The sequence below is a fragment of the Paenibacillus sp. FSL P4-0113 genome, assembly GCF_038009305.1.
Lineage (GTDB): Bacteria > Bacillota > Bacilli > Paenibacillales > Paenibacillaceae > Paenibacillus > Paenibacillus polymyxa_D.
The window spans coordinates 2,521,029-2,578,075 of record NZ_JBBPAZ010000001.1 but is presented as its reverse complement, the minus strand read 5'-3'; the positions used below and the strand labels follow the sequence as shown (position 1 = coordinate 2,578,075).

Annotated in this window: 58 protein-coding genes, 15 tRNA genes and 2 rRNA genes (2 of these 75 cut by a window edge); 63 read left to right on the top strand and 12 right to left on the bottom strand. The window is 45.7% G+C overall.

Translation table 11 applies throughout. The annotated features are described in order from the left end of the window. Both MKX46_RS11030 and MKX46_RS11025 read left to right on the top strand, forming a co-directional pair. Positions 1-586 carry the 3' portion of a cation diffusion facilitator family transporter gene (locus MKX46_RS11030; protein ID WP_029517164.1) on the top strand. Its footprint begins 284 nt before the window's first position, so only the last 586 of its 870 coding nucleotides appear in the window; its start codon lies off the left edge, out of view; its stop codon occupies positions 584-586. Between the two features lie 191 nt (positions 587-777). Continuing rightward, complete coding sequence (locus MKX46_RS11025) at positions 778-1,944, top strand: C40 family peptidase (protein ID WP_165149405.1); 1,167 nt, start codon at positions 778-780, stop codon at positions 1,942-1,944. 126 nt (positions 1,945-2,070) lie between these two features. On the opposite strand, the gene MKX46_RS11020 is transcribed toward MKX46_RS11025, so the two are convergent. Beyond that, a complete protein-coding gene (locus MKX46_RS11020) occupies positions 2,071-2,238 on the bottom strand; it encodes a DUF1328 domain-containing protein (RefSeq protein ID WP_029517166.1) in 168 nt (55 codons plus the stop codon). Positions 2,239-2,498: 260 nt separating this feature from the next. Here MKX46_RS11020 and MKX46_RS11015 point away from each other — a divergent pair, with 260 nt between their 5' ends. The 11 genes from MKX46_RS11015 (at position 2,499) to MKX46_RS10965 (ending at position 14,545) form a co-directional block, all read left to right on the top strand. Then, complete coding sequence (locus MKX46_RS11015) at positions 2,499-3,020, top strand: DUF948 domain-containing protein (protein ID WP_029517167.1); 522 nt, start codon at positions 2,499-2,501, stop codon at positions 3,018-3,020. 51 nt (positions 3,021-3,071) lie between these two features. Then, positions 3,072-3,590: a hypothetical protein gene (locus MKX46_RS11010; protein ID WP_029517168.1), complete on the top strand. Its 519-nt coding sequence runs from the start codon at positions 3,072-3,074 to the stop codon at positions 3,588-3,590. Positions 3,591-3,686: 96 nt separating this feature from the next. Further along, on the top strand, positions 3,687-4,028 hold the full coding sequence (locus MKX46_RS11005) for a general stress protein (RefSeq protein ID WP_023990277.1): 342 nt from the start codon (positions 3,687-3,689) through the stop codon (positions 4,026-4,028). Between the two features lie 234 nt (positions 4,029-4,262). Continuing rightward, complete coding sequence (locus MKX46_RS11000; protein ID WP_029517169.1) at positions 4,263-5,444, top strand: PP2C family protein-serine/threonine phosphatase; 1,182 nt, start codon at positions 4,263-4,265, stop codon at positions 5,442-5,444. Next, positions 5,428-9,147, top strand: coding sequence for a response regulator (locus MKX46_RS10995; RefSeq protein ID WP_029517170.1), 3,720 nt, complete (start codon positions 5,428-5,430; stop codon positions 9,145-9,147). The genes MKX46_RS11000 and MKX46_RS10995 overlap by 17 nt, the downstream gene beginning before the upstream one ends. A 79-nt stretch (positions 9,148-9,226) precedes the next feature. Further along, complete coding sequence (locus MKX46_RS10990) at positions 9,227-10,096, top strand: CheR family methyltransferase (RefSeq protein WP_029517171.1); 870 nt, start codon at positions 9,227-9,229, stop codon at positions 10,094-10,096. A 19-nt stretch (positions 10,097-10,115) separates the two neighbouring features. Continuing rightward, positions 10,116-11,786, top strand: a complete 1,671-nt coding sequence (locus MKX46_RS10985; RefSeq protein WP_029517172.1) for a response regulator — start codon at positions 10,116-10,118, stop codon at positions 11,784-11,786. Between the two features lie 99 nt (positions 11,787-11,885). Continuing rightward, on the top strand, positions 11,886-12,224 hold the full coding sequence (locus MKX46_RS10980; RefSeq protein ID WP_023990272.1) for an STAS domain-containing protein: 339 nt from the start codon (positions 11,886-11,888) through the stop codon (positions 12,222-12,224). Positions 12,225-12,242: 18 nt separating this feature from the next. Then, positions 12,243-12,695, top strand: a complete 453-nt coding sequence (gene rsbW / locus MKX46_RS10975; RefSeq protein ID WP_013311930.1) for an anti-sigma B factor RsbW — start codon at positions 12,243-12,245, stop codon at positions 12,693-12,695. Next, a complete protein-coding gene (locus tag MKX46_RS10970; RefSeq protein WP_013311929.1) occupies positions 12,692-13,465 on the top strand; it encodes a sigma-70 family RNA polymerase sigma factor in 774 nt (257 codons plus the stop codon). The genes rsbW and MKX46_RS10970 overlap by 4 nt, the downstream gene beginning before the upstream one ends. A 120-nt stretch (positions 13,466-13,585) precedes the next feature. Further along, positions 13,586-14,545, top strand: coding sequence for a magnesium transporter CorA family protein (locus tag MKX46_RS10965; RefSeq protein ID WP_029517173.1), 960 nt, complete (start codon positions 13,586-13,588; stop codon positions 14,543-14,545). A gap of 114 nt (positions 14,546-14,659) precedes the next feature. Here MKX46_RS10965 and MKX46_RS10960 read toward each other — a convergent pair whose 3' ends face one another. The 4 genes from MKX46_RS10960 to MKX46_RS10945 form a co-directional block, all read right to left on the bottom strand. Further along, on the bottom strand, positions 14,660-15,136 hold the full coding sequence (locus MKX46_RS10960) for a DUF5665 domain-containing protein (protein WP_049816975.1): 477 nt from the start codon (positions 15,134-15,136) through the stop codon (positions 14,660-14,662). A 95-nt stretch (positions 15,137-15,231) separates the two neighbouring features. Further along, on the bottom strand, positions 15,232-15,633 hold the full coding sequence (locus MKX46_RS10955; protein ID WP_029517175.1) for a YtxH domain-containing protein: 402 nt from the start codon (positions 15,631-15,633) through the stop codon (positions 15,232-15,234). Between the two features lie 41 nt (positions 15,634-15,674). Then, positions 15,675-15,932, bottom strand: a complete 258-nt coding sequence (locus MKX46_RS10950; RefSeq protein WP_341071238.1) for a GlsB/YeaQ/YmgE family stress response membrane protein — start codon at positions 15,930-15,932, stop codon at positions 15,675-15,677. A 135-nt stretch (positions 15,933-16,067) separates the two neighbouring features. Beyond that, positions 16,068-16,772 (bottom strand): phosphatase PAP2 family protein, encoded by a 705-nt coding sequence (locus tag MKX46_RS10945; RefSeq protein ID WP_069011993.1) that lies wholly within the window; start codon positions 16,770-16,772, stop codon positions 16,068-16,070. Positions 16,773-17,003: 231 nt separating this feature from the next. Between MKX46_RS10945 and MKX46_RS10940 the strand changes: the two genes are divergently transcribed. Next, positions 17,004-17,723 carry a pirin family protein gene (locus tag MKX46_RS10940; RefSeq protein WP_340886368.1) on the top strand — a complete coding sequence of 240 codons (720 nt, stop codon included), beginning with the start codon at positions 17,004-17,006 and terminating at the stop codon, positions 17,721-17,723. Positions 17,724-17,915: 192 nt separating this feature from the next. Here MKX46_RS10940 and MKX46_RS10935 read toward each other — a convergent pair whose 3' ends face one another. Continuing rightward, positions 17,916-18,143, bottom strand: a complete 228-nt coding sequence (locus MKX46_RS10935; RefSeq protein ID WP_029517178.1) for a DUF1128 domain-containing protein — start codon at positions 18,141-18,143, stop codon at positions 17,916-17,918. Between the two features lie 120 nt (positions 18,144-18,263). Here MKX46_RS10935 and yyaC point away from each other — a divergent pair, with 120 nt between their 5' ends. Both yyaC and MKX46_RS10925 read left to right on the top strand, forming a co-directional pair. Beyond that, positions 18,264-18,854, top strand: a complete 591-nt coding sequence (yyaC, locus tag MKX46_RS10930; protein WP_039273804.1) for a spore protease YyaC — start codon at positions 18,264-18,266, stop codon at positions 18,852-18,854. 88 nt (positions 18,855-18,942) lie between these two features. After that, positions 18,943-19,737, top strand: coding sequence for an alpha/beta fold hydrolase (locus MKX46_RS10925; RefSeq protein WP_165149399.1), 795 nt, complete (start codon positions 18,943-18,945; stop codon positions 19,735-19,737). Between the two features lie 154 nt (positions 19,738-19,891). Here the strand turns inward: MKX46_RS10925 and MKX46_RS10920 are convergent, their stop codons facing one another. Further along, on the bottom strand, positions 19,892-20,458 hold the full coding sequence (locus MKX46_RS10920) for a pyridoxamine 5'-phosphate oxidase family protein (protein WP_069011999.1): 567 nt from the start codon (positions 20,456-20,458) through the stop codon (positions 19,892-19,894). 394 nt (positions 20,459-20,852) lie between these two features. On the opposite strand from MKX46_RS10920, the gene MKX46_RS10915 reads away from it, so the two are divergent. Next, complete coding sequence (locus tag MKX46_RS10915; protein ID WP_069012001.1) at positions 20,853-21,509, top strand: DUF6483 family protein; 657 nt, start codon at positions 20,853-20,855, stop codon at positions 21,507-21,509. Further along, complete coding sequence (locus tag MKX46_RS10910) at positions 21,496-22,710, top strand: class I SAM-dependent methyltransferase (protein WP_029517183.1); 1,215 nt, start codon at positions 21,496-21,498, stop codon at positions 22,708-22,710. The genes MKX46_RS10915 and MKX46_RS10910 overlap by 14 nt, the downstream gene beginning before the upstream one ends. An 80-nt stretch (positions 22,711-22,790) precedes the next feature. On the opposite strand, the gene MKX46_RS10905 is transcribed toward MKX46_RS10910, so the two are convergent. After that, entirely contained in the window at positions 22,791-23,114 is a 324-nt protein-coding gene (locus tag MKX46_RS10905; protein ID WP_029517184.1) for a hypothetical protein, read from the bottom strand. Between the two features lie 145 nt (positions 23,115-23,259). On the opposite strand from MKX46_RS10905, the gene MKX46_RS10900 reads away from it, so the two are divergent. The 32 genes from MKX46_RS10900 (at position 23,260) to MKX46_RS10745 (ending at position 43,295) form a co-directional block, all read left to right on the top strand. After that, a complete protein-coding gene (locus MKX46_RS10900; RefSeq protein ID WP_029517185.1) occupies positions 23,260-23,874 on the top strand; it encodes a DedA family protein in 615 nt (204 codons plus the stop codon). A gap of 1 nt (position 23,875) precedes the next feature. Continuing rightward, the gene (locus MKX46_RS10895; protein ID WP_029517186.1) at positions 23,876-24,445 is read left to right on the top strand and encodes a thioredoxin family protein; all 570 of its coding nucleotides are present in this window, start codon (positions 23,876-23,878) and stop codon (positions 24,443-24,445) included. 3 nt (positions 24,446-24,448) lie between these two features. Next, complete coding sequence (locus MKX46_RS10890; RefSeq protein WP_029517187.1) at positions 24,449-25,078, top strand: MBL fold metallo-hydrolase; 630 nt, start codon at positions 24,449-24,451, stop codon at positions 25,076-25,078. A 241-nt stretch (positions 25,079-25,319) separates the two neighbouring features. Continuing rightward, complete coding sequence (locus MKX46_RS10885; protein WP_029517188.1) at positions 25,320-25,529, top strand: hypothetical protein; 210 nt, start codon at positions 25,320-25,322, stop codon at positions 25,527-25,529. Positions 25,530-25,609: 80 nt separating this feature from the next. Further along, positions 25,610-25,996 (top strand): hypothetical protein, encoded by a 387-nt coding sequence (locus tag MKX46_RS10880; RefSeq protein ID WP_025675434.1) that lies wholly within the window; start codon positions 25,610-25,612, stop codon positions 25,994-25,996. Between the two features lie 304 nt (positions 25,997-26,300). Beyond that, positions 26,301-26,588, top strand: a complete 288-nt coding sequence (gene gatC / locus MKX46_RS10875) for an Asp-tRNA(Asn)/Glu-tRNA(Gln) amidotransferase subunit GatC (protein WP_013311910.1) — start codon at positions 26,301-26,303, stop codon at positions 26,586-26,588. A gap of 27 nt (positions 26,589-26,615) precedes the next feature. Continuing rightward, positions 26,616-28,073 carry an Asp-tRNA(Asn)/Glu-tRNA(Gln) amidotransferase subunit GatA gene (gene gatA / locus MKX46_RS10870; RefSeq protein WP_023990257.1) on the top strand — a complete coding sequence of 486 codons (1,458 nt, stop codon included), beginning with the start codon at positions 26,616-26,618 and terminating at the stop codon, positions 28,071-28,073. Between the two features lie 26 nt (positions 28,074-28,099). Then, positions 28,100-29,545, top strand: coding sequence for an Asp-tRNA(Asn)/Glu-tRNA(Gln) amidotransferase subunit GatB (gatB, locus tag MKX46_RS10865; RefSeq protein WP_338532819.1), 1,446 nt, complete (start codon positions 28,100-28,102; stop codon positions 29,543-29,545). Between the two features lie 129 nt (positions 29,546-29,674). After that, complete coding sequence (locus MKX46_RS10860) at positions 29,675-30,136, top strand: GNAT family N-acetyltransferase (protein ID WP_029517189.1); 462 nt, start codon at positions 29,675-29,677, stop codon at positions 30,134-30,136. 95 nt (positions 30,137-30,231) lie between these two features. Continuing rightward, entirely contained in the window at positions 30,232-30,945 is a 714-nt protein-coding gene (locus tag MKX46_RS10855; RefSeq protein ID WP_029517190.1) for an MgtC/SapB family protein, read from the top strand. A gap of 83 nt (positions 30,946-31,028) precedes the next feature. Then, on the top strand, positions 31,029-31,682 hold the full coding sequence (locus MKX46_RS10850; protein WP_029517191.1) for a hypothetical protein: 654 nt from the start codon (positions 31,029-31,031) through the stop codon (positions 31,680-31,682). 7 nt (positions 31,683-31,689) lie between these two features. Then, positions 31,690-33,093 (top strand): DUF4097 family beta strand repeat-containing protein, encoded by a 1,404-nt coding sequence (locus MKX46_RS10845; RefSeq protein WP_341071237.1) that lies wholly within the window; start codon positions 31,690-31,692, stop codon positions 33,091-33,093. Between the two features lie 108 nt (positions 33,094-33,201). Continuing rightward, complete coding sequence (locus MKX46_RS10840) at positions 33,202-33,633, top strand: Fur family transcriptional regulator (protein ID WP_029517193.1); 432 nt, start codon at positions 33,202-33,204, stop codon at positions 33,631-33,633. 184 nt (positions 33,634-33,817) lie between these two features. Next, the gene (locus MKX46_RS10835; RefSeq protein WP_029517194.1) at positions 33,818-35,536 is read left to right on the top strand and encodes a glycosyl hydrolase family 18 protein; all 1,719 of its coding nucleotides are present in this window, start codon (positions 33,818-33,820) and stop codon (positions 35,534-35,536) included. Positions 35,537-35,648: 112 nt separating this feature from the next. Continuing rightward, the gene (locus MKX46_RS10830; protein ID WP_029517195.1) at positions 35,649-36,527 is read left to right on the top strand and encodes a nucleotidyltransferase-like protein; all 879 of its coding nucleotides are present in this window, start codon (positions 35,649-35,651) and stop codon (positions 36,525-36,527) included. Positions 36,528-36,983: 456 nt separating this feature from the next. Next, positions 36,984-38,539: ribosomal RNA gene (locus MKX46_RS10825) — 16S ribosomal RNA — on the top strand. Positions 38,540-38,893: 354 nt separating this feature from the next. Beyond that, positions 38,894-41,820, top strand: a 23S ribosomal RNA gene (locus MKX46_RS10820). Together the 16S and 23S rRNA genes with 15 tRNA genes alongside form the textbook arrangement of a ribosomal RNA operon. Before the next feature lie 65 nt (positions 41,821-41,885). Then, positions 41,886-41,961 (top strand) — tRNA-Asn (locus MKX46_RS10815). A gap of 3 nt (positions 41,962-41,964) precedes the next feature. Continuing rightward, positions 41,965-42,056: transfer RNA gene (locus tag MKX46_RS10810), tRNA-Ser, on the top strand. A 17-nt stretch (positions 42,057-42,073) separates the two neighbouring features. Further along, positions 42,074-42,145 (top strand) — tRNA-Glu (locus MKX46_RS10805). Positions 42,146-42,213: 68 nt separating this feature from the next. Beyond that, positions 42,214-42,289: transfer RNA gene (locus tag MKX46_RS10800), tRNA-Val, on the top strand. A 26-nt stretch (positions 42,290-42,315) separates the two neighbouring features. Beyond that, positions 42,316-42,392, top strand: a tRNA-Met gene (locus tag MKX46_RS10795). A gap of 15 nt (positions 42,393-42,407) precedes the next feature. Next, positions 42,408-42,484, top strand: a tRNA-Asp gene (locus MKX46_RS10790). A gap of 37 nt (positions 42,485-42,521) precedes the next feature. Continuing rightward, positions 42,522-42,594: transfer RNA gene (locus MKX46_RS10785), tRNA-Phe, on the top strand. 22 nt (positions 42,595-42,616) lie between these two features. Then, positions 42,617-42,692, top strand: a tRNA-Thr gene (locus MKX46_RS10780). A gap of 5 nt (positions 42,693-42,697) precedes the next feature. Then, positions 42,698-42,783: transfer RNA gene (locus MKX46_RS10775), tRNA-Tyr, on the top strand. A gap of 7 nt (positions 42,784-42,790) precedes the next feature. Continuing rightward, positions 42,791-42,864, top strand: a tRNA-Trp gene (locus tag MKX46_RS10770). Between the two features lie 17 nt (positions 42,865-42,881). Next, positions 42,882-42,954, top strand: a tRNA-His gene (locus MKX46_RS10765). Between the two features lie 10 nt (positions 42,955-42,964). Beyond that, a tRNA-Gln gene (locus tag MKX46_RS10760) sits at positions 42,965-43,039 on the top strand. 7 nt (positions 43,040-43,046) lie between these two features. Then, positions 43,047-43,118, top strand: a tRNA-Gly gene (locus MKX46_RS10755). A gap of 12 nt (positions 43,119-43,130) precedes the next feature. Further along, positions 43,131-43,205 (top strand) — tRNA-Cys (locus MKX46_RS10750). An 11-nt stretch (positions 43,206-43,216) separates the two neighbouring features. Next, a tRNA-Leu gene (locus MKX46_RS10745) sits at positions 43,217-43,295 on the top strand. Between the two features lie 44 nt (positions 43,296-43,339). Here MKX46_RS10745 and MKX46_RS10740 read toward each other — a convergent pair. Continuing rightward, a complete protein-coding gene (locus MKX46_RS10740; protein ID WP_258012605.1) occupies positions 43,340-43,468 on the bottom strand; it encodes a hypothetical protein in 129 nt (42 codons plus the stop codon). A gap of 679 nt (positions 43,469-44,147) precedes the next feature. Then, positions 44,148-44,291, bottom strand: a complete 144-nt coding sequence (locus MKX46_RS10735) for a hypothetical protein (protein WP_161627025.1) — start codon at positions 44,289-44,291, stop codon at positions 44,148-44,150. Positions 44,292-44,580: 289 nt separating this feature from the next. Between MKX46_RS10735 and MKX46_RS10730 the strand changes: the two genes are divergently transcribed. The 5 genes from MKX46_RS10730 to MKX46_RS10710 all read left to right on the top strand — a co-directional run bounded on the left by MKX46_RS10730 (position 44,581) and on the right by MKX46_RS10710 (position 49,192). Continuing rightward, positions 44,581-45,102: a MarR family transcriptional regulator gene (locus tag MKX46_RS10730; RefSeq protein WP_029518160.1), complete on the top strand. Its 522-nt coding sequence runs from the start codon at positions 44,581-44,583 to the stop codon at positions 45,100-45,102. Further along, the gene (gene sufC, locus MKX46_RS10725) at positions 45,083-45,859 is read left to right on the top strand and encodes a Fe-S cluster assembly ATPase SufC (RefSeq protein ID WP_023990247.1); all 777 of its coding nucleotides are present in this window, start codon (positions 45,083-45,085) and stop codon (positions 45,857-45,859) included. The genes MKX46_RS10730 and sufC overlap by 20 nt, the downstream gene beginning before the upstream one ends. A 23-nt stretch (positions 45,860-45,882) precedes the next feature. Further along, positions 45,883-47,190 (top strand): Fe-S cluster assembly protein SufD, encoded by a 1,308-nt coding sequence (gene sufD, locus MKX46_RS10720; RefSeq protein ID WP_445671740.1) that lies wholly within the window; start codon positions 45,883-45,885, stop codon positions 47,188-47,190. Between the two features lie 43 nt (positions 47,191-47,233). Continuing rightward, the gene (gene sufB / locus MKX46_RS10715) at positions 47,234-48,631 is read left to right on the top strand and encodes a Fe-S cluster assembly protein SufB (protein WP_341071236.1); all 1,398 of its coding nucleotides are present in this window, start codon (positions 47,234-47,236) and stop codon (positions 48,629-48,631) included. A 321-nt stretch (positions 48,632-48,952) separates the two neighbouring features. Continuing rightward, a complete protein-coding gene (locus MKX46_RS10710) occupies positions 48,953-49,192 on the top strand; it encodes a NifU family protein (protein ID WP_013373004.1) in 240 nt (79 codons plus the stop codon). On the opposite strand, the gene MKX46_RS10705 is transcribed toward MKX46_RS10710, so the two are convergent. Together MKX46_RS10705 and MKX46_RS10700 are read right to left on the bottom strand one after the other, a co-directional pair. Next, a complete protein-coding gene (locus MKX46_RS10705; RefSeq protein WP_341071235.1) occupies positions 49,167-49,313 on the bottom strand; it encodes a ParA family protein in 147 nt (48 codons plus the stop codon). The two genes, MKX46_RS10710 and MKX46_RS10705, sit on opposite strands and share 26 nt — an antisense overlap. A 219-nt stretch (positions 49,314-49,532) precedes the next feature. Further along, positions 49,533-50,893, bottom strand: a protein-coding gene (locus MKX46_RS10700) for an IS1182 family transposase (protein WP_241113430.1) whose coding sequence is annotated in 2 segments (ribosomal slippage) — positions 49,533-50,326 and positions 50,326-50,893 — 1,362 coding nt in all. Because the reading frame shifts where the segments join, the coding sequence is not laid out codon by codon here. A 275-nt stretch (positions 50,894-51,168) separates the two neighbouring features. On the opposite strand from MKX46_RS10700, the gene MKX46_RS10695 reads away from it, so the two are divergent. The 8 genes from MKX46_RS10695 to MKX46_RS10660 all read left to right on the top strand — a co-directional run. Beyond that, a complete protein-coding gene (locus MKX46_RS10695) occupies positions 51,169-51,720 on the top strand; it encodes a TetR/AcrR family transcriptional regulator (protein WP_029518165.1) in 552 nt (183 codons plus the stop codon). Positions 51,721-51,849: 129 nt separating this feature from the next. Continuing rightward, positions 51,850-53,100, top strand: a complete 1,251-nt coding sequence (locus MKX46_RS10690; RefSeq protein ID WP_275041147.1) for an MFS transporter — start codon at positions 51,850-51,852, stop codon at positions 53,098-53,100. 127 nt (positions 53,101-53,227) lie between these two features. Then, positions 53,228-53,539: a LiaF transmembrane domain-containing protein gene (locus tag MKX46_RS10685; RefSeq protein ID WP_013311898.1), complete on the top strand. Its 312-nt coding sequence runs from the start codon at positions 53,228-53,230 to the stop codon at positions 53,537-53,539. Positions 53,540-53,623: 84 nt separating this feature from the next. Beyond that, the gene (locus MKX46_RS10680) at positions 53,624-54,295 is read left to right on the top strand and encodes a PspA/IM30 family protein (protein ID WP_013311897.1); all 672 of its coding nucleotides are present in this window, start codon (positions 53,624-53,626) and stop codon (positions 54,293-54,295) included. A gap of 7 nt (positions 54,296-54,302) precedes the next feature. After that, a complete protein-coding gene (locus MKX46_RS10675; RefSeq protein WP_029518167.1) occupies positions 54,303-54,791 on the top strand; it encodes a PspC domain-containing protein in 489 nt (162 codons plus the stop codon). Then, positions 54,791-55,495: a PspA/IM30 family protein gene (locus tag MKX46_RS10670; RefSeq protein ID WP_013311895.1), complete on the top strand. Its 705-nt coding sequence runs from the start codon at positions 54,791-54,793 to the stop codon at positions 55,493-55,495. The genes MKX46_RS10675 and MKX46_RS10670 overlap by 1 nt, the downstream gene beginning before the upstream one ends. A 149-nt stretch (positions 55,496-55,644) precedes the next feature. After that, a complete protein-coding gene (gene liaF, locus MKX46_RS10665) occupies positions 55,645-56,292 on the top strand; it encodes a cell wall-active antibiotics response protein LiaF (RefSeq protein ID WP_165148438.1) in 648 nt (215 codons plus the stop codon). A 16-nt stretch (positions 56,293-56,308) separates the two neighbouring features. Then, positions 56,309-57,047, top strand: partial view of a sensor histidine kinase gene (locus MKX46_RS10660; protein WP_165148441.1) — the 5' portion only. It continues 341 nt past the right edge of the window; only the first 739 of its 1,080 coding nucleotides appear in the window; the start codon lies at positions 56,309-56,311; its stop codon lies off the right edge, out of view.

The window sequence follows — 57,047 nt, the reverse complement described above, 5'->3', positions numbered from 1 at the left end:
CGGTTTGCAGGTGCTTATTGATGGGATCGGCAGCATTTTCAAGGGCGGAAAGCAAATACCGGATATCACCTCCGCGGGTGTAGCTGTGATTTGTGCCGTGATTATGCTGGGAGTGTACTTGTACAATAACAGGCTGGCACGGCAAATTAACAATAAGGCTTTGCTGGCAGCGGCCAAGGATAATCTATCGGATGCACTTGTCAGTGTTGGGGCAGCAGTTGGCATTATCGGCGCACAGTTCGGGCTACCCTGGCTGGATACTGTAGCTGCGATCGCGGTAGGATGTATCATTTGCAAAACAGCGTGGGATATTTTTAAGGATTCCACACACAGCTTGACCGATGGATTTGATGAGCAAGAACTGTCTGACTTACGAAGTACGATTGCCCGTATACCTGGAGTAGAGGGGATTCGGGACGTTAAGGCACGTGTACACGGCAATCATGCACTAGTGGATGTGGTCATTGAGGTGAATCCGCAACTCAGCCTGATTGAAGGGCATCGGATCAGCGACCGGATTGAGGAGCGCCTACAAGAGGTTCATAATACGATGCATGTCCATGTCCATGTAGAACCCAAATTATAGATTAATTATTAAATAGTTAGTATTAAAAGTGACTTTAGACCTATATGTAAAAGGCGTATACGCTTCCTTTTGTGACGTTTGGATTATATCTCTCTTCCTGCTGCTTTTACTATAATGAAGGCATGTCCGGCTATATTCGTCGGAATTGGATATGCTCTTCAAATTCGTAAAAACAGCCAGGAGGTGCAACATTGAGAAGACGCGTGATGGGAATGCTCATGACGTCAGCCGCGCTGTTGACAGCAATTCATGTGGCGCCGGGTCAGGTTGACGCAGCGGCATCAACAGCATCCACGGGACAGAAGGCGGTTATTCAGGCGGCTGTAAAGCTTAGATCCGGTCCTTCGACTACAGGGGATGTAGTCAGCTTTATGAAGCAGGGAGAGGCCGTAACGGTATTGGAGAAAACCAACAGCTATTGGTATAAGATCAAGACTTCTGATGGAGTAACCGGATACACTAGCAGCTCCGACAAGTACATAAAAGTTGGCGCTACCAGCGTCGCTGCTGCTGTCACCCCGTCTACCACTCGTAAATCGGAAGCCACAGAGTCAGTTAAAAATGTTTCAGCTAAAGAGGCTGTGGCCTCAGTGAATAGTTCTGCCGGTCAAACGAAAGCTACGATTCAAACGTCCGTTCGTTTGCGGGCGGAGGCATCCACTTCTTCCGAGGTTTTGGGTTATTTGAATGCAGGGGATGTCGTTACGATTACCGATCCAAGTAATGCCTATTGGTTCAAGGTTACCAATGCTGGTGGTACGGTGGGTTACGTCAGCTCGTCTCCACAGTATATTCGTATTGGTGAGGGCGTTGTTGTGCAGCAGCCTGTGTCTGCTCCGGTGACAACCACTCCTGATACTACTGCAATACCTGTGACAGCATCTCCTGCGTCAACTATGAACATATTTTCCGGTGATGCAACGGCTGCAATAGAGCAGGTTATTAACACGGGGATGACTTATCTCGGAACTCCATATGAATATGGTTCGGATCGTAGCAGTACGGCTACTTTTGATTGCTCGGCATTTACCCGTCAAATTTTCCGTCAGGCTGTAGGTATCCAGCTTCCGGCAGATTCTCGTTCACAGGGTGAGTGGATCAAGCAAAACAGTCAGCCGAATACGGACATGACTACGCTGAAGCGTGGCGATTTGCTCTTCTTTACAAATTATAATGCATCTTCCGGGGCGTACACGTCCTTGGATAACTCCTCCCAAACGATTACACACGTAGCTGTATATTTGGGAGACAACAAGCTTCTCCATACGTTTTCTGTAGCGGGTGGCGGTGTAAAAGTTACGGATTTCAGCAAGCCTTGGCAGGACCGTTTCCTGTTTGGGGGCAGCGTGATTCAATAAAAGCGCCGCTAACTGTTAAAAAGCTGCATCAAAAAAGGATGTTCCACAGCCCTGTTGACCAGGGTGGGAACATCCTTTTTTTATAGACATTTAGAATATTGCTTTTGTGCAGCTAGCATCCGATAACTATGAAACCCGTTTTCTTCTGGTGAAGAGTGAAATGACGAACAACACCAGAAATATCACAAATAATATTTTAGCGATTGTAGCAGCTACGGACACGACGATACCAAAAAAACCTAAGATACCGGCGATCACAGCAAAAATTAAGAATAAAGCGGACCATTTTAGCATGTTCTGTATCCTCCTTTAATTGTATATAATGTGGCATACTCACGCCCCGATAGAGCATGGTTGCAGATGATGGAGACTTCTATAGAATATTCGTGTCTGTGCCATCGTTATACGTTGTTTTAAACGGTGTGAGAGTCCGTGAATCATAACGTTTGGAGCGGAGAAGAAGCCAGCCTGGACGTTGTTTCGTGTCTGAATCTAAAGGGTAACTATGCAGTAATCATAAACATCATCGTGAAAGACGAAAGAGAGGTTACGCTATGTTAACACAGGTCAGCATTTTTATTATTGCTATCGCATTTGCAGTTCTCGTTATTTTCCTCATTAAAACGTTGAAAGCAGCACAAGGCTCTTTGGATAAGGTGACTCAAACCTTGCAGGATGTACAAAAAACGATTGATGAACTGAGTTATGAAGTAAAACAAACGGTTCGACATGCGAATGACATCACCGCAGATGTTGATCATAAATTGAAGCAAGTGGAGCCAGTGATGGAATCGGTTAGAAATTTGGGGGAGGTACTCAGCGAAGTGACGTTGGCTGCCAAGCAGGCTTCAACAGCGTTAATGACACGGTTTCAGAAATCGCATAGCGCTGCGAGTAATACTTCCAGAACGGATAACGCGATCAAGGCAACGACATCGAATAGACCTTTGACCGCAACGGAGCGGACGGTTCAGAGCTACAATGCGACTTATGAGGAGCCTGCGGCCAAGCCAGGTAAAAACTGGTTGGGTTATGTAGACATCGCTGCTGGGGTGTGGCAGAAAATGCGTCAGTAGCATAGTGGCTGAACCGTAAACTACAGGAAATTCATTGAAAGGGTGAGATTTATGATGAAGACGTTATTACTAGCTGCTGGTTTGCTCACTCCCTTTTCCGGACAGGATACGGTTCAGCAAACCGTTTCCCCGCAAATAGCGGGACATGTGGTTAGGACTGTGCAGACGATACCCGCTCCACATGCTGTACCAGCAGATTTTCATACCTTAAATGGCATATCTTTGGATGATACACGTGCTGATGTATTGAAAAAGCTGGGCAAGCCACAGCGAGTCAAAAAGGATAAGTTGCTGCTTTCTACAGAATACCAATATCCAGATGTTGTGGTAGGTATGCGTGAGGACGTCGTTTCTTATGTGCATGTAGATCCTGCTGCCGGTCGAATCAAGGTGAATGATAAGTGGCTGCCGCTGCAACGGAAAACGCTCGATCAGGCGCTGGGTGGCTCGCAATTCACGGCGGAAGACGGAGAGGTATATGTACGCGGACAACGTGCAATCAAAGTGTTTATGGATGAGACGTCTGATAAACCTAAGTATGTTGAGTTTTTTGATGAAACGGAATGGTAATTGATTTTTTTAAGGCATGACATAACATGGAAGTTTCAAATGGATATGTGAAGTGTAATAGTCAGAGAAGTCAATCCTTAAAGGAGCGTGAGAAACATGAATCAGACCAATCATAAATCTTATGCCAAAGTGGTAGATAACGGTGTACAAGCCGTTGAAGCAGTAAATGAGTTGCGTAACACAGGCTATCGTTATGAGGATGTGTTCGTGCTCGCTCATGATCAGGATCGGACAGATCGTATTGCCGATACGGTGGATGCCAAGGAAATCGGGATTAAGGAAGAGGGCGTTTTCGATTCATTAGCCAACTTGTTCCGTTCCCGCGGCGATGAGCTTCGCGCTAAAATTACTTCCTTGGGATTTACAGATACGGAAGCTGACTTTTATGAAAAAGAACTGGATCAGGGGAAAGTGCTGGTCATTGCTAAAAAAGCGTGATATCGCTGTTCACTATAAGAGCAGCGTGACATTAGATTCGAAAAAGAGGAAGTTGACCGCAGCACAAGTGTTTCGCGGGTCCTCCAAAAACATAGATAAGGAATGGGGTTCAGCCTCATTCCTTATCTATGTTTTTGGAATGCCTTCTTACGGAAACACTACTACTAATCAACAAGGGTGTTGCCGTTTAAGTAGGTATAGTATAATACATGAGTTACAGATAAGGAGAAGCCAATGAGAATTCTAATTGTTGACGATAACCCGACGAATATCATTATTATTCGTGAGATACTAAAAAAAGAAAATTATCGGGATGTGATCTCTGCTAACTCGGCCGCAGAAATGTTAGAGCATCTGGGAATAGGCGATCGTACCATTAGTCTCAGGCCCCGTCCTTCAGATATTGATCTGGTGCTGCTGGATATGATGATGCCTGAAATGGACGGCATTGAAGCTTGCAGTATTGTGCAGGAATATGAGCATTTAAAAGATATCCCGATTATTATGGTAACGGCTGTAGGTGATTCTAAAAAATTGGCTGAAGCTCTGGATGTGGGAGCCGTCGATTACGTCACGAAGCCGATCAACAAGGTAGAGCTAATGGCGCGAATCCGATCTGCCTTGCGTCTCAAATTGGAGAAGGACTGGCATAAGGATCGGGATCAGCGAATTCAGGATGAGTTGAAGCTGGCCGCGATGGTGCAGCAAGCGGTACTTAGTCCTGCCATTCAGGACCCGGTGCTGCAAGTAAATGCGCTCTATCAGCCTTCCTTTGAACTGGCAGGGGATTTATATTCTTGGTATCCGTTAGGGGAGGGGCGATATGCCATCATTTTGCTGGATATGATGGGACATGGCATTTCTTCTTCGCTGTTCTGCATGTTCATTGCATCTGTACTTAAGGACACGGTGACCACGTATGTGGAGCCTGAGAAGGTCATACAAGAGCTGAATCGTCGTTTTAATCAACTGGATCTGGGCAAACAGCTGGTACAGTATTATTTTACGGCGATTTATATGGTGATTGATACCCGTGCACGGCGAATTGACTATGTAAATGCGGGACATCCTCCCGGTTTGCTGTTCAACCAGGATGGTAGCATTACCAAATTTGACCGTGCATGCAGCCCGGTTGGTTTATTTGATAAGATTGATGCAGAAATGCACACGATTCATTATGAAGGAACAGGGCATATCGCTTTGTATACGGATGGCTTGCTGGAGGCGGTGGAAGGTGAATATGAGGAGCAGTTGGAGTATCTGACTGAGTGTCTGCGTAAATATGAGCAATGGAATGAAGAAGCGATGCTGGATGCTTTTTTTCGTAAAGAGGCGCCACAAGATCGTGATGATGATAAATGCCTGATCTGGATTTCGTTGAAAGAGGGAGAGAGCTTGCATGAAAATCAGAAATAAACTGCTGATTGGCTTTGGATCGCTTATGGCGATCCTCCTTGTGCTGACACTAATCAGCTATGACCGGATGGGGAGCCTGAATGAGCAGTTGAATCAGGTTTATCAGGATCGATATATGAAAGTCCGGAAAACAACAGCTATTCGCGGGCAGGTGAACGATATGGCCAAAGTGATGGCCAATCTGATCTTGAATCCAGGTTCCTCCGTTAGTGAGGCCAAACGCGAGCTGGACGATATTTCGGCTACTGGAACGAAAGTGCTGGCTAGTCTGCAAACGAATTCCGGCACCAGTGAAGAGCAACAGCAGGTTGATCGGGTAGCCGTCGCGTGGAATGAATTTTTAAGTTACGAACAAAGACTGGTCTCTTTGTTGGGGCAAGATCGTATTGATGAGGCTAACGCTTTCCGCAATAGTACTGGTTTGCCTGCCCAAGAGGAGGCGATGGATAGTATTAATGCCCTTGCCGTTTTTCAGGATCGGGAAATTGATAGCGACATGAAGCAAGCTAATTTGGCGTATGAAGAATCTGTGCAGATTACCACAATTCTGATGGCCGCCGGCCTGATCATGGGCTTACTGGTTATTTTGTGGGTGCTCCCAAGTATTGCCAAAGGTCTAAATGTCGTGAATCTCATGATTAATGGTTTTGGCAAGGGAAAGTACAGGGCCATCAGCCGAATGAGTGTTGCCTCCAAAGATGAAATCGGTGAGGTCGCTCGTGTATTTCAACAAATGGCCGGAGACTTGGAAGAAAAGCGGAAATTTGAACATTCCGTTCTTCAAACGCAGAAGGACCAAACTTGGCTTAATGCCAATACTGCTCGGGTGACTGAGTTGTTCCGTGGCGTAAATTCACTGGAGCAAGTTGCTCAGATGTTCATTAGTGAGTTTACGCCCATCTTGGGAGGCAGTTATGGAGCCATCTATTTGCAAGGAAAAGATGTAGAAGACAACCGATTTAAGTTATACGGCTCCTATGCAAAGGTGACTGGCGAAAATTCGATTAGAGACGTTATCCAGGTAGGCGAAGGGTTGCTCGGACAATGTGTTTTGGATCGTAAGCCGATCTTGATTACAGAGGCTCCTGACGGATATTTGTCCATAGGCTCTGCCTTAGGAGAAAGTAAGCCAGTGGGAATTATGATTTTCCCTATTTTGTTCGAAGATGAGTGCATCGGTGCTATAGAAATAGCGTCACTGGATCGCTTCAGTGATCTGGAAACGAAGCTGTTTGCTCAATTAGTAGAGAGCATGGGGATTATTCTGAACAATATCAAGGGACGGATGCGTGTAGAGCAATTGCTGCGCGAGTCCCAGGCACTTACTGAGGAATTGCAATGCCAGTCCGAGGAGCTACAAACTCAGCAAGAGGAACTCAAGCGCTCCAACGAAAATTTGGAGGAGCAAACAGAGGAACTCAAGCGTTCAGAGGAATTGTTACAGCGTCAACAAGAAGAATTGGAGCATTTTAATACTGAACTGATTGCCAAAACCAGAGCGCTAGAAGAACAGGTACGAGAAGTGGAAGAAAAGAACGACGAGATTGAACATGCACGAGCTCAGTTGGAACAACAGGCCATGCAGCTAGGAATCACAAGCAAATACAAATCCGAGTTTTTGGCCAATATGTCTCATGAGCTGCGTACTCCGCTAAATAGCTTGCTCATTCTTTCTCAGCTCTTGTCTGAGAACAAGGAGGGCAATCTCAAGCCGAAGCAGGTGGAATATGCACAAACCATTTATATGTCAGGCGCGGATTTGCTGAAAATGATTGATGAAATTCTGGATTTATCCAAAGTGGACGCTGGAAAAATGGATATTAACCATGAAGCGGTCCACTTGAAGGAACTGGAACTGTTTGTGGAGCAGAATTTTGCTCCGGTCGCAGCCCAACGTGGGCTTCAACTGCATACCGAGATCGAAGAGAACTTGCCAGATGCCATTATCAGTGACGGTTATCGTCTCAAACAAATTTTACGTAATTTGTTGTCCAATGCATTCAAGTTCACCACGGAAGGATCTATTCGTTTCAGTGTATCTCGGGCAAATGGAGAACAGCTTCCGGGTCTGCTAAATCCACGAAGATCCTATCTGGCTCTATCTGTGCATGATACGGGCATTGGGATTGCTTCCGATAAAACGGATCTGATCTTCGAAGCCTTCCAGCAGGTAGACGGTACAACCAGCCGGAAATATGGGGGGACAGGACTAGGTCTGTCAATCAGCCGCGAGCTTTCCAGATTGTTGGGCGGTGTGATTACGGTGGAATCCGAGCAGGGACAGGGCAGTTGCTTCACACTGTATTTGCCGGAACAAACGCCTACGGCTGAGGATATGGATTCTCATTCGAGAGAGGAATTTAACGGTACGGATGTGAATTCGAATTTTGAGAATGTTGCAGCCTCGGCAGAAACGGACCTTCCCATGATTATGCCTGCTAAACAGTTGCCATTATATCAGATACCTTCGAAAAACAAAGCGGAGGACATTATACATCCAGGGGACGACCGAAACGAGATTACCTCGCAGGATAAAGTGCTGCTGATTATTGAGGATGATATTAATTTTGCTAATATTTTGTACGATATGGCTCGTAGCCGGGGCTTTAAGGCACTGATCGCTCTCCAAGGAGACGATGGGCTCAACATGGCTCAGTCTTATTTGCCGGACGCTATTATATTAGATATTCAATTACCTGTGATGGATGGCTGGTCCATTTTAGGCGAGCTAAAAGGAAATTCATCGACACGTCATATTCCAGTGCATGTTATTTCAGTCATAGATGATGTGAAGCAGGGCTTAATGATGGGCGCGATTGCCTATCTCAAAAAGCCTTCCTCGAAGGAAAGTCTGGATAAGGCATTTTCACATATAAAATCGTATACAGACCAAATGGTCAAACGTCTTCTTGTGGTTGAAGATGACGATAATCAGCGTAAATCCATTATTGAGCTGATCGATCATGATGATGTTGCCATTACGGCGGTATCGACAGGTCAGGAAGCACTGAATGAGCTGGCCACTCAGCGGTATGACTGCATGGTACTGGATCTGATGCTGAGCGACATGACTGGTTTTGAGCTGCTGGATCGTATTCGAGAGAACGAGCAGCTAGCTGATCTGCCGATCATTATTTATACAGGCAAAGATCTGGATAACAAAGAAGAAACGCAACTTCGCAAATATGCAGAGTCTATTATTATTAAAGATGTTAAATCGCCGGAACGGCTTTTGGACGAAACAACGCTGTTCTTGCATCGTGTAGAGGCGAATCTTCCTGAGGACAAACGAAAAATTTTGCAAAAGCTATACAACAAGGAAGAGCTGTTTGAAGGTAAAAAAATATTGTTGGTAGACGATGATATTCGCAATGTATTTGCTCTGTCCAGTGTGCTGGAAAGCTATCGTATGGATGTTACCTTTGCCGAAAATGGAAGAGAAGCACTGGAACTGCTGGAACAGACACCTGATTTTGATCTGGTGCTGATGGATATGATGATGCCGGAAATGGATGGATATGAAGCGATGCGACGTATCCGGCTAATGCCACAATTCGAGAAGATGCCTATTATTGCCCTGACAGCCAAGGCCATGAAGGATGATCGTTCCAAGTGTATTGAGGCAGGCGCTTCCGATTATGTAAAAAAACCGATTCAAACCGAACAACTTTTATCATTAATGCGGGTGTGGTTGTATTCGTAACCCAAAAAAATGGGTAATATAAATCGACACATGATGGGAGCGGCACAGGCAAAACCTATTTAGGAATTGGAGAGAGATTATGACATCTAAGGATATGGCGGATAATGCTGCTAATGAAGTGAAATCGAATGATGCCGAGCGGGAATTGATTGAGATTGAGCTGTTGCTGGAAGGTATACATCGGCTGTACGGCTACGATTTCCGTAACTACGCTCTGCCTTCGATTAAGCGGCGTGTTTATTATCATGCGCAGTCCGAGAATGTAAGCACGATATCAGGACTTCAGGAGAAGGTGCTGCATGATCGCAGCGCCTTCGATAGGCTGGTACAGAGCCTTTCCATTCCGGTGACCGAGATGTTCCGTGACCCGGAACTGTTTCTGAATTTCAGACAGAAAATCATTCCTATTTTGCGAACGTATCCGTATATTCGAATATGGCATGCAGGTTGCTCCACGGGTGAGGAAGTATATTCTATGGCGATCTTGCTGCATGAGGAAGGCTTATATGATAAGGCCCGCATTTATGCGACGGATATGAATAACCTGTCTTTACAGCAGGCGAAGGAAGGCGTATACGGGATCGACCGAATGAAGCTGTATACCAAAAATTATTTGGAGTCCGGGGGCACACAATCGTTCTCTGAATATTATACAGCCAAGTATGATTCAGTGATGTTTCATCCTTTTTTACGGAAAAATATTATTTTTGCGGAGCACAACTTAGCGACAGACCGGTCCTTTAACGAGTTCAATGTTATTTTTTGCCGGAATGTCATGATCTATTTTAACGACGAACTTCGCAACCATGTACATGGGTTGTTTTATGATAGCTTGAGTCATTTTGGCGTGTTGGTGCTTGGGGCCAAGGAATCCATACATTTTACCGATTATAGTGATTCCTACGAGCCGCTGGACCGGATAGAAAAAATATACCGGAAGATTAAATAGAGATGCTTAGGAGGATTCCATGGGGCTTCATGAACCGATTCATATATTGCTGGTAGATGACAGACCTGAGAACCTGCTCGCTCTTGAGGCGGTGCTGGAGAGTGAACAATATAATCTGGTAAAGGCCACATCCGGGGAAGAAGCGCTGCGATGTCTATTAAAAGATGAATTTGCACTCGTAGTCCTGGATGTGCAGATGCCGGGTATGGATGGTATTGAGACCGCAAAGCTAATCAAGGCCAGAGAGAAAACGAAGGATATTCCGATTATCTTCATTTCAGCTAACAGCAAGGAAGCGGAGCATTTATTTGCGGGATATTCAGCGGGCGGTATTGATTATATGGTTAAGCCGTTCATCCCTCAAATTCTCAAGTCCAAAATTGAAGGTTTCGTGCAAATGTATCTGACAAACAAGCGTTTGAAGACACAGTCCCATCTGCTCCATCAGAAGACCCAGCAGCTGGAGAAGATGAACAGCGAACTGATTGCCGCCAAGGAGGCAGCGGAGATTGCTGCCAATGCCAAAACGGAATTTCTGGCGATGATGAGCCATGAGATCCGCACACCTATGAACGGCGTCATTGGAATGATTGATTTGCTGATGGAGACGGAGCTGCAAAGCGACCAACAGGAATATGCCGATATCATCCGTCGTAGTGCAGACGCACTGGTAGCAGTCATTAATGATATTCTGGACTTCACTAAGCTGGAGTCAGGCAAAATGGAGGTAGAGGAATATCCTTTTGATCTGGTTTCCTGTATCAAGGAAGTTTTCAGCCTATTTACGGTAGAAGTGAACCGAAAGAACTTGGAACTGGTTTATTTTCTCGATGAACAGATGCCTCCTGTGTTATATGGAGATATGGGAAGATTGCGTCAAGTACTGATTAACCTGATATCCAATGCTGTCAAATTTACAGACCGGGGCGGGGTGTATGTTTTCGCATCTGTCAAAGAGCAAAGCGATAATGGACTTACCGTTGAGTTTTCTGTGAAGGATACAGGCATTGGTATTGATCCGGCTAAGGTTGGAAGGTTGTTTCAGCCCTTTTCCCAACTGGATTCTTCAATGACACGTAAATATGGTGGAACCGGGTTAGGACTCGCCATTTGTAAAACCTTAGTGAATATGATGGGCGGAGATATCCGTGTAGATACGAGCGGAGAACAGGGCGTGACGTTTCATTTCACAATGAAGCTTGGCTTTGCTCAGGAAAATGAACTGGAGGGAGAGTCCAGCCACGATTGGGAAATTCCACATCAGGAATCTCCAAGTCGTAGACCTGTACTGGTCGTTGATGATCATCCGATTAACCAGAAGCTGATGGTTAATATACTGGATAAGCTCGGACTGGCTTCAGATGTGGCAGCAGATGGACAGCAGGCGCTTGATATGGTCACGGCTAATCAGGACTATGACTATATCTTTATGGACTTGCAGATGCCTGTGATGGACGGTCTGGAGTGCACAGGGAGAGTGCGTGAACAATTGGCGGGAAGATCGCAACCTGCCATTATCGCCATGACGGCTAATGTGATGGAGGGTATTCAGCCTCGATGTATTGAAGCGGGGATGAACGATTATATTAGTAAGCCCGTTAAAATCAGCAGTGTAAAACAGGCATTGCTACGGCATTCTCCGGACCATTTTCCAATGCAACCGGGTAAAGATCAGATCAATGAAGCTTAGATGGTGGCATTTGGTAGTGTTTAAAAAGTTATACCGTGATTCAAACGCTCGTATAATGGGTTAGTATGTAGGGAAATCTTTTTTTGGGAGAGTAGGCCTATGAATACAAATAAAAATGAGAAGTTTAATGCAATTACGGAAACAACCGATGGCGTAAATACCGTTTATCTGAGTGGAGAGTTGGATCTTTCGGTAGCACCTGATTTTCGTCTGGTGATGGAGCCTTTGGTGGGGGAATCCAGCCAAGATTTGATTATTAACTTGAGAGACCTTAAATACATTGACAGCACAGGTATTGGAATCTTGTTATCCATTTTAAAAGCAAGGCATGGGATGGAGTCTCGCTTTGCTGTTCAAGAGGTACCGCCTCAAATTCAAAAGCTATTTGATATGACTGGTATTGCCAAATTCTTTGTCCCCCAGGAGAATTCCCAATAGGAAAGGAAAGAAAAAGAAATGAACGCTCAAATTCAAAAAGTAGTTCTTAATTTGCCGGCAACTGCTGACTTTGTTGATATTGTAAGATTAAATTTATACGGTATTGCCGCGAAAATGGGATTCTCTTATGAGGATATTGAAGACATGAAAGTGGCTGTATCGGAAGCCTGTAATAACTCTGTCCTTTATGCATATGGTCATGAGGGGGGAGTCGTGGAAGTGACATTCGAATTTGATGAAGTTTCGCTGTCCATTCGTGTCAAAGATGAAGGGGAGAGCTTTGAACGCGTGGAGGACCCGTCCCGTATCGCATCCTTGCATGACAAGGAGTTGAATGATGCACAGATAGGCGGATTAGGCTTTTATCTCATGCAGGCGCTTATGGACGATGTCCATATCTTGAATGAGACAGGAAAAGGCACCGAAGTGGTGCTGGTAAAGCGCTTGACCAGAAGTGAGGAAAGAGTATGAATGAAAAGGTAACTCCCCCGGAGTCGATGGATGAAGCCGTTGGTCTAATCTGGGAGTACCAGCAAACCAAGGATAACGAGATTGCTACCGTGCTGATCCGCAAGTATGAGCCGATGGTCAAGATGGCTGCCGGGAAAATCTCCCGTAACCGTCCGGACTTATACGAGGATTTATATCAGACCGGTCAGATGGCTTTGATACGTCTGCTTCAGCAATACGATATCAGCTTGGGTATCCCATTTGAACCGTACGCTATGAAAAGTATGCTGGGACATATGAAAAATTATTTGCGCGACAAATCCTGGTACATCCAGGTTCCTCGCCGCATTAAGGAAAAGGGTGCGCTTGTTCAACATGCTATTGATGAACTGACCGTTAAGTTGGAACGCTCACCCAATGTGGACGAGATTGCGACCTATTTGGATCTAACCGTGGAAGAAACGATCGAGGTGCTTGCTGGTCGTGAGTGCTATCACTATGTTTCACTGGACTCGCCTTTATCCCAGGAAGAGAGTGCAGCTACGTTAGGCGAGCTCATTAGCTCGGATGCTAACGATTATGACACTGTGGAAAAACGAATGGATTTGCAGCAGGCTTTAAGCCAACTGAAGGAGCAGGAACAGAAGGTGCTTCTTCTGGCATTTCAGGACGGTCAATCTCAACGTGCGATTGCCCAGACGTTGGGCGTATCACAGATGAGCGTTTCCCGTATTCAGAAGCGGGCTACGGAAAAGCTGAAGCAGATTATGTCTAATTCCTCTATTTCATGAGAAAAACGCGGAATTCTTGGTTTAACATATTTGATGTCACATCGTAAGGACACGTTATTCCGATATGGGAAACGTGTCCTTTTTATAAAGCGAAAAAGGTTGGGAGGAAGGTTGGAATCCATGACAGCATTTGAACAGATTTCTTCCTTTCGTGGAGGATGGGAATGGTGGGACATCAGTGCTGGGAATTGGCAAGATTCGGTCATACAGCACTTGAAGGAGAAGCTCCCAGAAGCCGCAGAATGGCTGGACAAGGTAGAGGACATTCCATCCAGCTTTATATCTGTACGCTTTCCAGATGGCAATCAGCCCTTAATGTACGGGTCGCTGATCTACTCCGTTCAAGAGGAAATCGATAGTCAACGCAATTGCAACAAGTTTTATTTTCTGGTTCTAAACCAGAAGCTGGTGACGTTAAATTTGGATCAAAACACCCGTGAAATTATGCACACCGCGGAACGCCAAAAAATGCTGGAACAGTGTGAGGATGCAGCTGACGGCATGTTTGTATTGGCGAGAGCCGTGCTTCATTATTTTCATACAGGTATGGATAAGTTCGAGATCAACCTGAGAAGACTGGAAGAGGACATGGAGAAAAGAAATGCCCGTACACTGATGGATTCTATATTGAATGCACGTTTCGAGCTGTTGTATTGGAGCAATATGTTCATTCCTTTTTCAGAGCTGGTAACGGCTTCTCGGGAGGCATATTTGGATAAACTGGAGGAGAATCGCTTTTTTAAGCAGTTACTTTACCGTGTGACTCGGATGGAAGGACTTTTCCTGCATTATGAAAAGGAAATCGACACCCTGATCTCTATTGACGAGGCCATTTCCGCTTTTAGGGGCAATGAGATTACGAAGACGCTCACCATTGTGACCGCCGTTTTTACACCTGCCACTGTAGTGGGGGCCATTTGGGGCATGAACTTTGAAAATCTGCCTTGGATTAAAACAGGCTGGGGTTTTACCGCCGTGATTATTGCCACATTGCTAAGTATGGCGGGAATGTACGGCTGGCTGATGATGAAGGGGTGGACAGGTGACTTATTGAAAACTAACAAGCGCAACAAATTGTAGCGGCTGATTACGGCTGTTATAATTTACAAATAAAAAACGATCCATCGTAACAGGAGGCTCTTTGGGGAGTCTATATCGGTTACGATGGATCGTTTTTAAATGAGATAGGGACAATTACTTAGTACCTTGGCTCATTTTGATATATCCTAATAATTCGGCGATGAAATCTCCGATGACCGGAAGATTTAACTGTACCAGGAAACTGAGCAACCAAGCGAGCAAGGCGAGTATGACCACTGTACCCAGCGTAAGGCCGAGACCACGTGCAATCCCTGCAGTCAGATTGCTCATAATTCTTCTTTTCGTGCTGGAGTAGTTCTCTATAATATCTTTGAATTCTGCTTTTTCCAATGTATCTGCGATTTGATCTAGGCGTTTGTTAAGCCGCTTGACCTCATGGCGAAGTTCAAAAGGATGCTCATTTACATCAAAGTCTCTCTCCGGATCATGTGTTTTAACATGATGATGAGTAGAAGAGGTCTGCTTGGATGAAATCTCATCTGGCTGATCTTGAGCCTGGAGGGGGTGAAAGGTTCTCTTGTTGTTCCGAGCAAGATCATCTCCATAGGAGTTTGGTTTGTTCATTGTCATCCCAGCCTTTCTATCATTTAAAAACAGCCAGCTTCTTGCATGCTGGCTGTTCAGTGTTTGGATATTATTTTGGTTGTAATCGGAATGTGTTCCTATTAGGAATTTGCATTTAATTGTTTTTGAGTGTCCTTGGCTGCTTGAGCGGTTGCATCCATAACTTCTTTATCCGCTTTGGCCGCTTCATTAGCGACATCGGCAGAAGCTTTGGTTACGCTGGATACGATGTTGTCTTTACTCTCGGATACCGTTTTGGCTACATCTGCTGTTTTAGTGGAAACGGTTTTGGCCAAATCTGTCGCTTTGCTGCTAACTACAGATGCGACATCCTTCGTTTTATCGGAGACAACAGTCATTTTTTCGGACAGATCACTACGTAAATCGCGACCCGGCTTTGGAGCGAACAGCAGGGCTGCCGCAGCACCAATCAAACCTCCAATGAATAAACCCTTTGCAAAACCTGAAGTGCTTGCCATATTTTGATTGTCAATGTTACTCATGATATATCACTCCTTTTATAGAATAAAAATATATATAAATGTTAGGTAGCCCTTCTCAATAGCCTGGACGCAAGTCCGAGCAAGAATACGAACAATGCGGTTCCAAGTATGGCTGGAATGACTGCAAAATCTCCGATGACCGGGCCCCAGTCTCCCAACAGCATGACACCTAGCCAAGCTCCTACAAATCCAGCAATCATAGAGCCTGCAATGCCGCCAGGCATTTCATGTCCAGCTAGTGCATCGCCAATCAATCCGATAATAATGGTCATTACAATACTTAGTACAATTCCCCACACAAGGATCGCCTCCCTTATCCTAAGTTCACAAACGATAACGTTTTTGATAAATGCTGAGCTTCGATATTGCTGTGCCTTGCTTACTTCGTATATAAACGTCATGACCCGGAGTGAAACAAAAAGCCGAATCGGACGTTATGGGCGGGGGGGAGAAGAAAGTTGCATTTTCGCTCGCCAATAGATCATAGGAACGGTAAACGCCAGCCAAATGATGCCTGCAATATAACCACCCACAATATCTGTAGGAAAGTGAACTCCTAAATATATACGGCTTAGTCCAATCAATATAATGAGCAGTGCACCAAGAACGCACGGGAGGAAGAGCGAACGCTCACGAATCTTTCGTTCTATAGCCCAGATGGCAAATATCATGCCGTAAAATCCCATGGAAATCATCGCATGACCGCTGGGAAAACTGTAGCCCCCGGCTTCAACCAAATGTTGAAGTGACGGGCGTTCCCGTTGCAGAATTTCTTTAATGAGCGTATTCAGCACCCACATCGCCGTAAAGCTGCTTAGGATCGCAAAGGAATAAGCTTTTGAACGAAGAAAGACCCAGCATAAGGTAGCAGCACCGAGGGCGATAATTAACGACATGCTGAATGAACCGAAAGACGTAATGAATATAGCGATGGTTAGCAATTGGTCATGAGTAGCTGCTGTGTCTGGAAAAATAGCATCCTGTATACGCTCATCCCAATATAGAAAAGGAGCCGTGCCAATCCATTGCACAGAGTAGGCGATGAGAAGCATCACAGCGATCATGATAATAGATGCATACAGACTACGACGCAAATAGCTTGGTAGGAACCGGGATGGTTGGGGTTTATGGGATAGCATATGTAATAAATCTCCTCCTTATGGCTGTAATAGATTTAATTTTTCGTACTATTAACTTAACTAATAATGAACTTAAGAGCAAAACTCGACGGAGACGACAGGCTGATTGAGGCATTTAAGCCCGGGGTAAAGGGATCGTATCACAGTGTTTGCAATGCCAGGGCCGAAAGTGGAATAGTCATCACGAAGCAAGGCTGCTTTACGGAACTGTAATCCATGGAGGTGTTAAGGATGATTAAAATAGTGACATCGGCAGAAAGACATACCTCAAATAAAGGATGGATTCATAGTGAGTTTAGCTTTTCATTTGCCGATTATGAAGATCCGAGCAATGCCCATTTTGGTTGTATGCTAGCCCATAATGATAACAAACTTGAACCGCAGCAAGGCTTCAAAAGACATCCGCATCACGATTTGGAAATCGTCACTTATGTAATTGAAGGCCAATTGCATCATAGCGACAGCTTGGGACATGAGCAGGATTTAAAAAGCGGCTCGATTCAGGTTCTGAGTGCAGGCACCGGGATTGAACATGAAGAGCGAAATACTGGGGATGAAAGACCGGTTCGCTTTTTGCAAATGTGGTTTTTACCCGAGAGCCCTGGCATTCAGCCTTCTTATCAGGTGCAAAGATTCAAGCACAGTGAACGCCTAAATCGGCTTCAGCCTGTTGTGTCTGGTTCAGAAGTGGAGGGAACGTTATCCATCGCGCAGGATATAAATCTGTATCTGAGCAGATTGGAAAAAGGCCAGCAGCTTGAATATCCGCAGCAAGAGGAGCGCCGCACCCACATTTATGTAGTTAGCGGTCATGTGGAAGTTACGTGCCAGGATGGAGATTTTCAGTTAGGGCCTGGTGATGCTGCACGAATTCAAAAAAGTTGTGCATTAAAGATACTAGCTACAGGTAATGAGGATATATCTGAACTGGTGTTAGCAGATTTACCTTGAAGCATCCTTGAGTGAAGAAGTGTATGAAAATGCGTATATGCAATCGAAAAATAAAGCTCGTATCCCCGTTGCGCGTCTGTTGAAGCGAGCGGAGGTACGAGCTTTATTTACGGTGACAGGGCCACTGGCATGAAGGCTGTTGCTCATGATGATAGGTTGTAATACAGCTAAGCTGTATTCCTATAGGCTGATTCAGGAGGACTTACGCAATCTACCCAGTTCAGAAACAATAGCTTCAACCTCGGAAATGCTCAGGTTAGGCTTGTTTATCACCATATCATAGACATCATGGATGTCCTCGTATTGCTCCAGCGAGAAAGCGGAAGCTTGCATAGCAGCACCACTCGCCATACGGAGCTTGGTTTTAATGCCCTCAATCATATACTCAATGTTGGCATGAGACGGTACAGACAAATCCATCGTTAATTTTCCATCCTTTCATAACAGGAGAAGTTGCCTGTATTGTATCATGTTTTTGTTGTAGAATGTACTGAAAGCCAGATTACCAATATACAACCGAATCAAGGAGGATGGGCAAAGTTGTCTTTGTATAATCGAGCTTCCGCACCCGGACGCTCGTCCTTAGAACATAATGTAAAGAAAACAGATCGAGATGGACTCGCGCCGTTTTTCCGAGAAATTCATCATCAGCATGCTATAGATAAGTTGACTTTTGTTTGTATCGGTACAGATCGCTCGTCGGGTGATTCACTGGGGCCACTGGTAGGCACCATGCTCAAGGAGCAAGGTTTTCCGCACGTGATTGGGACAATGTCGGAGCCCTGTGATGCGGATCATCTGGTTCCATACTTGGAGTGCATTCCCCAAGATCATCATGTGATCGCCATAGATGCTTGTCTTGGACAGCACGGCTCAACGGGAATGTTTCTTATTGCGTGTGAACCGCTAACTCCTGCGCGATCGGTAGGGCTGTCTCTGCCGTCTGTGGGTCATTATAGTGTTGCAGCGATTGTGAATGAGCGCAGTCCCAAACCCTATTGGACACTCCAAATGACTTCGCTTCACTTGGTCATGACAATGGCTGCGCATATTGCTAATGCGGCGGCTTGTGAATTTGGCTTAAAAACAGCTTCGCAAGATTTTCCAGAGGGTTACCGTTTCAGATATTGATCGTCTGCTTAATAATATACATCAGCATGTTCTACTCACTAATATATTCAGATCCAATAGATTATATACAGAGAAGGAAGGGTTCCACATGGAAAAGGTATTATGCGAAGGAACGACGATCTGCTATGCCGAACAGGGAAAAGGAGATCCGATCATTCTATTGCACGGATTTTGCGGAAGCTCCTCCTATTGGGATGAGGTTGTTCCCTTGCTGTCCCCAAGCTATCGTTGTATTGTTCCAGACTTGCGTGGACACGGACGCAGCGATGCTCCACTAGGAGCCTATACGATTGATCAAATGGCAGATGATATGCTTAAACTTCAAGAACAATTGGACATCCCTCAGGCTGCCTGGTTTGGTCACTCCCTAGGAGGCTATTTAGCCCTTTCGGCAGTGCAGAGACATGCAGAGCGCCTTACAGCCTTTGGACTGATTCATTCCACAGCTTATGCAGATACGGACGAAGGTAAAGAAAAGCGTAACAAGGCTGTATCTACCATCCAAACGGAGGGGATTACCAACTTTGTAGATGGACTCGTACCGGGACTGTTTGCTCCTGATCATGTGGAGTCGATGTCCAGCCAATTACTTAAAGTCAAAGAAATTGGCTACAAAACACCTCCGCAAGGAGCTGTAGGAGCATCATTGGCTATGCGCGAGCGTCCTGACCGACGGGATGTGTTGTCGGCTTCTGCCTTGCCAGCTCTTTTAGTAGCGGGGGAGCAGGATCAGGCGGTTCCTCCAGCGCGGACGTTTACAACAGATCGGGCCGGAGTAACTCAGGTTACCCTGCCGGAAGCAGGTCACATGAGCCTGTTTGAGGCACCGGAGCTATTAGCTAATGCTATCTTGGCGTTTTTGGAGCAAAACTTGAAAAAGTAGACTAAGGTAAGCCCAAAAACCGGAACCCTTTGATGTGATCGTCAGAAGGTTCCGGTTTCTTGTATGCAAATTGTTTTTAGATGTAGTCACTATACATTCAGTTTATTTGAATTTTGCTGACTTGTTGTATCATATCGGTTAATGTGCAGAATACCTAAGTCATATTATTTTTGTTCAAGGCAAACGCCGTCGGCAAACCATCAATACTCTCTAAACTTTTCTCGTATGCATACTTTTTAAGTACTTCTTCGCCCATCTGAATCGCCACGTCCTTCAGCTTTTCCCGTTCGCTCGTGTAAGTCATGAAGGGAACTGCAAAACCACATGAATCCTGCACCATATGAACATCAACTACTATGATTTGTCTTGCTCCAGGAAGTGGATTAAAGAGAGGATACAGCTCATTCCAACGCTTTGTATTGGGCAACACGACTGTGCCAGTACCATAGAGTCTTAATACACTGGGCTCGCCTTCAAATGCACAGAACATGATGGTTACCCGTCCGTTCTCTATAATGTGCGCACTTGTTTCGTTGCCACTTCCCGACAAGTCGAGATAGGCTACCTCCTGATCTGACAAAATACGAAAGGAATCATATCCCTTGGGGGAAATATTCACATGCCCCGTCTCGGATATCGGTGCTGATCCTACAAAGAAAATATGCTGTCGCTGTATGAACTCTTTATATTCCGGTAGTATCGCACTGAATTTTTTTCCCATACTTAAACGTCCTCCCCTGTAAAATATCAATGCATAATTTTGTTTCGAATGAAAATAAATATTTTATTTTATTATATGAATCAATAAATAATAAAGATTATTTTTGTTTCGCATGAAACAAAAATAACACGAGACTAACGGAGAATCAATATCAAATTTTCAAATACTCTATTTCGTTAGTCCATGATCGGCTACAAAACACTGTACTAACGGAATGTTACGTGCCATACGTGATTTCTGAGTGTCGAATCTTTGATGCTATAAAGTATTTGTAATTGTGTTAAATGAAATTGCGGCATGGCGGTGGCATTTGGCTTTTAGACAAGGATGTCATACAATCAGAAGACAGAAGTTTCTGGTTGTCTAGGCATCGGGATGAAAGGAAGGGAACGGCTTGCTTAGAAAAGACTATTTGCTCAGTATGATGGAAGAATTGACATCCGCAGTAGCATCGGTGCTCGGTCTTAGGCGCGAAAATAAACACATCGAAGCGCTGAAACAGCTAGATGACCTGCTCAACAAGCAGTTTCGTCTTCGTTCAGATCTGCTCAGACGATTGCCGCCGGAACAAATTATTGAGCTTTTCCGATTGGGCCCTGGAATTGAAGCGGATAAGCTTCAGCAGGTGGCTCGCATTTTGGAGGAAGAAGCCGCGATTTACCTGGAAACCAGCAGAACAGACGAAGGTATACGAATCTTGATGAAATCTCTTCATTTATATTTGTACAGCGATACGAATGGCGCGACTCGTGATCTGCAGGTCCTGCCTGAACGAATAGCGTGTATCGTGAAGCTGGTGCGCGAATATGAGCTCCCCCCTGAAACCAGCAAGCTGCTGGCTGTTCATTACGAGCGAGAAAACAGGTTGGACGAAGCCGCCGATGTCTGGTTTGGATTGGCATGGGAGCAGCCAGAGCTGCTAGCGGAAGCGGAGACGTTTTATAGTCAATTACTGGATAAGACCAATGCAGAGCTGGAGCTGGGTGGAATTTCACGCCAGGAAGTCACCGAGGGTTTGACCGAGATCACCCAATTACATGAAAGAAAGTGAGATGTACCTTTTGGATTCACTGCGCGAACTTATATACCAATTGACCACGGGAGGATCCCTCATAACAGCGACGCTGAGTCAGCTTCGCAAACGGGAGGATGCTTCTTTTACTAAAGTACAAATTAAACCTGTAGAATTGAAAAACAAACTGCATTACCAGTTTGCTTTTCATTACAGCAACAAAGTCATTCATGAAAATCTGACCCCTGACGAAGCTAACGAGCGTATGACTGCCTTGTTTGAGGACACGTTCCGCCAAGGACTTTTATGCGCCAAGGATGCAGACTACCAAGTGCTGATCAGTAAAAAATATAAAGTATCCATTCTGACAAAGTCACCGAGCAAAAGTAAAGCCGACCTGTCTCATAATCGCAAAAAGCAATATGTGCTCGAAGAAGGGGAACGAATTCCTTTCCTGATTGAGCTGGGGATTATGAATGAGGATGGTAAGGTACTGGCCCGCAAGTATGATAAGTTTCGTCAAATTAACCGGTTTCTCGAAATGGTGCAGGATGTATTACCTAGCCTTCCGGTAGGCCGCCCATTGACGATTGTGGATTTTGGCTGTGGCAAATCGTATTTGACCTTTGCGTTGTATCACTATTTGGCTGTACAGCAAAAGCGACCATTGCAGATCGTTGGTTTGGACTTGAAGGCAGATGTCATTGAAGCCTGTAATGTTCTGGCTCAAAAGCTGCAATATCGACAGTTGGAGTTTCTGGTCGGTGATATCGCAGACTATAACGAACTGGAACAGGTGGATATGGTTGTTACCTTGCACGCTTGTGATACTGCAACAGATGCGGCGCTGGAAAAGGCTGTTCGCTGGGGTGCTTCCGTCATTTTGTCGGTTCCGTGTTGCCAGCATGAGCTGTTTAACCAACTGGAAAATCCGGTATTGGAGCCGTTGCTTTCCCACGGCATTTTAAAGGAGCGTTTTTCTGCACTGGCAACGGATGGAATCCGGGCCAAACTGCTGGATATGATGGGATATCGGACACAGCTATTGGAATTTATCGACATGGAGCATACACCTAAAAATATTCTGATTCGTGCCGTCAAAGGGCAAGCGGGAGAACAATCCGTTCTGTGGCGTGAATACACAGCATTTCGGGATTTTATTCATGCTGATCCTTATTTGGAACGCGCTTGTGCGGACTTGCTTCCCGAAGGAGCGGGGAAAAAGCAGACACATAGCTAGGAATATAGTAAAAGTGGAGCCACTGCGGGGTGGCTCCACTTTTTTGTAGTTCACAGTTCATGATTGCATTACACAAACATCTATCCGCCATAGGCATTTCTAAAAGCGGTGCACAAGACATCGCGATCCACCTTCCACAATGCCGCGAGCTCCTCGCTGACATCTTCATCCCACCAGTCGCACAGTAGTTTGCGATTACTATGGTTTTCCGCAATCCAGATAAGGTGTCCGACGACCTTGCGGCAGTATAGTTCTTCGCCCTGCTTGACCAGATCAGGAGCAATGTGAACAGGCAGACGTTTGCAGGTTCGATACAACTCTTTGGTACATGCGCGGCGGATACCACGAGCCGTGGGTAATCGGGATTGTGAATTGTCATGTTTGGGGAATTTGCCGGGAGGCATATTGTACCCCCTCCTCTCTCTCACAACTTATGCGGGCAGAGGATCCGGGGTCACTGACTTCCCTTTTTGGACGAAGTGGCGACTTGTTCTGCCGCTGTGATACACTAAATGAAAATAGAGAAACAGGCAGGGAGTGGGAAGAGAGATGGACCAAATATCTAGTATCATTAATTATTTGTTTGAGATCATTCGTAGTCTTGGGTATTTTGGTATTATGCTAGGCTTGATGGTGGAGGTCATTCCAAGTGAAATAGTCCTCGCTTATGGCGGTTTTTTAGTGTCCTCGGGTCATATTAATTTTTTTGGCGCAGTCGTGTTTGGAACGATTGGCGGGGTGCTGGCCCAGTTGTTCATTTACTGGATTGGACGCTATGGCGGCAGACCCGTTTTAGATAAGTATGGGAAATACATACTCATCAAAAAAAGTCATGTTGACCACGCTGAAGCCTGGTTCAATAAATATGGCACAGGGGTCATTTTTACAGCTCGCTTTATCCCTGTTGTTCGTCACGCGATCTCAATCCCTGCCGGGTTGGCTCGAATGAACGTATGGCGCTTTATTATTTTGACAACGCTGGCGATTATACCTTGGTCTGTTTTGTTTATATATTTAGGTATGCTGTTGGGAGACAAGTGGGAACAAATTGACGAAGTGGCAGCACCTTACATCAAACCGATTTTGCTGGTTGCTCTTGCGCTCTTGATCATTTATTTTGTTATCAAATGGATTGTAGCCAAAAACAAAAAAGGAAGTGTATAACATGAGCCGTACTAACGTATCGCAATATTTCGGAAAGGGCTTGAGTCCTGAACAATTTATGGAGGGCATGGAAAAGAACAAAGAAGCCTTCCGCTCTGGATACGATCAGTTTGTGTGGAGCAGCGAAGAGGATCGGGAGTTTTTTGAAAGCCTGAACCATCGTGATGATCTGCGTGTGCTTATATTGGCTGCCGACTGGTGTGGGGATGTAGTACGCAATGTGCCAGTTGTGTTCCGCGCGTTGGAGAATAGCGGGATTCCAACCGAAGTATTGATTCTGGAAAATCATCAGGCGCTGATGGACGACTTCCTGACAATGGGCGGACGTGCTGTGCCGATTGTGATTTTTGCGGATACGGGAGGTCATGTACTTGGCCACTGGGGACCACGCCCTGCACATGTTCAACAAATTATGATCGCATTCAAACGTGAAAATCCAGATCGGGAAGCCGATGATTATCAAGAAAAAATCGCAGTTGCTCGTAAAGAAATGGCTGGAAAATATGGGGAGGGAACCGAGGTCCATCCTGTAATTGTTCAGGAATTACGCGAGCTGATCTCGGGATTTTAACTTATGACATTATCTATTCGCAGTTTTAATCTCGGCCCGCTCCAGACGAATGCTTATTTGCTTCAAGGAGATGATCCGAAGCGCGCTGTTATTATTGATCCAGGGATGAATCCGGGTCCTTTGCTGAGAGCCATTGAGCCACTGACGATTGAAGCTATCCTGCTGACGCATGCCCATTTTGACCATATCGGAGGAGTAGAGGAGATTCGCAATGCCAAAGACTGCCCGGTTTATCTGCACGTCTTGGAGCAAGACTGGCTTACATCTCCTAAGCTGAATGGCTCCTTGATGTGGCCAGAGGCATCCCCTCCGATCTCGACGGAACCAGCCGAATATGACTTGGCAGAAGGTCAACAATTGAACCTGATCGGTCACACGTTCCGGGTTTTCCATACACCGGGCCATTCACCCGGAAGTGTCAGCTTTTTATGCGGCAAAGATCTTTTTTCCGGGGATGTGCTATTTCGTCAGGGCGTTGGACGCACGGATCTGGCGGGCGGCCGCGAACGGGATCTATACGATTCTATTCAGAACAAATTGTTTCCACTCGGAGATGACGTTACAGTCTATTCCGGTCACGGTCCCAAAACGTCCATCGGTTATGAGAAAGCTAACAATCCGTATATCCGGTAAATGTGATGAATGTTCAGTAGGGGCAAAATCAAAGGTGTGACAGGTTTTGCCCCATTTCGACAACAAATTATAAATTATGTATAGACAAAGGTTTTTATTTTTGTTAACATAAATTTATTGAAGTTACATACTAAACTCGCGAAGCACGCAAGCTGTGGATGAATCCCGGTTTGCGTTCTTTTTTTTGCCCATTAAGAGGATAAAGAGGCATGAGGCCGTCAGATCACAAGGGGGAGCAAGAATGAAAAGAAAACATATATATGGGGTACAACGTGAGATTGGAGGTAGTTTCCGGGTTCCCAATATAATAGATATTGAAGATTCTGTGGCAGATTCCAAGCCGAAGATCATAACTTGGAAAAAGGTGAAACGACGGGGCGGAATCCCTACACAAAACTGGCATGTGAGGCTGAATGAACACAGGTTGGGACGTGGAGACGGTCGATTATGAAGATACATAGATGATATAGACAAGCTACTTTTTTTTTAGTAGACTTAGCAGATAAGTTCAGACAAACGGGGGGGCTAACGATGCATCATTTAGGAGCTAGAATTATGATCGTCGCGGATGCTTTTGAGCAGAATCTTCCTGTGGGCGAACATGGTTATATCATTGCTTACGACCGTAATGCGGACAATGCTTTTGACTATGTCATTCGCGTACCGAAGGTGAACCGCAATTTTTTTGTACCATCCGGAGACATCGAGCTGGAAGAGAGTATTCTCAAGCTGGAAGCCGAGCGGATTGAGCGTGAAGCGCTGATAGATTACGCCCTTGCTACCCATAATGAGCAACTGTTCATGCATGTGATGAACGGTGGTATTGATTCGGTAGAGACTGAGGAAGAAGAAACCGCGGCGGAGTTGTTGTCACAGGCTGATTTTATCAGACAAGTCAATTTGCGTGCTTGGATATAGAAGTCGGCTACGGTCGATTCTTTTTAAGAATATATAAAGGGCACAATCTTAGCTCCTATAGTTTTCACGAAAGAGCACCGAAAGGTGCTTTTTTTATATTCTTTTAGCAACATTTACCTCATCGAAGTGCAGTTTGCTTCTGTACCGCGTCAAAGATTGAATTGTAAAGGGTTCTATCCTATAATTAAAAACGTTATTTCAAAGTTCGGTGCAGCATTTTTTAATATCAGGATTTTGCAAAATTCGATTTCAGTCGCTTATTGGATTTTTTGCAAAATCCTCATATACATGAGGAGGGTTTTGTATGAACATTTCCACGGAAGATGTCCGTCACGTAGCCAAGCTGTCCAGGTTGAATCTGACCGCGGCTGAGGAAGAAACGATGACAGGACAATTAAACGCCATTCTCCATTATGCGGAGAAGCTGAATGAGCTGGATACGGAGCAGGTAAAGCCGACCACTCATGTGCTGCACGTCAGCAATGTCATGCGAGACGACGAAGTTCGCGAAAGTTTGACACATGAGCAAGTGATGCGCAATGCACCTGAAGAAGAAGACGGACAGTTTAAGGTTCCTGCTGTTCTGGAATAGATCTCATATTTGAAAGGAGGATGCAAATTGAGCTTGTTCAATAACACATTGCCCGAGATACATAACAAGCTGCATCAAAAGGAAATTTCCGTGAGTGATCTGGTAGGACACGCTCTGGAGACAATTGGTGCGCGGGAAGACAAGATCAGAGCTTATATTACCGTTGACGAGGAACAGGCCCGTGCATCCGCACGTCAGCTGGATGATCAACTGATTTCCGGAGAGGAAAGAGGGTTGTTGTTTGGCCTGCCAGTTGGCATTAAGGATAATATTGTGACAGAAGGGCTGCGTACAACATGTGGCAGTCAGTTTTTGAAAAATTTTGATCCCGTTTACGATGCCACAGTTGTTAGCAAGTTACGCGCAGCGCAAACCGTGACACTCGGTAAAATGAACATGGACGAATTCGCCATGGGCGGCTCTAACGAGAACTCCAGCTTTTTCCCTGCACGTAACCCTTGGGATTTAGAACGTGTTCCCGGTGGTTCCAGTGGCGGCTCGGCTGCGGCTGTTGCAGCAGGTGAGGCTTATTTCACGCTCGGCTCGGATACAGGGGGTTCCATTCGCCAGCCCGCTTCTTACTGCGGAGTAGTTGGCCTGAAACCAACCTATGGTCTAGTATCCCGTTTTGGACTGGTGGCTTTTGCCTCCTCTTTAGACCAAATTGGACCCATTACTAAAAATGTTCAGGATTCGGCCTATGTCCTACAAGCCATTGCAGGTTATGACCAGAAGGACTCCACTTCTGCAAAGGTAGACATTCCTGATTATTTGAACGCTTTAACCGGGGATGTAAAAGGACTACGTATCGCTGTGCCTAAAGAGTATCTTGGTGAGGGCGTCGATCCTCAGGTCAAGGAAAAGGTGCTGGATGCACTGAAAACGCTGGAAGGACTGGGTGCTGTTTGGGAAGAAGTATCTCTCCCTCACACAGAATATGCGGTAGCTACTTATTACCTGCTGGCTTCATCCGAAGCGTCATCCAATCTGGCACGTTTTGACGGCGTGCGCTATGGTGTACGTTCTGACAATCCAGACAACCTGCTTGATCTATACCATCAGTCCCGTACGCAGGGTTTTGGTCCTGAGGTGAAGCGTCGGATTATGCTAGGTACCTATGCGCTCAGCTCTGGGTACTACGATGCTTATTATTTGAAAGCTCAAAAAGTGCGCACACTGATTAAACAGGATTTTGATCGTGTATTTGAACAATATGATGTGATTATCGGACCTACTGCACCGACAACTGCTTTCAAAATCGGCTCGCAAGTGGACGATCCATTAACAATGTATTTGAACGATATTTTGACGATTCCGGTGAGCTTGGCTGGTGTGCCAGCCATTAGCATTCCGTGTGGTCTAGCGGATGGAATGCCAGTCGGACTACAAATCATCGGAAAAGCCTTTGACGAGTCTTCCGTGCTACGCGTAGCTCATGCTTTTGAACAAAATACCGAATTTCACAAGCAGCGTCCGCAGCTGTAATTTGCCAAAAAGGAGGGAACCTATTCATGTCTACAACTACATTCAAGTATGAGACGGTCATCGGACTTGAAGTGCACGTGGAATTGCATACGAAGTCTAAAATATTCTGTGGATGCTCGACATCCTTCGGAGCACCACCCAACTCTCATACATGTCCGGTCTGTCTCGGTCATCCAGGGGTATTGCCGGTATTGAACCGTCAGGCCGTTGATTATGCGATGAAAGCAGCAATGGCGCTGAATTGCACCATTGCTGATGTGAGCAAGTTTGACCGCAAGAACTATTTTTACCCCGATTCACCTAAGGCCTACCAAATCTCACAATACGATCAACCCATTGGCGAAAATGGCTGGATTGATATTGAAGTGAATGGTGAGACAAAGCGTATCGGTATTACTCGACTGCATCTGGAAGAGGACGCAGGGAAATTAACACATGTTGATGGTGGCTACGCATCTTTGGTCGATTTTAATCGGGTCGGCACACCATTGGTCGAGATCGTTTCGGAACCGGAGATATCTTCGCCGGAAGAAGCCAAGGCCTATCTGGAAAAAATACGTGCCATTATGCAGTATTGTGACGTATCCGATGTGAAGATGGAGGAAGGATCACTTCGCTGCGACGCGAATATCAGTCTTCGTCCGCATGGACAAAAAGAGCTAGGAACTAAAGCGGAACTGAAAAACATGAACTCCTTCCGTGGCGTACAGCGCGGACTGGAATATGAGCAGTTCAGGCAGGAGCAGACGCTGGACGAAGGCGGAACAATTGTACAGGAGACACGTCGTTGGGATGAAGCACAAGGTAAAACTTTATCCATGCGTGGTAAAGAACAGGCCCATGACTATCGTTATTTCCCAGACCCGGATCTCGTTACTCTTCATATAGACGAGGAATGGAAAGAGCGCATCCGTGCTTCGATTCCTGAATTGCCTGACCAGCGTAAAGCACGCTACACTTCCGAATATGGATTACCTGAGTATGATGCCCAGGTGATTACGTCCTCCAAGCCATTGGCCGATTTGTTCGAGGATAGCCTTCAATTCACCAAGGATGCCAAAGCAGTATCCAACTGGATTATGGGGGATCTACTCGGTTATTTGAACAGTGCCGGTGTTGAACTGTCGCAGGTTAAATTGACCGGTCGGGGCTTGGGTGAAATGATCGGACTGCTGGAGAAGGGAACGATCAATAGCAAAATCGCTAAAACGGTCTTCAAGGAAATGCTGGAAAGTGATAAACTGCCACAGCAAATTGTCGAAGAAAAAGGGCTTGTACAAATCAGTGATGAGGGTGCGATTCTTACAATTGTCGAACAAGTTGTAGCAGCTAACCCGCAATCGGTCGAGGATTACAAAGCTGGCAAGCAAAAGGCCATCGGCTTCCTAGTCGGTCAAGTGATGAAGGAGAGCAAGGGGAAGGCAAACCCTGGCCTTGCTAATAAGTTGCTGACGGAAGTGCTGAACCGCTAATGGCATAGATTTGACAGGGGCTTGTCTTTTAGGGACAGGCCCCTTTTGCATAGCCGCTAAGAATGGTTGGCGCGAACAAGCTTTAGAACCTGATGGCATTTTATGAGTTTCCTTAGGAGGGAAAACAGCATGGTTACCCTATGTTCATTGGAAGATGATGATATCGTCAGTCAGATATGGCGTCTACAGCATGTTGCCTATAGGCTGGAAGCTGAGCTGATTGGGTTTGATGAAATTCCTCCACTGATGGATACATTGGATACGCTGAGAAGCTGTGGAGAGTCTTTTTATGGGTGGCTGGAGGACGGTGAATTGCTAGGAGCACTGGCTGTGCAGTCCGAATCGCCCGATTCGCTTACCCTTACACGTATGATGGTTCACCCAGATCATTTTCGTAAAGGCATTGCAGATTCTTTAATGAAGCATGTTTTGAATGAATATCAAAATATCCCGTTGTTTATCGTCTCTACAGGAACTCTAAATACTCCTGCGGTGGCGTTATATCGAAAACATGGCTTTCGTCCCGTATCTGCGGCTGAGGTCGCTCCAGGCGTGGAATTAACTACCTACCATCTGCATAAGGTGGAATAGCATTGAGGTATCAAATTGACATTAAAAATGCACATAAGCCCACAAACCGCGCACCCGGAGTGGGAAGCACGACATAACCGGGAGGAGAGACTCGAATGAATAATCCGTGGATTATAGACGATTCACATATCATTTTACGGCTTTTACTGTCCATGCTTCTCGGTGGATTCATTGGGTTTGAACGCGAGCGTTCCAATCACGCAGCTGGTTTGAGGACTCATATTATGGTCAGCCTTGGTTCGACGCTGATTATGCTACTCTCCATTTACGGCTTTGCCGATTTTATTAAAGAAGCTAATGTACGCATAGATCCCGCTCGTTTGGCTACCGCTGTGATCACTGGCGTAGGCTTTTTGGGTGCAGGAACGATTATGTTCACAGGTAAATCCATTACCGGACTAACGACTGCGGCTTCCATTTGGGTCGTGGCTGCTATTGGCCTTGGGGTTGGAGCAGGGTTTTATTTCCCATCTATAGCGGCGACAGTGCTCGTATTTTTAAATTTATGGGTGTTTAACAAAGTTGAACTTCGGTATATGCGTGGACGCAAGCGCCATCTTATTACATTGTACGGATTGGCCTCTCACGGATTGCTGGATCAGATTTCGACTTATTTAGAGCAAGAAAAAGTGGAAATACGTAAAATAATGATTAAAGAACATGAAAATGTCCCATTTCACGAATTACATCCAGATCGGCAGAGTATGGAGGTTTCCCTAGAGGTGCTGGCCCGTCATGATTTTAATCCTGTACGTATTGCAGCAGATTTACGACAATGGGAAGATATAGCTGCAGTCTCTGTTGAGTAATAGGGTACCTTTTTTTAACAGTTACTCTTAAATCTGATTGGGGTACTATGTAAGCATTGAAATGTTTTTCAGCGGAACCACGTATGGGATTCAAAGGGGAGGATGGCATGAACTCGGAACAACCGTTACCGTCTGGAGAGGCTGGACAGCTACAAGCATCGGAACAGCTGGAACAACCCAGACAGGGGAAGCGTCTAAAATACGCTAAATTTCGCAAAGTGATTGCCATTATCATGGCGGCATTGTTACCCGGACTGGGACATCTTTTTTTAGGACTGTTTATCAGGGGGCTTAGTTTTATTGTATTGCTCCTGCTAGATATTTTTGCGATGCTGTATGTTTCCTCTGACGGCTTAAGGATCAACATTCCATTACTTATTTTGCTTGGATTGTTCATACCTGTTTTATATTTTTATAATGTATATGATGTCTTACAGTCTGCAGATTATATGGTTCGCTATCGACGTAAGCCTGATCGTTATGTACGAATGGATGCTAGAGGCCAGCAAAGTAGTCCTTTTTATGCGTGGGAGAGAGGCTTTGCTTTTGCTGTGCTGATGGTGGCAGGCGGTGGGCTTATGATTTTGTTTCGCATGAAACCTCGCTGGTTGAGCAATTTCTTTGAGGATTATGGATTCCTTACGCTGGCTATTTTATTAATGATGATCGGTTTATTCCTTTTTCTAAGGGAAGCCTTTCTGACCTTTAAGCGTAAAAAGTTGAAAGAAAGAGGGTGAAGCTGGCGTGCACCGTAAAATAAGAGTCGGGCGCTACACCTCTTCGCTTCTGTTGATGGCTGTAGGCATTTTGCTTATTGTAGATGTGTTTCAAAATACTGAATATATGCTTCAACTCCTCGTTTGGTGGCCCGTAATCTTCGTGCTTTGGGGACTGGAGTATCTAATTTTTTTTGCTGTGTACTTTCGGAAAGAAGGCAAGTCTGACAATGGAAGGCGATTCAGACCTGACCTAAAGGGGATTCTGTCCGCTTTGGTAGTGGCAGCCTCGGTTTTTATCGTGACCCAGCAAAATCATTATATGTATCTGTGGAATCGGGTCAGTCTCAATCTGACGTCAGCCTCTATGGATTTTAGCCAGGCTAAAGAGAATCGGTATGATATGGGTGGTGTGCTGGTACCTGTAACTATGCAGACGTCCGATTTAATAGTTGATTCGGTTAATGGTGATGTAACACTGATCAGACGACCTGTGTCCAATATAGAGGTACGAGGGACTCTATGGGTGGATCAAGCGCCTGCTGCCGAAGCGGACAAGATTGCTCAAGCTTCTTCACTGACTTCTACCGACGGCAAGACTATCCAGATTCGTCCGGAGGCACAGTCATACGGAGCATCAAGCAAACGTCAGCCTCGTGTGAACATGCTGATCACCGTGCCGGAGGACCGACGGTTCAATATGCAGATTAGAACCTCCAACGGGAATATTACCTTGAATGGAGTTGATGCTATTGACAGCATTAGACTCGAGAGCGGTAATGGAAATCTCACCGTTAATGACGCTATCGGCAATGTCAAGGGAGGCACGCTGAACGGTCAGGTTAAATTGCATCGGATTTCTGGAGATGTGGATGTGCGCACGAACCGAGGCGACATGCAGGCAGGCGATATTGAGGGAGCTGTCACACTACATACCATGGTAGGTGACATTCAGCTTGCTCGTTCGGAAGGAGATATCACTGTTGATACTCAGAATGGGGACATGAATGTGTTGAATTCTACAGCCAAGCTGAATGCTAATTCGCTTAATGGCTCTATCAAAGTGCATAGCGAACAGGTGGGCGGAGATTGGAAAATATACAGTGCTGTCGGTGATATCGTATTGGATCTTCCGTCGAATGGAGATTTTCAGTTAGAGGGTTCAAGCAGTTATGGTAATCTTCAATCCGATTTTCCATTTAAAATAGACAGTAAAAGTATTTCAGGCCAAAACGGGACAGGCAAGTATGCGATCAACGTGGAGGGCAACAGTAATTTAACCATTAAAAAGTTACTGATGCCGTCGTTACCCGACTTGGAAGATTCCGGGGGTACGACTGCGCCCGATACATCTGAAATCTCTCCGGCTGAACCTAGAGCTCCCGAGACAGATACCTCTATAGGAACATCCGGCGACAATACGGCGCGTTGACAAGAAACTTGAGTAGACCGTACAATGTGAGTAGGTTTAGAAGTAAGTTGTAAATAGATGCGTGGTAATTGATAGGATCGTAAGTAAGGGATAAGGCGGTGGACATATATGGCAGCACGCGTCCAGCATGCTTTGGAACTTCTAAAGAAGACAGGTGTACGCATAACACCCCAGCGTCATGCCATATTAAACTATTTGATGGAAACCATGGGGCATCCGACTGCAGATGAAATATATCGAGCGCTTGAGTCCAAGTTTCCAAGTATGAGTGTGGCTACGGTTTATAATAACTTAAAGATGTTTATAGAAGCGGGTATGGTACATGAGTTGACCTATGGAGATAACGCCAGTCGTTATGATGCCAATATTTCGGAGCACTATCACATCATTTGCGAAAAATGCGGAAAAATTGAAGATTTCAGTTATCCCTATTTGGCTGATGTGGAACGTCATGCTGCGTTGGAAACAGGCTTCGAAGTGCATGGACATCGTATGGAGTTACACGGAGTATGCAAAACTTGTAGTAACAAACAAACGTAACGAAACAAGGAATAGAGTTTTTTTGTACGGTATGTATATATTGTAATGGATTGGAAACGTGAGCAATTCTCCGTAAGCGGGGATTTACCGCGTTTTTTTGTTTAAATCACTTTACTTTTGTTTCAAGTAATCTGTTGAGGTTACAAAATACGGAATTCAAAGTTCATACAATGGAGGTTCAATATTGGCCAGAAATCATTCCAGACGCCGCCGTAAACGTTCACGATTCAAAGGAGCGGCAAGCCTACTATTATTTGCAGCGATTATATGCGCAATTACTGTCGTATGGTTTGGTAATCCCCTTCATGAGAAACCCGATTGGCAGGGCAGTGTCCGTCCTATTTTTATGCAGGGCAAGTTGACTGGGTATGAAGCTCAAAGCTCCGGCAAGAACATGCTGATGCCGCTTAAATTGGTGCAAAGTCAAATTGATCCTTCGGTTCGCTATGAGGATGACAGCCAAACCGTCATTATGGCGACGAGACAAAGCTTGCTCTATATGAAGGTTTCGAAGGCACAAGGGGAATTGAATGGTAAAACATATGCGCTGAGCGCAGCCCCTCAGGTGATCAGTGGAGAGGTATATATCCCGATAGAAGCTGTACGTGAAGTATACGGCGTTTCTATACACGAAGACTCTGTAACGGGTGCCGTTATCTTGATGAAGGCCGGCGAGAAGGTCAGGCTGGGTAATGTGGAAAAGAAGGATGGGCAACAGGATGCTAGAATTGCCTTACGTAAAGAAGCCTCTAGCCTATCTTTTATTTTGACAGATGTACCTCAGCGGACGAAAGTACGTATCTGGTCCCAACAGGGTGATTGGTATTTTGTGCAGTTAGACAATGGCTATGCAGGATACATTAAATCAGACCATATCGCTGAAGGAGAAGAGCTTGTGATTCCTTCGGTTAAGGACGATTTGTCCATATCGGAGAAGCATTGGGAGGGTAGGCCAGTGAATCTCGCTTGGGAAGCCGTCTATAATCGCAAGCCTGATCCTTCCAAGTTTGATCCTATGCCTGGAGTAAATGTGGTGAGCCCTACGTGGTTCAGTGTCGTCGATCATGAGGGCACTGTAGAAAGCAAAGCGGATCCTGCTTATGTCAGCTGGGCACATCGCAAGGGTATGGAGGTTTGGGGGTTGTTGAGCAACAGTTTTAATCCCGAACTAACAACAGAAGCTTTGTCTACCTTTGAACGTCGAAAGTCGATTGTAGATCAGATGATTTCACTTGCTCAACAAAATGATCTGGACGGTATTAATATCGACTTTGAAAATGTTCATACAAAGGATGGTCCCAATGTCACCCAATTTTTGCGTGAACTTAAACCGATGGCTCGGGAACATGATTTGATACTGTCCATTGATGTTACGCCTAAATCTCAAAGTGAGATGTGGTCTGTTTTTTTGGATCGAAAAGCATTGGGGACTATAACAGATTATCTCATGGTAATGGCGTATGATGAGCATTGGGCGGCTAGTCCAAAAGCTGGTTCCGTCGCCTCGTTACCATGGACGGAAGCGTCAATTAAGCGAATTATTCGGGAAGATGAAGTGCCGTCTCAAAAAGTGGTTTTAGGTATTCCGTTATATACTCGCGTGTGGTCCGAGACTCCCAAAGAAGGGAAGATTAAGGTCACCTCCAAATCACTTGGTATGGAGTCAGCAGCCAATATCATAGCCCAATTTAAGTTGAATCCCAAGTTTAGAGCTTCCGAAGGCCAGAATTATGTCGAGTATACAGAAGACGGCGTAGTCAAAAAGATTTGGCTGGAGGATCAGGTATCTCTGAAGGCAAGAGTAGAACTTGCCAAATCGCTGAAGCTCGGAGGAATTGGTGTGTGGAATCGAAGCTTTGCAGATAAAGACGCTTGGATAACACTGAAAAAAATAAGTGAATAAGATAAAAAAATTTACAATTGAAGAAGGAAGTTTCTTATTTATGTAGAAATGATCACATGTATCCAAATATCCAATTTGCGGTCATAGCCGCCTTGCAGGTATGGAGGGAGAAGTGCAGCTAACCAAATTAAACCTGATATATGATGAATTGTTGCAGGAGGATTCGATAGGTATTATTTCGTACAGAAAACCGGGAGAGTATTTTCACGGTTCGATGTTGTATGACTTTGATGAACTCATTCTAATTATTGGAGAAGGCACCAAGCCAGTCCGTTCTATTCAACACTTATTTATGAATGGTTTAAGATGCCAAGTGTTGTACGCAACGCTCAGTTGTCTGAAGGAATGGATTATCGCTGGTGAACAAGCCAACATTATAGATTATGTGCTAGAAGGGCGTATTGTCTGGGAAAGGGATGACAGGGTTCGCTTTTTAAGACAGGAAATTGTTGATTTTAACGATCCACTGCGGGAGCAGAAGCGATTTCATGAGTTCTCCCGCTTTCTGGTCAATTACGTTCATGGTAAAAGAGCGGTGCGAGAAGGGCGGATCATTGACGCTTATCAAAGTGTTCTGAAAGCATTGGATCATTGGGCATCTATTGAACTCATTGAACGGGGGATTTATCCAAAGGTTCACTTATGGGTTCAGGTACAGCCTCTGGATCGAACAATTGACAAACTGTATAACGAACTCACATTAAGTACGGAAACCTTGGAACAACGGGTTGAACTAGTACTGCTTGCTTGTGAATTTTCAGTTATGTCAAAAATGGAGGAGTGCTCCTCTCCGCTATTCCGTATATTAGGCAGCAGACGGGAACCTTGGTCTATAAATGAACTTATTAACCATCCTGAGCTAAAGAATCTCCAATTGGATCTTACCGTCGTGCTCCGTAAACTGGTATATCGTTCACTTATTAGAGAAACAGCTGCCGGGGATTTTAGGGATCGCGGGCAAAATCGTGAACTGCGTTACTCCCTTATTTGATGTACAGGGGTTGATTTGTCAGGAAGAAAGGTTGTTAAACCGACTTTTCTTCCTTTTTTTGCACATGATCTAGTATTTATAAATAGTTAAAAAATATAAATTATTAATTTAGGTTGACGAGTATATAAAATATGTGATAAGTTATAACTCGCCCCATTAAGCAGCATGAATAGTTTTGAACTGTTTAAAGCAGGATAAACGTGTTGCATCAAGCGGAAAAAATAAGTTTTCAAAAAAAAGCTTGACGAAAAATGAGGTTATGTGTTACATTATTTAAGTCGCCGCTGAGACGCGGTGGTGAAACAAAGTAAGATGTTATGTAGGTTTGATCTTTGAAAACTGAACAACGAGTGAGTAAAACGATTTTGTTCGCAAAATCAAACAAGAGATATTTTTTATCTCGTCAGTTTCAAAATGAGCTTATCGCTCTTTCTATAAACCAACTTCGGTTGGTCTTTAATGGAGAGTTTGATCCTGGCTCAGGACGAACGCTGGCGGCGTGCCTAATACATGCAAGTCGAGCGGGGTTATTTAGAAGCTTGCTTCTAAATAACCTAGCGGCGGACGGGTGAGTAACACGTAGGCAACCTGCCCACAAGACAGGGATAACTACCGGAAACGGTAGCTAATACCCGATACATCCTTTTCCTGCATGGGCGAGGGAGGAAAGACGGAGCAATCTGTCACTTGTGGATGGGCCTGCGGCGCATTAGCTAGTTGGTGGGGTAAAGGCCTACCAAGGCGACGATGCGTAGCCGACCTGAGAGGGTGATCGGCCACACTGGGACTGAGACACGGCCCAGACTCCTACGGGAGGCAGCAGTAGGGAATCTTCCGCAATGGGCGAAAGCCTGACGGAGCAACGCCGCGTGAGTGATGAAGGTTTTCGGATCGTAAAGCTCTGTTGCCAGGGAAGAACGTCTTGTAGAGTAACTGCTACAAGAGTGACGGTACCTGAGAAGAAAGCCCCGGCTAACTACGTGCCAGCAGCCGCGGTAATACGTAGGGGGCAAGCGTTGTCCGGAATTATTGGGCGTAAAGCGCGCGCAGGCGGCTCTTTAAGTCTGGTGTTTAATCCCGAGGCTCAACTTCGGGTCGCACTGGAAACTGGGGAGCTTGAGTGCAGAAGAGGAGAGTGGAATTCCACGTGTAGCGGTGAAATGCGTAGAGATGTGGAGGAACACCAGTGGCGAAGGCGACTCTCTGGGCTGTAACTGACGCTGAGGCGCGAAAGCGTGGGGAGCAAACAGGATTAGATACCCTGGTAGTCCACGCCGTAAACGATGAATGCTAGGTGTTAGGGGTTTCGATACCCTTGGTGCCGAAGTTAACACATTAAGCATTCCGCCTGGGGAGTACGGTCGCAAGACTGAAACTCAAAGGAATTGACGGGGACCCGCACAAGCAGTGGAGTATGTGGTTTAATTCGAAGCAACGCGAAGAACCTTACCAGGTCTTGACATCCCTCTGACCGCTGTAGAGATATGGCTTTCCTTCGGGACAGAGGAGACAGGTGGTGCATGGTTGTCGTCAGCTCGTGTCGTGAGATGTTGGGTTAAGTCCCGCAACGAGCGCAACCCTTATGCTTAGTTGCCAGCAGGTCAAGCTGGGCACTCTAAGCAGACTGCCGGTGACAAACCGGAGGAAGGTGGGGATGACGTCAAATCATCATGCCCCTTATGACCTGGGCTACACACGTACTACAATGGCCGGTACAACGGGAAGCGAAGCCGCGAGGTGGAGCCAATCCTAGAAAAGCCGGTCTCAGTTCGGATTGTAGGCTGCAACTCGCCTACATGAAGTCGGAATTGCTAGTAATCGCGGATCAGCATGCCGCGGTGAATACGTTCCCGGGTCTTGTACACACCGCCCGTCACACCACGAGAGTTTACAACACCCGAAGTCGGTGGGGTAACCCGCAAGGGAGCCAGCCGCCGAAGGTGGGGTAGATGATTGGGGTGAAGTCGTAACAAGGTAGCCGTATCGGAAGGTGCGGCTGGATCACCTCCTTTCTATGGAGAATCGTTTCCTGCAACGGAAACATTCAAATATGAAGCATTAGCTTCAAAACTCAGGTTTAGGCCTGTTACTCACTCGTTGCTCAGTTTTGAGAGCTCAAACTCTCAACATACTGCATGAATATCATCTACTCGGTTGAGTTAGACCGATATTCACACAGGCTACAGTTTCATTGAAACTGTATTGCACCTTGAAAACTGGATACCGAAACGAAATTGCGTTTTAGAATATTCCTTTAAGCTGATCTTGTGTAAACAAGTGAAATAAAGGTAGCTGCCTTGAATTTCATTCACACGTAAGTGTTGAACCGAAATTCAAAGCAAATCGTATTTACGATGTAAATACTAGGTTAAGCTACAAAGAGCACACGGAGGATGCCTAGGCGCCAGGAGCCGACGAAGGACGTGGCGAACAACGATAAAGCCTCGGGGAGCTGTAAGCAAGCTTTGATCCGGGGATGTCCGAATGGGGAAACCCGGCTGTCTTCATCGACAGTCACTACTCACTGAATTCATAGGTGAGTGAGAGGCAGACCAGGGGAACTGAAACATCTAAGTACCCTGAGGAAGAGAAAACAATAGTGATTCCGTCAGTAGCGGCGAGCGAACGCGGATTAGCCCAAACCAAGGAGCTTGCTCCTTGGGGTTGTGGGACGTCTCACATGGAGTTACAAAGGAACCGGTTAGATGAAGAGGTCTGGAAAGGCCCGCCAGAGAAGGTAAAAGCCCTGTAGTTCAAAACTTGTTCTCTCCGAGACGGATCCCGAGTAGTGCGGGGCACGTGAAACCCCGTATGAATCCGGCAGGACCATCTGCCAAGGCTAAATACTCCCTGGCGACCGATAGTGAAGCAGTACCGTGAGGGAAAGGTGAAAAGCACCCCGGAAGGGGAGTGAAATAGATCCTGAAACCGTGTGCTTACAAGAAGTCAGAGCCCTATTTATGGGTGATGGCGTGCCTTTTGTAGAATGAACCGGCGAGTTACGTTCCCGTGCAAGGTTAAGGTGAAGAGCTGAAGCCGCAGCGAAAGCGAGTCTGAATAGGGCGAATGAGTACGTGGACGTAGACCCGAAACCGGGTGATCTACCCCTGTCCAGGGTGAAGGTGCGGTAACACGCACTGGAGGCCCGAACCCACGCATGTTGAAAAATGCGGGGATGAGGTGGGGGTAGCGGAGAAATTCCAATCGAACCCGGAGATAGCTGGTTCTCCCCGAAATAGCTTTAGGGCTAGCCTCGGAAAGAAGAATCGTGGAGGTAGAGCACTGATTGGGTGCGGGGCCCGCAAGGGTTACCAAGCTCAGTCAAACTCCGAATGCCATAGATTTAGTTCCGGGAGTCAGACAGTGAGTGCTAAGATCCATTGTCGAAAGGGAAACAGCCCAGACCATCAGCTAAGGTCCCCAAGTGTGTGTTAAGTGGGAAAGGATGTGGAGTTGCACAGACAACCAGGATGTTGGCTTAGAAGCAGCCACCATTGAAAGAGTGCGTAATAGCTCACTGGTCGAGTGACTCTGCGCCGAAAATGTAACGGGGCTAAACACACCACCGAAGCTATGGCTTGATGCTTGCATCAGGGGTAGGGGAGCGTTGAATGCGGGTTGAAGGTGTACCGTAAGGAGCGCTGGACTGCATTCAAGTGAGAATGCCGGTATGAGTAACGAAAAGATCTGTGAGAATCAGATCCGCCGAAAGCCTAAGGGTTCCTGAGGAAGGTTCGTCCGCTCAGGGTAAGTCGGGACCTAAGGCGAGGCCGATAGGCGTAGTCGAAGGACAACAGGTCGAAATTCCTGTACCACCGTAATCCGTTATGAGCGATGGGGTGACGCAGTAGGGTAGTGACGCGGACGGATGGATGTCCGTCTAAGCAGTGAGGCTGATGTGTAGGCAAATCCGCACATCGTAAGGCTGGGCTGTGATGGGGAGCGAAAATTGTAGTAGCGAAGGTCATGATCTCAGACTGCCAAGAAAAGCCTCTAGCCAGGAGAAGGTGCCCGTACCGCAAACCGACACAGGTAGGCGAGAAGAGAATTCTAAGGCGCGCGGAAGAACTCTCGTTAAGGAACTCGGCAAAATGACCCCGTAACTTCGGGAGAAGGGGTGCCTCGGTAGGGTGAATAGCCCGAGGGGGCCGCAGTGAAAAGGCCCAAGCGACTGTTTAGCAAAAACACAGGTCTGTGCGAAGCCGCAAGGCGAAGTATACGGGCTGACGCCTGCCCGGTGCTGGAAGGTTAAGGGGAGTGGTAAGCCCTTCGGGGCGAAGCTATGAACCGAAGCCCCAGTAAACGGCGGCCGTAACTATAACGGTCCTAAGGTAGCGAAATTCCTTGTCAGGTAAATTCTGACCCGCACGAATGGCGTAACGACTTGGGCGCTGTCTCAACGAGAGATCCGGTGAAATTTTAATACCTGTGAAGATGCAGGTTACCCGCGACAAGACGGAAAGACCCCATGGAGCTTTACTGCAGCTTGATATTGAATTTGGGTACGATCTGTACAGGATAGGTGGGAGCCGTAGAACTTTGAGCGCCAGCTTGAAGGGAGGCATCCTTGGGATACCACCCTGATCGTATCTAGGTTCTAACTTGGTACCGTGAACCGGTGCGAGGACAGTGTCAGGTGGGCAGTTTGACTGGGGCGGTCGCCTCCTAAAGAGTAACGGAGGCGCCCCAAGGTTCCCTCAGAATGGTTGGAAATCATTCGAAGAGTGCAAAGGCAGAAGGGAGCTTGACTGCGAGACCTACAAGTCGAGCAGGGACGAAAGTCGGGCTTAGTGATCCGGTGGTACCGCATGGAAGGGCCATCGCTCAACGGATAAAAGCTACCCTGGGGATAACAGGCTTATCTCCCCCAAGAGTCCACATCGACGGGGAGGTTTGGCACCTCGATGTCGGCTCATCGCATCCTGGGGCTGAAGTAGGTCCCAAGGGTTGGGCTGTTCGCCCATTAAAGCGGTACGCGAGCTGGGTTCAGAACGTCGTGAGACAGTTCGGTCCCTATCTGTCGTGGGCGTAGGAAATTTGAGAGGAGCTGTCCTTAGTACGAGAGGACCGGGATGGACGTACCGCTGGTGTACCAGTTGTTCCGCCAGGAGCACCGCTGGGTAGCTATGTACGGAAGGGATAAGCGCTGAAAGCATCTAAGCGTGAAGCCCCCCTCAAGATGAGATTTCCCAGTATGTAAGACCCCTTGAAGACGACGAGGTAGATAGGTTGGGGGTGGAAGTGCAGTAATGCATGGAGCTGACCAATACTAATCGGTCGAGGGCTTATCCTAAGATAAAACGCAATGAGTTTCGAATCCAGTTTTCAGGGTGTAACCTTGAAACAAATGCTTAATATTCCCTGATAGCTCAGTTGGTAGAGCACTCGACTGTTAATCGAGTTGTCACAGGTTCGAGTCCTGTTCGGGGAGCCATATGGAGAGGTGTCCGAGTTGGCCGAAGGAGCACGATTGGAAATCGTGTAGGCGCCAAAAGCGTCTCGAGGGTTCGAATCCCTCTCTCTCCGCCATAATTCATTTGTAGCATGGCCCGTTGGTCAAGGGGTTAAGACACCTCCCTTTCACGGAGGTAACAGGGGTTCGAATCCCCTACGGGTCATAAAAATATCATAAAAAAACTTGCAATAAAAATTTTATTATGGTATAATATGAAAAGTGTTTCGGTGTGGAGGCTTAGCTCAGCTGGGAGAGCATCTGCCTTACAAGCAGAGGGTCGGGGGTTCGAGCCCCTCAGCCTCCACCATTTGAAAATTTAATATTTATTATTGTCGCGGGGTGGAGCAGTTCGGTAGCTCGTCGGGCTCATAACCCGAAGGTCGCAGGTTCAAATCCTGCCCCCGCAACCAATTAAAAATTATTATGGAACTGTGGTGTAGAGGCCTAACATGCCTGCCTGTCACGCAGGAGATCGCGGGTTCGAATCCCGTCAGTTCCGCCATTAGTATTATAACGTGTAATGAAGAGCCTTATTCTAAGGCTCGGTAGCTCAGTCGGTAGAGCAGAGGACTGAAAATCCTCGTGTCGGCGGTTCGATTCCGTCCCGAGCCACTTTTAATTGAATATTTTATGTGCCGGTGTAGCTCAACTGGTAGAGCAACTGACTTGTAATCAGTAGGTTGGGGGTTCAAGTCCTCTCGCCGGCACCATTTTTGGAGGATTAGCGAAGTGGCCAAACGCATCAGACTGTAAATCTGCTCCCTTACGGGTTCGGTGGTTCGAATCCATCATCCTCCACCAGTTTTATAGGGGCATAGTTTAAAGGTAGAACAACGGTCTCCAAAACCGTTGGTGTGGGTTCAATTCCTGCTGCCCCTGCCAATTATTCATTACTTGCGGCGGTCGTGGCGAAGTGGTTAACGCACCGGACTGTGACTCCGGCATTCGTGGGTTCAAGCCCCATCGGCCGCCCTTTACTTATTGGGGATTAGCCAAGCGGTAAGGCAACGGACTTTGACTCCGTCATGCATAGGTTCAAATCCTATATCCCCAGCCATCTTTATGCGGACGTGGCTCAGCGGTAGAGCATCGCCTTGCCAAGGCGAGGGTCGCGGGTTCGATTCCCGTCGTCCGCTTTGTTACACTCTGGCGCCATAGCCAAGTGGTAAGGCAAAGCTCTGCAAAAGCTTTATTCCCCAGTTCAAATCTGGGTGGCGCCTCCATAATTGAATACGCCGGCGTGGCGGAATGGCAGACGCGCTCGACTCAAAATCGAGTGGGAAACCGTGGAGGTTCGAGTCCTCTCGCCGGTATTAACTAAAAGAGTTCATTAGAGACATTCTCTAGTGAGCTTTTTTTATTTGAGCTTTAGTACCCCACTCATTGCTTGAGCTGAAGACACCTTTGAGTTGTATTCCAAATGCGAATAAATATTTGCCGTTGTTGCATAATCGCTGTGGCCTAACCATTCCTGAACTTCTTTCATGCTTACCCCTAATACATCTACATAAATATACTCCAGGTATTCAAGACAATAAGAATTGTCAGAAGATAAGCGATAGGATTCCTGTTATTCCTTCATACGAATCAGAAGCTCATAGAACGTGTCCACCAGTGGCAGATTACCGGATAGAGTAGCCGCTTTTACTCTTACAGCATATCTTCGTTTTCAACCGCGAGTGCTTGTCCTTCCATATGATAATTCTTCCTGGCTTCCTGAAGCAAGATTTCGGCTCTTTTCTTGGTTCCTTTTATCTTAAGCTCCGTAGGGATCCATTTTGGTTATCGTTTACCATTCTCATCTTTACAGTTAGGCGGATGTCCCGTTACGCTTTCTCCTCTTCCAACAACTCCAGAGGGTGAACCCGATCCTTTTTCAAATACCGGTTGAGCTTCGGAATGGATTTGCTACAAAAGTGGTAGCTGAATCCGCCGATGGATTGCTTTAGCGCCCAGAAGGTACATTTGTTTTTGAACCGGGCGGTATAAAGTTCAATGATCTAGGTTGTCTCCAGTGTCAGATCGGTGCTGGCTAGAATGGAGGATCGCCTGTTCGGATTCACCAGCAAAAACCACAGTTTTTGGTTACTCTTTGGCCCCATAACATATCCAGACACAGGTAACTGACGGATTATTCATTGCCATACATGCTCGCGATAGCGTACTCAAACGCGGCGATACAGCTTTAAAACAGCTCGGCCAAGCACCACCTTCGTCCTCTTTTTACGGTAGCGACCCCAGTCTGTGGCAGGTGTACCATGACGTTCATAGGCAACGGTATTGGACTTGGCTTCGGTTACCAGATCCATCCGGATGCTGCCGAATTGGTTCCATTGTTCAACCCCCGCAAAGCAGGATTGATCAGAGGTATTTAAAACTATTTCCGGGACGTGCCCTAGTAAAAACACAGCATGAGGCCTATGACAATGACAACAAACCCGTGAAATGCGACTTCAAAATTACGTCACATTTAACACAATTGATATTGATTATCAATATCAATTGTGTTAATATAATTTTGTTTACTAGTGAACAAAAAGATCTAATGGAGACACTGAACTTGGTCTCAACTACTACAAAAGAGGGGAGATTGGGAAATTGGAGTTTCAAAATCATTTTAAAGGTCATCTTTACGAGCAATATATTAAAATGCTACATCTGAATGAGCTGTATACTGAACAAGAATTTAACTCATTTCGGCAACAGGCCAGAAAGTACCAGATTGACATGCTTTCCAACAATATTACTAGTGTGCACGTTATTGATTGCATTGGTGATTATGAACCGATAAATCATACCGGGATTGTGGAGAAGATGGGGTTGTCCAAAGCTAGCATTACTAAAATTAGTGCAAAGCTGCTGGAAATGGGCTTCATTATGAGAAGTCAACTGAACAGCAATCGTAAGGAGATTTACTTTAGTTTAACGGATAAGGGAAGACACGTTTATCATTTGCATAAAGAAATGCACAAAGAAAAAGAAGAAAGGTTTTACCAATTCATTGAATCCTATTCAGAGGTTGAGCTGCAGACTATTGGAAAATTTATGAGTGATTTGGTGGCGCGTGCCGAAGAATACTCCGAAGGGAAGTTTACGATAAATGACGACATTAAAGATTGAGGAATTAAGATCCAAGATTGAAGGGAAAGAAATTTTAAAAGGGCTCACACTGGAGATTCATGGCGGAGAGATTCATGCGATTATGGGGCCTAATGGGACGGGAAAAAGTACATTGGCTTCAGCTTTAATGGGCCATCCCAAATATGAGGTTACTGGCGGTAAGGTGACATTGGACAATGAAGACCTTCTGGAGATGGAGGTGGATGAGCGTGCCCAGGCAGGCTTGTTCCTCGCTATGCAATACCCAAGTGAAATTGCTGGCGTGACCAACTCGGATTTTCTCAGAAGTGCCATCAATGCACGGCGTGAAGAAGGCGATGAGATATCCCTAATCCGTTTTATCCGTGAAATGGAGAGCAAAATGAAGGGGCTGGAGATGAACCCGGAATTTGTGCATCGTTATTTGAATGAGGGATTCTCTGGCGGTGAAAAAAAGCGGAATGAGATTTTGCAAATGATGCTACTTGAACCCAAGTTTGTGATCCTGGATGAAGTGGACTCAGGGCTTGATATTGATGCACTGCGTATTGTGGCCAATGGCGTAAATGAGATGCGCAGCCCGGATAGAGGCTTTTTAATCATCACCCATTATCAACGACTGTTGAATTATATTACCCCGGATTTTGTGCATGTCATGATGCAAGGCCGGATAGTTAAATCTGGCGGTCCGGAGCTTGCCCACCGTTTGGAGGCTGAAGGGTACGATTGGGTGAAGGAGGAACTTGGGATTACGGATGAGACGGTAAGGGAAGCTTAAAAGCCGGAGAGGAGGAACAGCACGTGGATATACAAGCTAGAGTTTCAATGAATGTGGACGATTTACGCGCATGGTCAAGCGCTAAGGATGAACCTCGTTGGCTGATTGAACGCCGCGTTCACGCACTCGAACTGGCAGGGACGCTGGAGTTGCCTAAAGTGGAGAAAATCAATCTTGAAAAATGGGATATCTACGAAAGTGGAGATTACAAAGCTGAGAATGCGTGGTCTAGTTTGGAGGAAGCGCCGGAGGTTGTTCGAGGTTTGGTTGCTTCTCCGGTGAAAGGCGGACTAATCGTTCAGTTCAACTCGGATGTAGTGTATACGAAATTGTCCGAGAGCTTAGCCGCCCAGGGAGTCATTTTAACGGATCTGCATACTGCGGCAAAAGAGCATGAGGAGCTGGTTCAACGTTATCTCTTTCAGGCAGTAAAGCCAGAAGAACATCGTTTATCTGCTGCACACAGTGCCTTATGGAGTGGTGGCGTTTTTCTATATGTCCCAGACGGTGTAGAGGTTGAAGCACCTATTCAAGCGATCTTTCTTAACGATAAAAGCGGTGTGTGTTTTGCTCCTCACGTCTTAATTGTGGCAGGGAGCAACAGCAAGATCACTTATGTGGATAATTGTGTATCGAGTGGTGATGATGTCAAGGTATTGCATAACGGTGTGACGGAGGTCTTCGCGGGGGCGGGCTCAAAGGTGCAAGTAGCTTCGGTTCATCAGCTTGCTGTAACTACAACAGATTTCACCCAGCGACGGGCGGTCGTTCTTGCTGATGGGGGTGTGGAATGGATTATCGGTGAGATGAACAATGGTAATACCGCCAGCGATACCAAGACTTTGCTACAAGGCAACGGGGCGGTCTCCGACAATAAGGTGATTGCTATTGGCACGGGCAATCAAAAATCGAGCTATACAACTCAAGCTCAGCATTTTGGCAGAAGCTCGGTAAGCCAGATGATTACGCGTGCAGTCATGCTTGAAGAAGCTACGGCCATTATCAACGGCATTACAAAGATTGAAAAAGGTGCAACCCATTGTGATGGTCAGCAAACAGAACGCGTGCTTATGCTAAGTCCTAAAGCTCGCGGCGATGCCAATCCGATCCTGCTGATAGATGAGGATGATGTAACCGCGGGTCATGCTGCATCCGTGGGGCAAGTAAATGCAGAGCAAATCTATTATCTGATGTCGCGCGGGATATCACGGAGTGAAGCCGAACATCTTGTTATTTTCGGATTTCTCGCTCCTGTCATTTCGGAGATCCCGCTGGAAGGTGTTCGCAGTCGCCTAAAAGATTTAGTGGAAAGCAAGCTCGGCAGATCATAGCAAATCAAAATGAATCTTGAAAGGTTAAAAAGGAGTGATACTAATGGCTAAAAAAGCACCAGATATGGGCGAATATAAATATGGGTTTCGCGACAAGCACCAGTCTATTTTTCAATCTGGAAAAGGTCTGACGGAAGAGATTGTCCGGGAAATTTCCCGGATCAAGGAAGAGCCGGAGTGGATGCTCAATTTTCGGTTGAAAGCTTTGAATCAATTCTACAAAATGCCGATGCCTGAATGGGGAGCGGATTTGACCGGGCTAAATCTTGATGACATCCAGTATTACGTTCGCCCTTCTGAAAAACAGGGAAAGACCTGGGAGGAGGTTCCTTTCGAGATCAAAGCAACCTTTGACAAGCTGGGAATCCCTGAAGCGGAGCAAAAGTTCCTGGCGGGCGTATCCGCTCAATATGAGTCGGAAGTAGTTTATCACAGCATGCGGAAAGAACTGGAGGATCAGGGCGTTATTTTCCTTGATACGGATAGTGCATTAAAGCAATACCCCGAAGTGTTTAAGCAACATTTTGGGACGATCATCCCTCCCGCCGACAATAAATTTGCGGCGCTTAATAGTGCGGTTTGGTCAGGCGGTAGCTTTGTATACATTCCGAAGGGTGTTCAGTGCGAGGTACCTATACAAGGTTATTTCCGTATTAATTCTGAAAATATGGGTCAATTCGAGCGGACATTAATTATTGCCGAAGAGGGCAGCTTTGTCCATTATGTTGAAGGATGTACAGCACCTATTTATAGTACCAGTTCTCTGCATAGTGGAGTTATTGAAATTATTTGCCGGAAAGATTCCCGTGTCCGTTACACGACCATTCAGAATTGGGCTCCTAATATCTACAACTTGGTAACCCAAAGGGCTGTGGCAGAAGAAAATGCCACAATGGAATGGGTGGACGGCAACATCGGCTCCAAGGTAACAATGAAGTATCCGGCAGTATTATTGAAAGGACGGGGAGCCAAGGGGTCCATCCTGTCTATTGCCGTAGCCGGTAAAGATCAGCATCAAGATGCTGGCGCGAAGGTAATTCACCTTGCTCCCGAGACAACATCTACGATTATATCCAAATCCATCAGCAAGCAGGGCGGAAAAGTAAACTACCGAGGGTTGTCCAGCTTCAGCCGCGATTCCGCAGGGTCCAAGTCCAATATTAAGTGCGATACGTTGATATTGGACCACATGTCAACATCAGATACGATTCCGTACAATGAAATTAAAAACGATCAGATTACTTTGGAGCACGAGGCAACAGTATCCAAAGTGTCCGAGGAACAATTGTTTTACTTAATGAGCCGCGGGCTTACAGAACAAGATGCTACACAAATGATTGTAATGGGCTTTATTGAACCGTTTACCAAAGAATTGCCAATGGAATATGCCGTTGAAATGAATCGGTTGATTCAATTTGAGATGGAAGGAAGCATCGGTTGATTCATTAATTTAATAGATCAAACCTTTATCATTCTTTAAAGAAGTGCGAGGTGCTAGTAATGAAGAAAAATAATTCGGACGATTCAGAACTAGCTCAAATTACGCGAGAGATACGAAAACTTCAGTTCTGCCTCAATATGCTGTCAGGATTGAGCGCAAGTTGCGGTGTGATGATACCTTTAGACTCTATTCATACGCTTATAAGGGAACTTTCGGATCAAGAGGTCACTCTTAGGCAAAAAACCAAGGATCACTCAGACGATCTAGGGTGAAAAAAGGTCTGAATTGACGGTTGGTAAAACAATGGGAGGAGTTGGCATGATGGATGAAAATGGAGTTTTATTCGATGAAGTATCGGAAGTTCTTCTCAAACTACGTCCTTTCTTACTGCGTGACGGTGGAGATGCTGAACTGGTCGAAGTTGAGAACGGTATAGCAAAATTAAGATTTTTGGGAGCTTGCAATGGTTGCCCAAGTGCTACGATTACGTTAAAGGTTGCTATTGAGCGCGCAATTCTTGAGGAAATTGATGATATTAAAGAAGTTGTACAAGTATTCTAAATTCCTTGATACTGAGCAACTGAGTTAGTCCTGTCGCAGACCATAGCCACGGAAGTTGATCCCGCTGCTCAATATCAAAGTACATCGACAGATTACCTTGCGGGTCGAAATCGACGAGCAACGCTTATCCCCCTTCATTAAACAAGGTATTATCAAGATTGTATTCGGTATCGAGTGGGAAACCGTAGAGGTTCAAGTCCTCTCGTCGGTATACACAAAAGGATGATAAAATGCTTAAAGGCATTTTATCATCCTCAGATTGTCGAGAAACCCCGTCATTTTGAGACGTGGGTTTCTTTTTTACATCATAATGCTTTGGTCTCTGGAGAAGCAGGGGGGGTTACCCCTGTTTCTCCAGGCGATCTAGGTGGATCGCCATCTTCTTCATGTTCTGCACGGCTGCCGTCATAAGGGCTTGTTCCCTGACGTTTGGAAGACCGCGCAAACGACAATAGCGAAACCCATGGAGCTCTTTGGCATCCGCGAAGCTTCGCTCAATCGTCTCTTTTCGTTTGCGGTACAGCTTTTTACCAGATGGGCTCAGCCGGTTGCTCCGTACCCATTCTTTGCTGTCTTCCCAGACATGCCGAGTCACCACTTTGCGGTGGTTTCGAGACTGGGTACACTGACTTAGCAGTGGGCAATGCTGGCACTGAGCTGGGTCAGAGGCATACTGCCGGTATCCCTTACGGTCCGTCGTTCGGTAGGGCAGTTCCTGTTGGGCTGGGCATCTATACGCATTGCGTTTGGCATCGTATTCAAACTTCCATTTCGGAAACAGTCCTTGTCTGGGATGGAATCTTCGGTGAGCAATCACGGCAAAAATCTTTCGGTTCTGCAAACCTCGGCAAATCGGCGTTGTTAAATAACCTGAATCTAGTGCAACAGCTTCTACTTGAAAACCAAAACGTTCTCTTTGGCGATCCAAACGGGACAAATAGGGGACAGAATCATGTACATTCCCTGGTGTCACATGCACGTCCGTAATCAGATTGTACTTCATATCCACCGTGCGGTGGTCCAGATAGAAGAAGCCTTCGGGCTTGCCATCACGGATCATATAGCCGCTGTCCGGGTCTGTTTTGCTCACTTTAATTTCTTTTTCTTCGTTCACCTCCTCTCGGGATTTTAAGGCTTTTTTCCGTGGTTTCTCCGGTCATCCTTCACCGCTTCGTTCAGCTCGTCCATATAGTCTTTAGTATTCTGCAACACTTGTTCTTTGGTGTACTGGTGCCTGTTAGCATTGGCTTTGACGTGTGTGGAATCGGTGACGAGAACACGCCCACCCACCATTCGATGAGAGATCGCCTGCAGCACAATTTCATCGAAGATATCTTGAAAGATCGTGGTGTCTTTAAAGCGAGTGCGACGATTCCAGCTAATCGTCGTATGGTCCGGAACTTTATCCGTTAAGCCCAACCCCAGAAACCAACGATAAGCTAGGTTCGTCTGAATTTCTCGCTCAAGTTGCCGTTCTGAGCGAATGCCATAGAAATAACCGAGAAAGATCATTTTAAACAATACGGTAGGATCAATGGCAGGACGCCCGTTGTCTGCACAATACAGTGGTCGAACTTTATCATCGATAAACGAAAAATCGATATACTTATCTACTTTGCGGAGCAAGTGATCTTGAGGAACCAGATCTTCGATGGAAACAAATTCGTAGGATTGTTGTTTTTCGCGGTTGGAGCGTAGCATATCAACACCATCCGTTCTACAATAGTTACCTATATTATACAACATTAACGCGGTGTCGTCTTAAACAAAATTAACATAAAATAGGCTGTCGAGACTTTCTCGACAGCCTGAGGATGATAAAATGCTTAAAGGCATTTTATCATCCTTTTATTATATATTCATGATTTTGGCAACAAGGTTAACATGGATTTGACCAGCGCTTTGATCTTATCGTAAGATGATGGTACTGAAAAAACTTTTCTAGTTTACCGAGCGCGAAAGAAATGAGGGCGAATATGCAGGAAAGAATTTTGGAGGCTTTTGTAGATGAAGTTCATGAAAATGGATTGAAATTTACGATGGATGATCTTGCGAAAAGACTCGCTATTAGCAAGCGTACGTTGTATGAAAACTTTTCGTCTAAGACGCTTATTTTAGAAACACTTATTGAGCGTACAAATGATGATATGATTCGAAAAACTGAGCAGATTATCCAAAATAATGAGTTATCTTTGTTAGACAAGATTAAGCAGTCGATTAGGGTCATGCCTCTGTATTATAAGTTTTACGATTTAAGAATATTGGACCAGATGAAAAAGTATTATCCTGAACAATGGAAAAGGGTACATGCCGATTTAAATGATTGGTCTCCGATTAGAACATTAATTCAGGAAGGCATCCGAGAAGGAATTATTGTGAACAAAAATGAGGCTCTGATCATGAAGCTTATTATTGAATCTGTAAATTTAACGCTTGATCAGCGTTTCTTTCTGGATAACAGTGTGACGGTAGAGGAAGCTACTTATTCTATTGTAGATATTTTGTTGTTCGGTTTGGTCGAAAATTAAAAAATAGCCTCAACAATATGCTGCATATTTGAAGAGGCCACTTTTTTATATGAAAACTAAGAAAACATTTTTAGTTTCAATTGTTTTTTGAAAAGGGATAATGAAGTTTACCTGATATCGAATAAAGAGATACGGAAAAGGAAGGGTGGAAATATGTCTATACTCACAAGAAATCGAGGAGCAATGCTGTTATTGATGCTTAACATTTTTTTGGCGTTCATGGGGATTGGCTTAGTTGTCCCTGTATTACCTAAATTTATAAGTGAGCTAGGGATGAATGGTTCTTCGATGGGACTGATGGTTGCAGCTTTTGCGTTGACTCAGCTTTTATTATCACCATTGTCAGGAAAGTTGTCTGATCGTTATGGACGTAAAAAATTGATTGTTTCTGGGATGTTCATCTTCATGTTATCAGAGCTTGTTTTTGGACTGGCTCATTCCATTCCTACCCTGTTCATAGCACGAATCATGGGTGGAGCAGGGGCAGCGTTGCTGACTCCTTCTATAATGGCCTATGTCGCTGACGTGACCTCGTTTGAGGAAAGAGGCAAGGGAATGGGCATGATCAATGCGGCGATCAACACAGGCTTCATAATCGGGCCAGGGATTGGCGGATTGCTTGCCACATATGGAATACGCATTCCCTTCTTTGCGGCAGCTGGAGCTGCGGGAATAGCAGCTATCTTGTCTCTGTTAGTGCTGCCTGAGTCTTTAAGCAAGGAAAAGCAACAATATAATAGAGAGCTTCCACGTCAAAAAGAAAATCTTTTGCAGCAATTTGCCAAGTCATATCAATCTCCATATTTCATGGGTTTACTCATTGTATTTGTCGTTGCTTTTGGGTTAGCGAACTTCGAAACCGTATTTGGACTGTTTGTTGACCATAAATATGGTTTCACACCGATGGATATTGCCATCATCATAACGACAGGCTCCATTTTGGGAGCAGTTGTCCAAGCAACTATATTTGGATGGATCATTAATCGTTTTGGAGAGAAAAAAGTAATTCATCTCTGCTTGGCTATTGGGGGCCTGTTCATCTTCCTAACCCTATTTGCTGAACAGTACATGATGATTATGCTGACGACCTTCATCATTTTTCTGGCTATGGATATCCTTCGCCCGGCAGTAAGTACTTCTCTATCGCGGCAGGCCGGAGATGAGCAAGGCTTTGTGGCAGGCATGAACTCATCCTATACCAGCTTGGGTAATGTGATTGGACCATTAATTGCAGGACTGTTGTTCGATGTTCATATTAATCTGCCTTATATGGTTGCAGCTATAGCGTTACTGGCTTGTCTCGTCCTTTCACTACGTTCCAAGCAAGCGGGTGAGCAACATTCGATAGCCCGTGCAGCAGAACAGCATAGAGGAGGATAGCCGCAGGTCTATACTCATCCCCGACTTAGGTCTAGGTTCAAAAACCGTCTGGGGTCCGTTTTGTCAAACGCTTGTTCAGCGTACAATAAGGACATAAGCAAGACACAGTGAAAGGCGGTGAGAGATGATGAGAGTTAACAAAGGGAATGGGTTAGCCATTGTATTGATCGTGTTGGGTTCGATTATGCTGCTCGGTAAGTTTACTCCGTTTTTCGGTCACTTTTTAGGACATCTGATTGGTTACTTAATTCCGATAGCTATGGTTATGCTAGGCTACTACGGTGTGAAAAAAGGAAATGCGCTCTTCGGCTGGATCGTACTTGTACTTGGGGTACTGATTTTGCTCGGCAAACTGTCCTGGCTTCTGGGACCACTACTGGCAATCGGGTTGATTATATTTGGTGTTTCCCTGCTGAGTGACCGCAGAAGACGTTACTGATTTTAGCAGTTTAGCGAATGAAGAAATATTGCAGTAACGAAGTTTTAATTATGGGGATACGAATTGTGAAAGGAGCAGATGCAAATGAGTGTTTTTCGAAGAATGCGCGATATTACGGTAGCGACCTTCAATGAGCATTTGGAACAAAGCCAAGACCCAGTGCAACTGATTGACCAGTTCTTGTATAATACCCGCCAGGAAATTGCCGAAGCGGAAAAACTCCATCAACAGTATGCGATGCATACAAGACAGATGAAGCAGCAGTTGGATCATGCATTGTCCATGCAGACCAAACGGGAGGAACAGGCGCTACTGGCTTTGAAAGCTGATGAAGAACATATTGCGAAGCTGGCCCTACAGGAGAAAATGCTATATGCAGAAAAAGAAGAGCAGTATAGAGAATTGTGGGAGCAGAGCCGTGAATCACTACGTGAGCTAGAACAACAGCTAGATACGTTAAAGACAGAATATCAAACGGTACACAGCAAGCGTCAGTATTATGCGGCACGTGTACAGACGTTGAGACTCCAGCAGCAAATGAACGAACGGGCTGGTACATACGGTGGACGAAATGTTCCCCGAATGTTCAACCGCTTGGAAGACCGGGTAGCCGATATGGAAGCAGAAACGATGAGTCTGCGTGATTTACGTCGGGGTGAGGGCGACCATGCACAGGATGCCCAAGGCGGTGGATCGCTGCTCGAACAAGAGTGGGCGAGACTGAAAAGCAAGCTGAACAACAGCGGGAAGGAGTAATTTGATAATGACCCGAATTTACAGATCAAGCCGGGATAGAGTAATAACAGGTGTATGTGGCGGTCTTTCTGACGCAACAGGAATGGACTCAACATGGATTCGTATTCTGGTTGTGATCAGTTTCTTTATTACAGCAGGAACCACATTTATGATTTATGTGATTGCGGCACTGGTTATCTCCAAGGAGCCGAGATCTCCTTTCGATGGAGGATTTGGCCCTGACAGCGGGCCCTACCATCAACAGGATCCACGCTATTATGGCAGTAACAATACAAGATCGCAGTATGGGCAGGGAACTGGTTACAACCAGGGCGGTGCATATGGCAATTCGAACCCGTTTTTTGGTCAAGATGCCCGCAACTCATCCAAATTTAACACAGGTCAGAACAATGACTTGGATTCCATGATGGAAGATATTGAGAAAAAGGCAATGAAAAAAGAATTGGCAGAGTTACGCAAAAAAGTAGAGCAATTTGAGAAGGGAGATCGTAAATAATGGGGATCTTTAAAAGAATGAAGGATATGACAAGAGCATCGGTGAATGAAGTGTTGGATAAAGTGGAAGATCCGATTATTATGTTGAATCAATATCTGCGCGATATGGAGGCGGAAATTCACGAGGCTGAGGTAACGGTTGCCAAGCAAATGGCGAATGAACGACGTATGAAACAGCGTTTAGAGGAAGCGGTACGTGTATCCAATGAGCGTGAGAAGCAAGCCGAATCCGCATTGCGAAATGGTCAGGAAGAAGTAGCGCGCAAGCTGTTGGGAGAGAAGATTTATTTTGTGCAAAAGCAGGACGAATACCGCGACTTGCATACACAAGCTGAGCTTCAAGCAAAAGAATTAGTACAACAGCTTCACGACATGAAAGATGAGTTCTATAAAATGCGCAACAAGCGCAATGAGTTAGTATCCCGTGCTCAAATGGCGAAAGCCAAAAAGCAAATGTCTCAAATCAATAGTTTGCATACGATTGAAAGTGGGTCTGCTTCATTGGGCTTCCACCGTATGGAAGAAAAAATTATGCAAATGGAAGCTGAAGCTGACGTACTGCGTGCTCCTTACCGTCAAGCTCCAGGAGAAGCATATGTTAATCCGGCTGAGGCTGAAAAACAGTTTAAAGTGGATGAGCAGCTTCAACAGCTTAAGTCCAAAATTCAGACAGGTGTTAAACCAGTCGATATGAAGAAGGACTGACTACTCGGAAACAAGACATTATGATATGCTGTATGGAATGGACATTGGTCGATGATCGTGCCTAATCTGTATGGTTCAGGAAAGCCATATGGCGGAATGTTGCGCCACTATGGCTTTTCCGTCCTGTATAAACAAAAAGGGGGTGCAGCATGGAGAGAAGAAAATCAGCCTTGGCACTGGCAGGGATTGGCATCGGGATTATCATTTTATTCGGTCAGTGGATTGGGTTCCTCTCCGTGGTTGCACTGATTCTAATGTTGGCCGGAATATATAAGATCCGCAATTCCAAAATCAAAAAGGGTTACACGATGCTCGCGATTGGTGCTGGATTGCTAGTGCTGGATCATTTGTTCCTGTTTGTGGTAGTTACACTAGCATCATTAGCTATATTCTATTCACGTTCAAGGAAGCTGCATAAAGGTCAAAGCTCCATATTCAAGCACAATTTTATATCGAATCATAAATGGGATGAAGTGCCGTGGAGCCTGCGTAGCACAAGCATATGGCATGTGGTTGGCGATGTGGATGCCGATCTGACGTTGGCTCTACCAGAGGAACGTGAGTCCGTCATATTTTTACAAGGGATCTTCGGTGACATTGATATCACGCTACCGGATAATTACGGTGTAGAGGTGGAGATGTTCGTCCTGTTCGGACAGATTCAGTTTGACCGGGATCATGAGGCGGGGATGCTCAATCGACTGGTTTGGAAGTCTCCCCATTTTGAGCAGAGTGAATATAAAGTGAAGTTTGTCGTTTCGTACTTGGCGGGCGATGTCCGCGTCCGATTTTATTGAATCAGGAGGAGCCGGGATGAATCATAAAAAAACGTCCAACATGGTAACCCGCAGTATGGGTCAAGGTATCCTCCTGTGTGTTGTTGTAGGCGTAGTTGTCTTTTATATGCTGTATACATATGGATATGTGAAGTCGTTTCCAACCTGGGGAATGATATTGAAAGTTGCAGGAGCCGTTATACTGGTGTTGATTGGTACAGGGGCAATGTACGGATTTTATGAGAGCTACCGCTTTAAAAGCAGACTGGAAATGTTGAGAGAGACGTTGCTGATGTGGGAAAAGGGAACCCCTGCACGTGAGTTGCCGCCCCTAGGGCATGATGAACTTGGTAGACTGGGAGAGCAGCTGGAACGGATTGGACGTAAATGGCAGGAACAAGTTACGTCTTTACAACGCTTATCCACGGATAATGCTCAGTTGGCGGAACAGGCACGGATGACTGCGATTGTGGAGGAGCGGCAGCGGCTGGCCAGAGAGTTGCATGATGCCGTATCACAGCAATTATTTGCTATTTCAATGACCGCGACGGCTGTGGGGAGGACGCTGGATAAGGACTTTGATAAAGCACAGCGTCAAGTTGCGCTAATTGAAGAAATGTCTTCTGTGGCACAATCTGAAATGCGGGCGTTACTACTTCATCTACGGCCTGTCTATCTGGAAGGGAAAAGGCTTGAGCAGGGGTTGCGTGATTTGGTACAAGAGTTGCAGGCAAAGGTACCGATGGAGATTGATTTTGAGATTGAAAGCGGAGTAC

Excerpts from the sequence above, each read along its gene's own strand:
- MKX46_RS10940 (WP_340886368.1), top strand. The coding sequence starts at position 17,004 with ATGATTAAAATAGTGACATCGGCAGAAAGACATACCTCAAATAAAGGA.
- MKX46_RS10680 (WP_013311897.1), top strand. The coding sequence starts at position 53,624 with ATGAGTGTTTTTCGAAGAATGCGCGATATTACGGTAGCGACCTTCAAT.
- MKX46_RS10890 (WP_029517187.1), top strand. The coding sequence starts at position 24,449 with ATGACATTATCTATTCGCAGTTTTAATCTCGGCCCGCTCCAGACGAAT.
- MKX46_RS10900 (WP_029517185.1), top strand. The coding sequence starts at position 23,260 with ATGGACCAAATATCTAGTATCATTAATTATTTGTTTGAGATCATTCGT.
- MKX46_RS10710 (WP_013373004.1), top strand. The coding sequence starts at position 48,953 with ATGGATGAAAATGGAGTTTTATTCGATGAAGTATCGGAAGTTCTTCTC.
- MKX46_RS10740 (WP_258012605.1), bottom strand. The coding sequence starts at position 43,468 with ATGAAAGAAGTTCAGGAATGGTTAGGCCACAGCGATTATGCAACAACG.
- MKX46_RS10990 (WP_029517171.1), top strand. The coding sequence starts at position 9,227 with ATGACATCTAAGGATATGGCGGATAATGCTGCTAATGAAGTGAAATCG.
- MKX46_RS10905 (WP_029517184.1), bottom strand. The coding sequence starts at position 23,114 with ATGCCTCCCGGCAAATTCCCCAAACATGACAATTCACAATCCCGATTA.
- MKX46_RS10920 (WP_069011999.1), bottom strand. The coding sequence starts at position 20,458 with ATGGGAAAAAAATTCAGTGCGATACTACCGGAATATAAAGAGTTCATA.
- MKX46_RS10955 (WP_029517175.1), bottom strand. The coding sequence starts at position 15,633 with ATGAGTAACATTGACAATCAAAATATGGCAAGCACTTCAGGTTTTGCA.
- MKX46_RS10985 (WP_029517172.1), top strand. The coding sequence starts at position 10,116 with ATGGGGCTTCATGAACCGATTCATATATTGCTGGTAGATGACAGACCT.
- MKX46_RS10675 (WP_029518167.1), top strand. The coding sequence starts at position 54,303 with ATGACCCGAATTTACAGATCAAGCCGGGATAGAGTAATAACAGGTGTA.
- MKX46_RS10855 (WP_029517190.1), top strand. The coding sequence starts at position 30,232 with ATGAATAATCCGTGGATTATAGACGATTCACATATCATTTTACGGCTT.
- gatC (WP_013311910.1), top strand. The coding sequence starts at position 26,301 with ATGAACATTTCCACGGAAGATGTCCGTCACGTAGCCAAGCTGTCCAGG.
- MKX46_RS10925 (WP_165149399.1), top strand. The coding sequence starts at position 18,943 with ATGGAAAAGGTATTATGCGAAGGAACGACGATCTGCTATGCCGAACAG.
- MKX46_RS10995 (WP_029517170.1), top strand. The coding sequence starts at position 5,428 with ATGAAAATCAGAAATAAACTGCTGATTGGCTTTGGATCGCTTATGGCG.
- MKX46_RS10885 (WP_029517188.1), top strand. The coding sequence starts at position 25,320 with ATGAAAAGAAAACATATATATGGGGTACAACGTGAGATTGGAGGTAGT.
- MKX46_RS10880 (WP_025675434.1), top strand. The coding sequence starts at position 25,610 with ATGCATCATTTAGGAGCTAGAATTATGATCGTCGCGGATGCTTTTGAG.
- MKX46_RS10960 (WP_049816975.1), bottom strand. The coding sequence starts at position 15,136 with ATGACAATGAACAAACCAAACTCCTATGGAGATGATCTTGCTCGGAAC.
- MKX46_RS11020 (WP_029517166.1), bottom strand. The coding sequence starts at position 2,238 with ATGCTAAAATGGTCCGCTTTATTCTTAATTTTTGCTGTGATCGCCGGT.
- MKX46_RS10910 (WP_029517183.1), top strand. The coding sequence starts at position 21,496 with ATGAAAGAAAGTGAGATGTACCTTTTGGATTCACTGCGCGAACTTATA.
- MKX46_RS10970 (WP_013311929.1), top strand. The coding sequence starts at position 12,692 with ATGAATGAAAAGGTAACTCCCCCGGAGTCGATGGATGAAGCCGTTGGT.
- rsbW (WP_013311930.1), top strand. The coding sequence starts at position 12,243 with ATGAACGCTCAAATTCAAAAAGTAGTTCTTAATTTGCCGGCAACTGCT.
- sufB (WP_341071236.1), top strand. The coding sequence starts at position 47,234 with ATGGCTAAAAAAGCACCAGATATGGGCGAATATAAATATGGGTTTCGC.
- MKX46_RS10935 (WP_029517178.1), bottom strand. The coding sequence starts at position 18,143 with ATGGATTTGTCTGTACCGTCTCATGCCAACATTGAGTATATGATTGAG.
- MKX46_RS10850 (WP_029517191.1), top strand. The coding sequence starts at position 31,029 with ATGGGATTCAAAGGGGAGGATGGCATGAACTCGGAACAACCGTTACCG.
- MKX46_RS11010 (WP_029517168.1), top strand. The coding sequence starts at position 3,072 with ATGATGAAGACGTTATTACTAGCTGCTGGTTTGCTCACTCCCTTTTCC.
- MKX46_RS11000 (WP_029517169.1), top strand. The coding sequence starts at position 4,263 with ATGAGAATTCTAATTGTTGACGATAACCCGACGAATATCATTATTATT.
- MKX46_RS11005 (WP_023990277.1), top strand. The coding sequence starts at position 3,687 with ATGAATCAGACCAATCATAAATCTTATGCCAAAGTGGTAGATAACGGT.
- MKX46_RS10980 (WP_023990272.1), top strand. The coding sequence starts at position 11,886 with ATGAATACAAATAAAAATGAGAAGTTTAATGCAATTACGGAAACAACC.
- MKX46_RS10895 (WP_029517186.1), top strand. The coding sequence starts at position 23,876 with ATGAGCCGTACTAACGTATCGCAATATTTCGGAAAGGGCTTGAGTCCT.
- MKX46_RS10965 (WP_029517173.1), top strand. The coding sequence starts at position 13,586 with ATGACAGCATTTGAACAGATTTCTTCCTTTCGTGGAGGATGGGAATGG.
- MKX46_RS10840 (WP_029517193.1), top strand. The coding sequence starts at position 33,202 with ATGGCAGCACGCGTCCAGCATGCTTTGGAACTTCTAAAGAAGACAGGT.
- MKX46_RS10685 (WP_013311898.1), top strand. The coding sequence starts at position 53,228 with ATGAGAGTTAACAAAGGGAATGGGTTAGCCATTGTATTGATCGTGTTG.
- MKX46_RS10670 (WP_013311895.1), top strand. The coding sequence starts at position 54,791 with ATGGGGATCTTTAAAAGAATGAAGGATATGACAAGAGCATCGGTGAAT.
- MKX46_RS10860 (WP_029517189.1), top strand. The coding sequence starts at position 29,675 with ATGGTTACCCTATGTTCATTGGAAGATGATGATATCGTCAGTCAGATA.
- MKX46_RS10945 (WP_069011993.1), bottom strand. The coding sequence starts at position 16,772 with ATGCTATCCCATAAACCCCAACCATCCCGGTTCCTACCAAGCTATTTG.
- sufC (WP_023990247.1), top strand. The coding sequence starts at position 45,083 with ATGACGACATTAAAGATTGAGGAATTAAGATCCAAGATTGAAGGGAAA.
- MKX46_RS10735 (WP_161627025.1), bottom strand. The coding sequence starts at position 44,291 with ATGGATCTGGTAACCGAAGCCAAGTCCAATACCGTTGCCTATGAACGT.
- gatB (WP_338532819.1), top strand. The coding sequence starts at position 28,100 with ATGTCTACAACTACATTCAAGTATGAGACGGTCATCGGACTTGAAGTG.
- MKX46_RS11015 (WP_029517167.1), top strand. The coding sequence starts at position 2,499 with ATGTTAACACAGGTCAGCATTTTTATTATTGCTATCGCATTTGCAGTT.
- liaF (WP_165148438.1), top strand. The coding sequence starts at position 55,645 with ATGGAGAGAAGAAAATCAGCCTTGGCACTGGCAGGGATTGGCATCGGG.
- MKX46_RS10695 (WP_029518165.1), top strand. The coding sequence starts at position 51,169 with ATGCAGGAAAGAATTTTGGAGGCTTTTGTAGATGAAGTTCATGAAAAT.